This is a genomic window from Actinokineospora sp. NPDC051303 (assembly GCF_055586285.1).
On the sequence record NZ_JBVJIN010000001.1, the window covers coordinates 3,316 to 60,986 of the forward strand.

45 protein-coding genes and 1 pseudogene (1 of these 46 running past the window's edge) are annotated in these 57,671 nt (G+C 72.2%); 22 read left to right on the forward strand and 24 right to left on the reverse strand.

Annotation, left to right across the window (positions count from 1 at the left end; translation table 11 throughout):
• Window positions 1–298 precede the first annotated feature (298 nt).
• From ACZ6SD_RS00020 to ACZ6SD_RS00055, 8 genes are all read left to right on the forward strand, one after another.
• Window positions 299–955 (forward strand): amidase family protein, encoded by a 657-nt coding sequence (locus tag ACZ6SD_RS00020; protein WP_465314631.1) that lies wholly within the window; start codon window positions 299–301, stop codon window positions 953–955.
• Window positions 956–1,012: 57 nt separating this feature from the next.
• Window positions 1,013–2,200, forward strand: coding sequence for a sensor histidine kinase (locus tag ACZ6SD_RS00025; RefSeq protein WP_465314632.1), 1,188 nt, complete (start codon window positions 1,013–1,015; stop codon window positions 2,198–2,200).
• Window positions 2,200–2,850 carry a response regulator gene (locus tag ACZ6SD_RS00030; RefSeq protein WP_465314633.1) on the forward strand — a complete coding sequence of 217 codons (651 nt, stop codon included), beginning with the start codon at window positions 2,200–2,202 and terminating at the stop codon, window positions 2,848–2,850. The genes ACZ6SD_RS00025 and ACZ6SD_RS00030 overlap by 1 nt, the downstream gene beginning before the upstream one ends.
• 44 nt (window positions 2,851–2,894) lie before the next feature.
• On the forward strand, window positions 2,895–4,403 hold the full coding sequence (locus tag ACZ6SD_RS00035; RefSeq protein ID WP_465314634.1) for a hypothetical protein: 1,509 nt from the start codon (window positions 2,895–2,897) through the stop codon (window positions 4,401–4,403).
• Window positions 4,400–4,807, forward strand: a complete 408-nt coding sequence (locus ACZ6SD_RS00040) for a FixH family protein (protein WP_465314635.1) — start codon at window positions 4,400–4,402, stop codon at window positions 4,805–4,807. Before ACZ6SD_RS00035 ends, ACZ6SD_RS00040 begins: the two co-directional genes overlap by 4 nt.
• A gap of 21 nt (window positions 4,808–4,828) precedes the next feature.
• Entirely contained in the window at window positions 4,829–5,959 is a 1,131-nt protein-coding gene (locus ACZ6SD_RS00045; RefSeq protein ID WP_465314636.1) for a hypothetical protein, read from the forward strand.
• 2 nt (window positions 5,960–5,961) lie between these two features.
• On the forward strand, window positions 5,962–6,501 hold the full coding sequence (locus ACZ6SD_RS00050) for a hypothetical protein (RefSeq protein ID WP_465314637.1): 540 nt from the start codon (window positions 5,962–5,964) through the stop codon (window positions 6,499–6,501).
• A gap of 100 nt (window positions 6,502–6,601) precedes the next feature.
• Entirely contained in the window at window positions 6,602–7,573 is a 972-nt protein-coding gene (locus tag ACZ6SD_RS00055) for a small ribosomal subunit Rsm22 family protein (RefSeq protein ID WP_465314639.1), read from the forward strand.
• Here the strand turns inward: ACZ6SD_RS00055 and ACZ6SD_RS00060 are convergent.
• The gene (locus ACZ6SD_RS00060; RefSeq protein ID WP_465314641.1) at window positions 7,528–8,817 is read right to left on the reverse strand and encodes a PucR family transcriptional regulator; all 1,290 of its coding nucleotides are present in this window, start codon (window positions 8,815–8,817) and stop codon (window positions 7,528–7,530) included. The genes ACZ6SD_RS00055 and ACZ6SD_RS00060 overlap by 46 nt on opposite strands.
• 288 nt (window positions 8,818–9,105) lie before the next feature.
• On the opposite strand from ACZ6SD_RS00060, the gene ACZ6SD_RS00065 reads away from it, so the two are divergent.
• On the forward strand, window positions 9,106–9,534 hold the full coding sequence (locus ACZ6SD_RS00065; protein WP_465314957.1) for a MerR family transcriptional regulator: 429 nt from the start codon (window positions 9,106–9,108) through the stop codon (window positions 9,532–9,534).
• Here the strand turns inward: ACZ6SD_RS00065 and ACZ6SD_RS00070 are convergent.
• From ACZ6SD_RS00070 to ACZ6SD_RS00080, 3 genes are all read right to left on the reverse strand, one after another.
• Window positions 9,489–10,136: a class I SAM-dependent methyltransferase gene (locus ACZ6SD_RS00070; RefSeq protein ID WP_465314643.1), complete on the reverse strand. Its 648-nt coding sequence runs from the start codon at window positions 10,134–10,136 to the stop codon at window positions 9,489–9,491. The genes ACZ6SD_RS00065 and ACZ6SD_RS00070 overlap by 46 nt on opposite strands.
• A gap of 82 nt (window positions 10,137–10,218) precedes the next feature.
• Complete coding sequence (locus tag ACZ6SD_RS00075; protein WP_465314644.1) at window positions 10,219–10,767, reverse strand: hypothetical protein; 549 nt, start codon at window positions 10,765–10,767, stop codon at window positions 10,219–10,221.
• A gap of 162 nt (window positions 10,768–10,929) precedes the next feature.
• Window positions 10,930–12,111 carry an LLM class flavin-dependent oxidoreductase gene (locus tag ACZ6SD_RS00080; RefSeq protein WP_465314645.1) on the reverse strand — a complete coding sequence of 394 codons (1,182 nt, stop codon included), beginning with the start codon at window positions 12,109–12,111 and terminating at the stop codon, window positions 10,930–10,932.
• Between the two features lie 215 nt (window positions 12,112–12,326).
• Between ACZ6SD_RS00080 and ACZ6SD_RS00085 the strand changes: the two genes are divergently transcribed.
• On the forward strand, window positions 12,327–13,046 hold the full coding sequence (locus ACZ6SD_RS00085) for a DUF2306 domain-containing protein (protein WP_465314646.1): 720 nt from the start codon (window positions 12,327–12,329) through the stop codon (window positions 13,044–13,046).
• Between the two features lie 103 nt (window positions 13,047–13,149).
• Here ACZ6SD_RS00085 and ACZ6SD_RS00090 read toward each other — a convergent pair whose 3' ends face one another.
• Together ACZ6SD_RS00090 and ACZ6SD_RS00095 are read right to left on the reverse strand one after the other, a co-directional pair.
• Entirely contained in the window at window positions 13,150–13,491 is a 342-nt protein-coding gene (locus ACZ6SD_RS00090; RefSeq protein ID WP_465314647.1) for a winged helix-turn-helix transcriptional regulator, read from the reverse strand.
• A 70-nt stretch (window positions 13,492–13,561) separates the two neighbouring features.
• Entirely contained in the window at window positions 13,562–14,446 is an 885-nt protein-coding gene (locus ACZ6SD_RS00095) for an NAD(P)-dependent oxidoreductase (protein ID WP_465314648.1), read from the reverse strand.
• A 551-nt stretch (window positions 14,447–14,997) separates the two neighbouring features.
• Here ACZ6SD_RS00095 and ACZ6SD_RS00100 point away from each other — a divergent pair.
• The 10 genes and pseudogenes from ACZ6SD_RS00100 (at window position 14,998) to ACZ6SD_RS00145 (ending at window position 43,223) form a co-directional block, all read left to right on the forward strand.
• A complete protein-coding gene (locus ACZ6SD_RS00100) occupies window positions 14,998–23,103 on the forward strand; it encodes a type I polyketide synthase (RefSeq protein ID WP_465314649.1) in 8,106 nt (2,701 codons plus the stop codon).
• A gap of 135 nt (window positions 23,104–23,238) precedes the next feature.
• Window positions 23,239–27,843, forward strand: a pseudogene (locus tag ACZ6SD_RS00105) (type I polyketide synthase); the annotation flags it as partial.
• Between the two features lie 31 nt (window positions 27,844–27,874).
• On the forward strand, window positions 27,875–33,826 hold the full coding sequence (locus ACZ6SD_RS00110) for a type I polyketide synthase (RefSeq protein ID WP_465314650.1): 5,952 nt from the start codon (window positions 27,875–27,877) through the stop codon (window positions 33,824–33,826).
• Window positions 33,823–35,313: an FAD-dependent monooxygenase gene (locus tag ACZ6SD_RS00115; RefSeq protein ID WP_465314651.1), complete on the forward strand. Its 1,491-nt coding sequence runs from the start codon at window positions 33,823–33,825 to the stop codon at window positions 35,311–35,313. Before ACZ6SD_RS00110 ends, ACZ6SD_RS00115 begins: the two co-directional genes overlap by 4 nt.
• A gap of 16 nt (window positions 35,314–35,329) precedes the next feature.
• On the forward strand, window positions 35,330–36,880 hold the full coding sequence (locus tag ACZ6SD_RS00120; RefSeq protein ID WP_465314652.1) for an acyl-CoA carboxylase subunit beta: 1,551 nt from the start codon (window positions 35,330–35,332) through the stop codon (window positions 36,878–36,880).
• Window positions 36,877–37,071, forward strand: coding sequence for an acyl-CoA carboxylase epsilon subunit (locus ACZ6SD_RS00125; RefSeq protein WP_465314653.1), 195 nt, complete (start codon window positions 36,877–36,879; stop codon window positions 37,069–37,071). Before ACZ6SD_RS00120 ends, ACZ6SD_RS00125 begins: the two co-directional genes overlap by 4 nt.
• 3 nt (window positions 37,072–37,074) lie before the next feature.
• Window positions 37,075–38,325 carry a cytochrome P450 gene (locus ACZ6SD_RS00130; protein ID WP_465314654.1) on the forward strand — a complete coding sequence of 417 codons (1,251 nt, stop codon included), beginning with the start codon at window positions 37,075–37,077 and terminating at the stop codon, window positions 38,323–38,325.
• Complete coding sequence (locus ACZ6SD_RS00135) at window positions 38,322–39,995, forward strand: acyl-CoA dehydrogenase family protein (RefSeq protein WP_465314655.1); 1,674 nt, start codon at window positions 38,322–38,324, stop codon at window positions 39,993–39,995. Before ACZ6SD_RS00130 ends, ACZ6SD_RS00135 begins: the two co-directional genes overlap by 4 nt.
• Complete coding sequence (locus ACZ6SD_RS00140; protein WP_465314656.1) at window positions 39,992–41,227, forward strand: cytochrome P450; 1,236 nt, start codon at window positions 39,992–39,994, stop codon at window positions 41,225–41,227. Before ACZ6SD_RS00135 ends, ACZ6SD_RS00140 begins: the two co-directional genes overlap by 4 nt.
• Before the next feature lie 403 nt (window positions 41,228–41,630).
• Window positions 41,631–43,223, forward strand: coding sequence for a recombinase family protein (locus tag ACZ6SD_RS00145; RefSeq protein WP_465314657.1), 1,593 nt, complete (start codon window positions 41,631–41,633; stop codon window positions 43,221–43,223).
• Window positions 43,224–43,288: 65 nt separating this feature from the next.
• On the opposite strand, the gene ACZ6SD_RS00150 is transcribed toward ACZ6SD_RS00145, so the two are convergent.
• Genes ACZ6SD_RS00150 through ACZ6SD_RS00180 form a run of 7 tightly spaced genes read right to left on the reverse strand, consistent with a single transcriptional unit; the run spans window position 43,289 to window position 51,257 of the window.
• A complete protein-coding gene (locus ACZ6SD_RS00150; RefSeq protein ID WP_465314658.1) occupies window positions 43,289–43,477 on the reverse strand; it encodes a hypothetical protein in 189 nt (62 codons plus the stop codon).
• Window positions 43,474–43,896 carry a hypothetical protein gene (locus ACZ6SD_RS00155; RefSeq protein ID WP_465314659.1) on the reverse strand — a complete coding sequence of 141 codons (423 nt, stop codon included), beginning with the start codon at window positions 43,894–43,896 and terminating at the stop codon, window positions 43,474–43,476. The genes ACZ6SD_RS00150 and ACZ6SD_RS00155 overlap by 4 nt, the downstream gene beginning before the upstream one ends.
• A complete protein-coding gene (locus tag ACZ6SD_RS00160; RefSeq protein WP_465314660.1) occupies window positions 43,893–44,873 on the reverse strand; it encodes a GH25 family lysozyme in 981 nt (326 codons plus the stop codon). The genes ACZ6SD_RS00155 and ACZ6SD_RS00160 overlap by 4 nt, the downstream gene beginning before the upstream one ends.
• A complete protein-coding gene (locus ACZ6SD_RS00165) occupies window positions 44,870–45,199 on the reverse strand; it encodes a hypothetical protein (RefSeq protein ID WP_465314661.1) in 330 nt (109 codons plus the stop codon). The genes ACZ6SD_RS00160 and ACZ6SD_RS00165 overlap by 4 nt, the downstream gene beginning before the upstream one ends.
• Before the next feature lie 23 nt (window positions 45,200–45,222).
• A complete protein-coding gene (locus tag ACZ6SD_RS00170; protein ID WP_465314662.1) occupies window positions 45,223–47,472 on the reverse strand; it encodes a hypothetical protein in 2,250 nt (749 codons plus the stop codon).
• Between the two features lies 1 nt (window position 47,473).
• Window positions 47,474–48,307: a hypothetical protein gene (locus ACZ6SD_RS00175; RefSeq protein ID WP_465314663.1), complete on the reverse strand. Its 834-nt coding sequence runs from the start codon at window positions 48,305–48,307 to the stop codon at window positions 47,474–47,476.
• A 28-nt stretch (window positions 48,308–48,335) separates the two neighbouring features.
• Window positions 48,336–51,257, reverse strand: a complete 2,922-nt coding sequence (locus ACZ6SD_RS00180; RefSeq protein WP_465314664.1) for a phage tail protein — start codon at window positions 51,255–51,257, stop codon at window positions 48,336–48,338.
• A 289-nt stretch (window positions 51,258–51,546) separates the two neighbouring features.
• Here ACZ6SD_RS00180 and ACZ6SD_RS00185 point away from each other — a divergent pair, with 289 nt between their 5' ends.
• Window positions 51,547–51,984, forward strand: a complete 438-nt coding sequence (locus ACZ6SD_RS00185; RefSeq protein WP_465314665.1) for a peptidase inhibitor family I36 protein — start codon at window positions 51,547–51,549, stop codon at window positions 51,982–51,984.
• A 112-nt stretch (window positions 51,985–52,096) separates the two neighbouring features.
• Here ACZ6SD_RS00185 and ACZ6SD_RS00190 read toward each other — a convergent pair whose 3' ends face one another.
• The 11 genes from ACZ6SD_RS00190 to ACZ6SD_RS00240 all read right to left on the reverse strand — a co-directional run bounded on the left by ACZ6SD_RS00190 (window position 52,097) and on the right by ACZ6SD_RS00240 (window position 57,408).
• Complete coding sequence (locus ACZ6SD_RS00190; protein WP_465314666.1) at window positions 52,097–52,288, reverse strand: hypothetical protein; 192 nt, start codon at window positions 52,286–52,288, stop codon at window positions 52,097–52,099.
• Window positions 52,289–52,479: 191 nt separating this feature from the next.
• Window positions 52,480–52,758 (reverse strand): hypothetical protein, encoded by a 279-nt coding sequence (locus ACZ6SD_RS00195; RefSeq protein WP_465314667.1) that lies wholly within the window; start codon window positions 52,756–52,758, stop codon window positions 52,480–52,482.
• Window positions 52,755–53,396, reverse strand: a complete 642-nt coding sequence (locus tag ACZ6SD_RS00200) for a phage tail tube protein (protein ID WP_465314668.1) — start codon at window positions 53,394–53,396, stop codon at window positions 52,755–52,757. Before ACZ6SD_RS00200 ends, ACZ6SD_RS00195 begins: the two co-directional genes overlap by 4 nt.
• 17 nt (window positions 53,397–53,413) lie before the next feature.
• Window positions 53,414–53,842 (reverse strand): hypothetical protein, encoded by a 429-nt coding sequence (locus tag ACZ6SD_RS00205; RefSeq protein ID WP_465314669.1) that lies wholly within the window; start codon window positions 53,840–53,842, stop codon window positions 53,414–53,416.
• Window positions 53,839–54,144 (reverse strand): hypothetical protein, encoded by a 306-nt coding sequence (locus ACZ6SD_RS00210; RefSeq protein ID WP_465314670.1) that lies wholly within the window; start codon window positions 54,142–54,144, stop codon window positions 53,839–53,841. The genes ACZ6SD_RS00205 and ACZ6SD_RS00210 overlap by 4 nt, the downstream gene beginning before the upstream one ends.
• Complete coding sequence (locus tag ACZ6SD_RS00215) at window positions 54,144–54,473, reverse strand: phage head completion protein (RefSeq protein ID WP_465314671.1); 330 nt, start codon at window positions 54,471–54,473, stop codon at window positions 54,144–54,146. The genes ACZ6SD_RS00210 and ACZ6SD_RS00215 overlap by 1 nt, the downstream gene beginning before the upstream one ends.
• A 308-nt stretch (window positions 54,474–54,781) precedes the next feature.
• Window positions 54,782–55,144, reverse strand: a complete 363-nt coding sequence (locus ACZ6SD_RS00220) for a hypothetical protein (protein ID WP_465314672.1) — start codon at window positions 55,142–55,144, stop codon at window positions 54,782–54,784.
• A gap of 26 nt (window positions 55,145–55,170) precedes the next feature.
• A complete protein-coding gene (locus ACZ6SD_RS00225; RefSeq protein WP_465314673.1) occupies window positions 55,171–55,482 on the reverse strand; it encodes a hypothetical protein in 312 nt (103 codons plus the stop codon).
• A gap of 56 nt (window positions 55,483–55,538) precedes the next feature.
• On the reverse strand, window positions 55,539–55,718 hold the full coding sequence (locus ACZ6SD_RS00230) for a hypothetical protein (RefSeq protein ID WP_465314674.1): 180 nt from the start codon (window positions 55,716–55,718) through the stop codon (window positions 55,539–55,541).
• A gap of 12 nt (window positions 55,719–55,730) precedes the next feature.
• Window positions 55,731–56,726, reverse strand: a complete 996-nt coding sequence (locus tag ACZ6SD_RS00235; RefSeq protein ID WP_465314675.1) for an SU10 major capsid protein — start codon at window positions 56,724–56,726, stop codon at window positions 55,731–55,733.
• A gap of 43 nt (window positions 56,727–56,769) precedes the next feature.
• Complete coding sequence (locus ACZ6SD_RS00240) at window positions 56,770–57,408, reverse strand: hypothetical protein (RefSeq protein ID WP_465314676.1); 639 nt, start codon at window positions 57,406–57,408, stop codon at window positions 56,770–56,772.
• 46 nt (window positions 57,409–57,454) lie between these two features.
• Between ACZ6SD_RS00240 and ACZ6SD_RS00245 the strand changes: the two genes are divergently transcribed.
• Window positions 57,455–57,671 carry the 5' portion of a hypothetical protein gene (locus tag ACZ6SD_RS00245; protein WP_465314677.1) on the forward strand. 50 nt of this gene lie beyond the right edge of the window, so 217 of the gene's 267 nt are visible here — the first part of the coding sequence; it begins with the start codon at window positions 57,455–57,457; the stop codon falls past the right edge of the window.

The window sequence follows — 57,671 nt, forward strand, 5'->3', positions numbered from 1 at the left end:
TTCGCTGGTCTCCACGGTCGATTCGGGTGATCCGGATTGGTCGTCCGCGGTTCGCGCTGTGGAGTTGGGCGGTTTGTCCCGGCCCACTTCGCTGGTCTCCACGGTCGATTCGGGTGATCCGGATTGGTCGTCCGCGGTTCGCGCTGTGGAGTTGGGCGGTTTGTCCCGGCCCACTTCGCTGGTCTCCACGGTCGATCCGGGTGGCCCAGACTTGTCGCCCGTGGACCGCCCTGCGGATCTAAGTGATGTGGCCCGGTCTGCTTCGCCGGTTTCCACGGGTGGATCGGACTGGTGGCCCGTGGTCCGCGCCGCGGGTTGGTCCCGGCCCACCTCCCCGGCCCACCTCTCCGGGCTCGGTGGCGCGCCCCGGCGCGCGCTGTCCGCTGTTTCCACTCTGGGGCTGGGCGATTCGTCGCGGCTCAGCTCGACGGTCGGCACGGTCGGGTCGGGTGGTGCGCCGAGGGTTGTCGCGGTGTGGTCGGTCGACCTTGGTCTCTGCGCGGTCGACGCGGAAATCGGCGCCGTCGCTCGGGCCGAGGCGGATCGGCTGGCTGTGGGCGCGGGGATCGTCTGGGTCGACGTCGATGTTCGGTTGCGCGATCCCGGCGCGGCCTGGCGGGCGCTGCGCGACTCGGCCGCCGACCACACCGAGGCCGAAGTCGTCCGAGCCCACAACGACGCTGTGCTCTCGGCGGTGTTCGGGGAAGTCGACCTGGTGGTCACGCCGACCACGCCTCGACCGCCGCATGGTCATGATGGGCCAGGGGAGCACCTGTCGGTCGCGTTGACCTGGGCCGTGAACCTCAGTGGGCATCCCGCGATCAGTGTCCCGGCCGGGTTGTGGGACGGCGTCCCGGTCGGCCTGCAACTCATCGCCGCGCCTGGGCGGGAGGATCTGCTGCTGAGCGTCGCCGCCGGGAGCGGAATGGGAGGACGCCCAACACCTGCTCGTTGAGCGAGTTTGCGGGGCGGTGGGGCTTCGACTGAATGCTGTCCGTGTCAAGCTGGCGGGGTGTTGGACACGGCGACGGTGGTGCGTCGGCAGTCGGTGGCGGTGGCTGGGTTCTGCGCCGTCGCCGACGTCGGCGTGCTGGTCGTGTTGTGCCCGGGGCTGTGGTCGACGCCGATCGGGTGGGTGGCGGTGGTGCTCACGGTGGTGGTCGACCTGGCGTTGGCCGCGCCAGCGCGGCTTTCCGCGGTGGTGGCCGTGGGACACGCCGTGGTGCAGATGGTCGGGCCCGCGCTGCTCAGCGGAGCCGGGCCGTACCGGGGGAGCAACGAGGCCGGGCAGTTGATCGCCGGGTATCGGGTGGGGGCGTGGTCGGGGCGGTGGGAATCCGCCGTGGCGATGGGGGCGCTGGCCGCCGGGATGGTGGGCGGGCGGTTTCTGCAACCGGGGCGCTACCTGCTCACCGACTGGCGGATGATCGCCTTGGATGTGCTCGCGTCCGCGTTGCTGCCCTGGTTGGTGGGGCGCAACACCACGACCAGGCGGGGGCATCTCGCCGATCTTGAGCAGCGGGAGAGTCGTCGGCGCGCGGAGGAACGCGCCGCCATCAGTCGGGCGGTCGCCGAGGAGAGGACGGCGATCGCGCGGGATTTGCACGATGTCATCTCGCACCATGTCAGCGCCATCGGGGTGCACGCGGGCGCGGCGCGGCTCGCGCTGAGCGACCCGCCGGTGAACGGGGGTCCGGAGAGCACGGTGCGGCGGTCGCTGTCGGCGGTCGAGACCGCCAGTCGGTCGGCGATGGTCGATCTGCGCAGGCTGCTCGACCTGCTCCAGCGCGGTGACGACGGCGCCGTCCGGCAGCCGGGGCTCGACGATGTGGACGACCTGGTGGCGGGCATCCGCGCGGCGGGGCTGTCGACGCGGGTCGTCACCGCGGGGCCGATCGGGGACGTGCCGCCGTCGGTGGACGTGGCGCTCTACCGGATCGCGCAGGAGGCGTTGACCAACGCGCTTCGGCACGGCGGTGGGAGCGCCGAGGTCGTCGTGCGCAGAGGCCCGGCGGACATCGTCCTCACCGTCGCCAACGACCTGGCGGACCCGGCCCCGATCGGGGACGGGCGCCATGGCCTGGCGGGCATCCGGCAGCGGGCCGCGCTGTTCGGCGGCGAGGTCGACTGCGGACCGACGCCGGACGGTCTCCGCTGGACCGTGCGGGTCACCGTGCCGCTGGAGAACCGGGAGAGCTGATGGCCCTGCGCGTCCTGCTCGCCGACGACCACGCCATGTTCCGCTCGGGGATGCGCGCGATCCTCGACACCCAGGCCGACCTCGACTGCGTCGCCGAGGTGGGCGACGGGGCCGCCGCCGTCCGCGAGATCGCCCGGCTGCGGCCGGACGTGGCCGTGGTGGACGTCCGGATGCCGAGGCTGGACGGGCTCGCCGCCACCGAGGCGATCTTGGCCGCGGCGGGCAACCGGACCAGGGTGCTCGTGCTGACCACCTTCGACCTGGACGAATACGTCTATCGCGCGCTGCGGGCAGGCGCGAGCGGGTTCCTGCTCAAGAGCCTGCCGCCGGAGGAGATGATCTCCGCGATCCGGATCGCGGCCCGCGGCGACGCGCTGATCGACCCCTCGGTGACCCGGCGGCTCGTCTCCCGGTTCACCGCGACCCTGTGGCCCGCCGCGGTCGAGCACGACAAGCTGACCTCGCGGGAACGGGAGGTGCTGCTGCTCCTGGCCGACGCGTTGAGCAACGCCGAGATCGCCGCCGAGTTGAACATCGGCGAGGAGACGGTGAAGACGCACGTCTCCCGCGTCCTGGCCAAGCTCGGCCTGCGCGACCGCGTGCACGCGGTCGTCTACGCGCACCGACACGGCCTGGTCCGGGGGCCCTGAGAGGGAGTGTCCCCCGGACGGGGGACCTGGAGTCCCCTCTGGTCATGACGATCTCAGGCCCGTCCATCGGTAGCGTCCCGATCGTGCGGATCGCGGCTCGACTGATCGCGGTGCTGGTGCTGGCGTTGACGCTGGCCCTGCCGTCGATGGCGCACGCGGACGGCGGCCCGGTCGGCGCGGACCTGCACATCGCCCAGACCCTCGGCGACCGCGAACTCACCGTCGTGGTCCGCCGTGCGGACGGCGCGCCCGCGCCGCTGCGCGTCGACGTGATCACCCACGCGGGCAGCCCGGCCGGGACGCTGCGGCTGCGGCTGGTCCCGGCGGGCGCGCCGCCGGTCAGCGAGACCACGATCGCCCTGGCCGCCGACCCCGGCCCGCACAGCGCGACCCTGCGCGTCGACCGCTTCGGCGCCTGGGACCTCGAACTCGACGACGGCGCGCACGTCGCCCGGGTTCCGTTCACCGTGCCGCGGCGGGTCACGCTCGCCTGGGAGAGCGCGGCCTACGGCGGGTTCGTCGCGGCGGGCGGGTTCCTGCTGGTGGCGCTGCTGCTCGCGGCGCGGCGCAGCAGGCTGGCCCTGGTGCCGGTGACGGGTGTGGTGGTGGCGTTGTCGGTGGCTCTCACCGCGGCGCTGCTCTCGCCGACGATCGGAGTGCCCGCCGTGGCGGCTTCGCGGCCCGCGGTGAACCTCGCGGCGCTGCCGATCGGCTTGGCCGCCGCCGGGCACCCGGTCGAGGTGGCCCTGCGCTTCACCGACAGCGCCACGGGCCGGGTCGCGGACGACTTGCTGGTGCACCACAACGCCCTGGTGCACCTCGCGGTGGTGAGCCCCGGCGGCCACCTCGCGCACCTGCACCCGGTGCGCGCCGCGGCGGGCGACTACCGGGTCCGGTTCGTCCCGGAGGAGGGCGGCAGGCACGCCATGGCCGCGGAGGTGGCGCGGCTCGGCGGCGGGGTGCAACTGGTCCGTGCCGCGATCGAGGTCACCGGCCCAGCCTCGGCGGAACCGCCCGCGATGCTGGTGCGCGGCCTCAGCACACCGGCGGCGTCGGAGTCGCCGCCTGCCGCATCAGGCGGTCCTGGCTCGGCGGTGCCCGTGGTGAGCGGTCCCACCGCACCGCGGGCCGTCTCGGGCGATCCCGCGCCGGTGGCCAGCGGTCCTGGCTCCGAGGTTCCCGTGGTGGGCGGGCAGACGGCTCGGGTGACGGTGGGGGCCGTGCGCGCCGGGCGGCCCGCCACGCTGGCCGTCGATTTCGGCGGGCCCGCCGACCTGCAACCGTGGCTCGGGATGCGCGGGCACCTGATCGTGCTCGGCCCGTCGCCCGCTGAGACCGTGTGGGCGCACGCGCACGCCCTGACCCCGACGACGCCCGGGGCCACCGGAGGGCAGCCCGACGAGACCGTCGCCGCCTACGACCCGCGCGTCGAGTTCACCTTCACCTTCCCCGAACCGGGGCGCTACCGGCTGTGGTTCCAGGCCGAACGCGACTACCGGGTGCTGACCGTGCCCGTCCTGCTCGACGTTCCGCCCGCCGAGGAGCAGCGGTGACGCCGCGCGGGAAGGCGGTGCTCGCGGTCACCGTCGCCGTGGTGGTCGCCGCGCTGGTCTGGGTGTGGCGGCTCGGCGGCGACGACGGGACGGTCGACCTGCGCGCCGGGACGCCGAGCTACGCGGTGCGGCTGACCATGGCCGACCCGGGGGTCGGCGCCAACTCCGTTCTGGTCGAACTCACCGACCCCGATGGGCGGCCGGTCGCCGCCGACGAGGTCACCGTCGAGCCGGTGATGGTCGACATGGGCCACGCGCTGACCCCGGTCACCGCCGTCGCCGAGGGCGTCGGGCGGTACCGGGCCGACCGGACCGACCTGCCGATGGCCGGGTCGTGGGAGATCACCGTCACCGTCCGACGCGCCTCGACCACCGAGCACGCGGTCTTCAGCCTGATCGTCTAGTCCGACTCCCCAGGAGGCACGATGGATCTCACCGCACCGGGCGCGCACGGCGTCCGGTCCGCCGCGACGCCGAGGACGGTCGCGCGGGGCCTGCCCACCGCCATGACGCTGTTGGCGGGCAGCGTGCTCGGCCTGATCGGGCTGTCCTGGGACGTGCAGTGGCACACCGACGTCGGCCCGGACACGTTCTTCACCCTGCCGCACCTGTTCATCTACGCGGGCAGCGCGCTCGCTGGCCTGGCCGCCCTGGTGGGGGTGCTCGGCGCGACCGCGGCGGCCCGCGCGGGCCGCCCACTCGATCCCACGGTCGGCGGCGCGGCGGTCGGGGTGTTCGGCCGGACCTTCGCCGCGCCGCTGGGTTACCTGATCTCGGGCGTCGGCGCGGCCGTCTTCCTGCTCTACGGACTGTGGGACCTGTGGTGGCACGGCGTCTACGGCTTCGACGCGGTGATCGACTCACCTCCGCACATCGGGCTGCTGCTGTCCGGAATTGTCACCATGGTCGGCACGATCATGGTCTTCGCCGCCGCGGCTGACCAGCGCTGGGGCCGGGTCGGCGTGGACGTCTCCATCGCTCTGACCGCCGCGAACGTCACCATCACCGTCCTGGGCCTGAGCGACGTCGGCGGCCCCGTGGACGCGGTGAACACCGCGATGGCCTGGCTGGTGGTGATCCTCCTGCTGACCGCGGCGGGCTTCCGCCGCACCCGGGGCGGGGCGGTGATCATGGCTGTCTGGCTGGCGGTCATCCAGGCCGTGACCTGGTGGTTCTCCCCCTGGGCCGCCTACGCCTACGCCGACGCGGTGGGCCTGCCGGTGCGCGACTACATCAACGGCGTCCCCGTCATGCCCGCGCTGATGCCGATGGCCCTGGTCGCGGTGGCCCTGCTCACCGAACCCATCCTCAACGCGGCCCGCGCCCGCGCCAACCGCTGGCTTCCCGTGGCCGCGGGCGCGCTGGCGGGCGCGCTGATCGCGGGTTTGCAGGGCGTCCAGGACTCGATCGTCTACAGCTTCCCCACCCCCGGCCCCGGCACCCTGCTTCCCACCGCCGCGGCCGGGGCCGTGCTGGGCGCGTTGGCGGGCCACCTCGGCTGGCGCTTCGGCCACATGCTGCGCCTGGTCAACCGCACCCGACCGGAAGGACACTGACGATGCGCCACCGACTGCGCGGGCAGGCCACCTTGCTGGCCACCGTCACCGCGCTCCTGCTTGTCGCCACCCCGGTCGCGCAGGCCTATGAGCCGGTCAACATCGTGCACACCGAGAAAGTCCAGGCGGGCCCGTATCCGATCACGGTCGGTTTCAGCACCTGGCCGCTGCGGGCCATGCAGTCCCTCGACTTCACCTTCGCCCCGGACGGCGGCATCGAGGGCAAGTCCGGCACCCTCTCCATGACCCCAGCCAGCCGGTCCACCGAGTCGCGTAAACGCCCCCTGGTCCGCCACCCCCGCAAACTGGAGGTGTGGGGTCTGGACATCCGCGCTCTGGAAGAACAGGGCGACTGGACGTTCCGGTTCCGCGTCGACGGTCCACAAGGCCCGGGTGAAGGCGCGCTGACCCTGACCGCCTTGGAGCCCCCTGGCCCGCCGATGGCCCTGAACTGGTCGCTCAGCACTCTCCCGCTGATCGGTCTGGTCGCTTTCCTGGCCATCGCGTGGCGTCGGACGCGCGCGGAGGCGCTGTCGGGGTGAGGTCGGCGGGTTCTCCGGCGGGGCAGGCTCGGGTGGAACCACACCCGGCCCCGCGACCAGCGGGAACCCGCCGCACCGGGGACTGGCATCATTGCCCATCGTGTCCGCCCTGCCCGCCGATCTCGCCACCGCCCTCGACACCGAGTTGGCGCGTTTCCCGGCTCACCGGATGGCGGACGCGGTCCAGGGACTGATCCACCGCTACCGCACCGGCGTCGACCCGGCCACCCAGGTCCTCGACGCGGATCTCACCGTCGCCGCCTACGCCGCTTACCGCATGCCCGCCACCTTCGCCGCCCTGTCGGCGGCGCTGCGGCAGGTCAGCCTGCTCGCCCCCGGTTTCGCGCCCCGATCCCTGATCGACCTGGGCGGCGGAACCGGGACCGCCGTGTGGGCGGCGGCGCGCACTTGGCCGTCCCTGACCGAAGTGACCGTGCTGGAGCAGTCGATTCCGGCGATCGCCCTGGGAAAGCGGCTCGCCGCGCGATCGGACGTCGCCGCGATCCGGGCCGCGACCTGGCAGCGAGCGTTCGTCAGCGGCGCCGTCGACGGCGAGGCGGACGTGATCACACTGTCCTATGTGCTCAATGAGCTCGCGGCCGACGTCCGCTCCGACCTGGTGGCCGCACTCGCCGAGCGGGCGGGCGTCGTGGTCATCGTGGAGCCTGGCACGCCAGCGGGTTACGAGCGCGTCCTCGCCGCGAGAGACGACCTGATCCGGGCCGGGGCGCGGATCGTCGCGCCCTGCCCGCACAACGGAACCTGCCCCATTCCCCGTGGCGAGGACTGGTGCCACTTCGCCGAGCGGCTCAACCGCAGCGCCCTGCACCGCAAGCTGAAAACCGGCGCGCTCGGCCACGAGGACGAGAAGTTCGCCTACGTCGCCGCGACCCGCGCCGACTGGGTCGCCGCGGACAACCGGGTCATCCGGCATCCCCGCAGCCGCAAGGGACTGGTGTCCCTGCGACTGTGCACAAGCGACGACGGGCTCACCGAGGCCATTGTCACCAAACGCAGCCCAGCGGCCTATCGCGCCGCTCGGGACGTCGGGTGGGGCGACCCCTGGCCCTGAGTCCTTTTCGGACTGCGCAGCGCGCGGGCCCGCAACGCGATCTCGATGGCGAAGCGTTTCTCGTGGTCGGTGAGGCTGTCGCCGAACAGGTCTTCGAGTTGGTGCAGGCGGTAGCGGACCGTCTGCGGGTGCACGGAGAGTCGGGTGGCGACCTCGGCGACGCCGCCGCGGGTCGCCAGCCAGGCCAGCAGGGTGCTTTCCAGGCGTTCGCGCTGCTTGTCGGTCAGGTCGGCGAGTGGGGCCAGCACGTTCTCCGCGATGCGGTCGACCAGGAACTCGTCGGACAGCAGGGTCAGGGCGGTGAGGTGGTCGTCGCAGCGGATGAGGGGCCTGCCGGTGAGCACCCCGCGGTTGGCCAGTTCGATCGCGCGGCGGGCCAGGGCCAGCGAGCGGGGCGCGTCGGCGACCTCGACCGCGGGGCCGACCGCGCCGCGCCGGGCGCCGAGTCGGGCCGCCACCGCGGCGAGGGTCGCCTCGTCCGGGTCGGGCAGGACCAGGCAGGGCGCAGGGCTTTCCAGGTCGACCAGCACGGTGTCGGGGAATATCGCGCGCGGCGTCGGGACGTGGTTTTCCAGGTGCGCCAAGGCGATCACGGCCAGCCGCTCGGGCATCGCCCACTCGGCGCTCGCGGCCATCGCGGCCATCGTCGCGGCCGGGGTCGGGGTCTCGGCCACCAGTAGCCGCAGCAACTCCTGCCGCCGTCGCTCGCGGGTGCCGCTGGCCCGCGCCTGCGCGTCGGTGTAGCCCTCGATCGCGACCGCGCACAGCTCGTCGACGTAGACGAAGATCGCGTCGGCGATGGCGAACAGCACCTCGGCCGACACGCCCGCCGCCTGCCCCTCGGCGCTCAGGTGCCGCCAGGCGACCCGGGCGCCGACGCGCACCGCGGTCTGCAGCGCGTCGGTGGTGCGGCCTTCGAGGAACTCGACCTGGCCCGCGCGGCGGAACGCCGCCGTCCACTCGTCCTGGCGGGCGTCGGGGTCGCCCAGGTAGTCATATGCCTGCCGGACGGCCATGTCGACGCTGCCGACCAGCAGCTCACGGAACTTGCCCGCCAGCGGGCGCTGGTAGGCCGCCACGGCGCGCTGGATCTCGGTGACCGCGTCGGCGGCGATCCGGCCAGCGAGGGGCCGCAGGCGTTCGGCGAACTCGGGCGGGACCGTCGCCCAGATTCGGCGCGCGGCGCCGCGCGGTTCGGTGCGGGGGCAGGCAGCAGCGGTGCCGCTGGACTTGTGCATCAGCATGCAGGGCTACTCCGATGTGACAAATGGACGAATAAGGGCTACCCCGACCGCCGTAGGCTGTGGCCGGACGATAAGAGCGGCTGATCGTCATTGTCAATAATTCGCACATTGCGGTCGCGCGACCTTAGTTGATTGAGGCGGCAACCTTTCCGGTAATGCGGAATCCGCCCTGCCTGGCCACGGTGGACTGTCCACTCCGGACGTCCACACCGGCTGGCGGACGTGACCGGCGTCTCGCTCGCCCCGTCCGCCTTGACGGCGGCCTGAGGTGTGCAAGTTAATGTGAGCATGAACTCCGGCGAGATGAGCATCGGCGACCTGGCCCAGCGCTTCGGGCTCGCCCCGCACGTGTTGCGGCACTGGGAGTCGATGGGCCTGCTGACGCCCAGCCGCCGGGTGAACGGGCGGCGGCGCTACGACGACGGGCACCTGACCGACATCGCGATCATCCAGCTCGGCAAGGACAGCGGCCTGTCGCTTGAGCAGCTGCGCTATCTGCTCGCCGAGGGAGCCGGACGCGCCGACCGGGCCGCGCTGCTGCGCGCGCACCGGGCGGCGCTGGCCCACCGCATCGCCGCGGCGCAGGCGTCGCTGGCGGTCGTCGACCACGCGCTCGACTGCGCCGCGCCGGATTTCCGCCGCTGTCCGGACTTCCTCGCCAAGGTCGAGGGCTATCTGGCCGAGGTGTCGGCCGACCGGGCGGCTCCCGAGGGGTGAAGGCGGGCGTCGAGCCGCGCGCACAGCGCGGCGACCCGGGGACCCCGCCGGGCCGGGCGGCGGCGCACCGAATCGGCCGCCACCGCCGGGTTCGCGCGCAGCGCGGCCATCGCGGGCTCCATCGCGGTGAAGCGGAAGTCATAGAGCGCGAGCACCCCGTCCGGCCGCGTGACCCGCACCAGCTCGGCCATGGCCGCGGCCGGGTCCGGCCAGTGGTGCAGCGCCAGGCTGGAGACGACCAGGTCCACCGAGTCGTCGGCGAACGGCAGGCGGGCCACGTCGGCGACGTGCAGCCCGACGCCCGAGCCCGCCAGGTCGCGCTCGGCGACGGCGATCATGTCGGGCGACCGGTCCACCCCGTGCAGGACCAGGTCGGGCCGGGCGGCCGACAGCAGCCGCGGCAGCCCGCCCGGCCCGGTGCCCACGTCCACCACCGTCGCGCGCTCACCGGCCAGAACGTCCACATCGGACGCTATGGCCCGGTAGAGCCCGGCCAGCGCCCAGTCCGCCCGGCGGGCGTAAGCTTCGCTCGCCCGCCGGTCGAAGCCGCTGTCGTCGTGGCCGCGGTGCACGGCCCCGTGCAGACGTTCGCGCAGTCCCATGGTGTTCCCCTCATGTCGGTGTGAACGGACGCCGCGACTGTGCCAATTCAGGTCGACATGAAGTCAAGGGCGGCGAGACCGCTCAGGCTGCCGCGCACGGCGACGGGGCCACCGCGCCCAGCGCGGTCGGCGTGGGGGCGGTGGTCGTGGTGGTCGGCGGGAGCGGGGTGGTGGTCGTGGGCGGGTCCACGGTGATCGGCGGCCCATGCACGGCCAGGCGGGTGCCCGAGCAGAGGCCGGTCTCGATCACGTAGTCGCTCGGGTCGCCGGTGGCGAACACCACGTACTTCTCCCACACGGTGAGTTTCAGGCCGCAGGTGGCGGACTGCACATAGGTTTCGACATTCACCAGGATCGGCGCGCTGCCCTTGTAGTTCTCCAGGCGCAGCACCAGATAGCGGTGCTTGTCGTCAAAGTTCTCCGGGGAGTCGCCGGGCACCAGGGTCTCGCTGATGACCAGTCCCGCGAACACGTGCTGGGCTCGCTGGTACTTGCTCCCCTCCCCGCCCGGGAAGCACGAGCACGCGTTCGCCGAGGTCACGAACAGGCCGACGAGCATGGTCGCGGCCAGCGCGATCACCGCGAGAACGCGCCCGAGCCGCCGGTCGCGCCGAGCGTGAAATGGGGACATGCCGTTCCTCCAGACCCTCCAGCGGGATTTTCTTGAGCCAGCCTAGAGTCGGGTTCCAAAAGGACAACCGCCGTTCGCAGCAGTAGTCGCCGGGGCGCGAACATCCCTGGTCACGCTGATGAGTGAATATGATCCCGTTTTTGGCATGCCCGGACAATCATTTCAGGATTTGTCGAACTCGGCGATCAGCTCGCCGGTCAGCCGGATGCTGGTCATCACCTGCTCCGCGCCAAGGCCGCCGATCTGGTGCAGGCACAGCAGCCGGTCGATGCCGAGGTCGGCGTAGGCGCGCAGCTTCTCCCGGCAGGTGTCGGGGCTGCCCACGATCAGCGACTGCTGCGCGCTGAGCACCTCGAACAGCTCGTCGTCGGGGATGTCCTCGCCCGCCAGGATGCGGCCGATGAGCACCTGCGCTGGCGTCGGGCCGGTGGCCGCCGCGCCTTCCGCGCGCAAGAAGTCCCCGGTCAGGCCGCCGCCCGCCGGGTCGGCCAGGATCGCCTGCTGGCGCTCGACCATGCGCTGGAAGTCCGTGCCCGCCTCGAAGAAGTTCAGCGCGGTCACCGTGTACCAGGCCGCGGCAGCGGCGGCGCCGTTGCGCATGGCCTGCTCGTCGGTCTCGGCGCAGTGCACGAAGGTGAAGAACCCGACCTGGTTGTTGACGAACGACCCGACCGGCTCGGCGCAGGACTCGGCCGCGGCCCGGTACAGCGCGATCATCCGCTCGACCCGGTCCAGCGACTCCCAGAAGGTGGTCCCGAGCACCCCGACCCCGCGCCTGCCCGCCTCCTCGAACGACGCCGGGCTCGTCGCGGCCTGCCACAGCGGCGGATGCGGGCGCTGCACCGGCTTCGGGGAGATCGACACGTCCCGGATGTCGAACCCGTCCTCGGTGTGCGAGAACCGCTCGGAAGTCCACATCTTCGGCACCATCTCGAACGCCTGCCGCGTCTGCTCGCGCACGTCGTCGGGATCGATGCCGAACAGCCGCCACTCCGGCACCGTGGACCGGGTCATCCCCAGCTCGACCCGCCCGCCGCTGAGGTGGTCCAGCGTCGCCGCCCGCTCCGCGATCCGGATCGGGTGGTTGAACCGCATCGGCGCGAGCACTGCGGCGTGGCCGAGCCGGATGAGGCTGGTCTGCTGGGAGATGGCCGCGAGCACCAGCTCCGGCGCGGACGACAGGCTGAACTCCCCGGCCCCGTGGTGCTCCACCTGCCACCAGCACCCGTACCCCAACTCGTCCGCGACTTTCGCCTGCTCGATGGCTTGCTGGAACCGGCGCTGCTCGGTGTCGGCGGACCAGGGGCGGGGGTTCTGGATCTCGTTGAAGATGTCGATCTTCATCGGGGTCTCCTTGTGGCTGCGGCGGCGGTGACGCGGTCGATCAGGGAGAGAGTCACCGCCGGGCGCGGTTTCGTTACCGGCGGCGCGCCTGACCGTCCACTGTGGAGCGCGGCGGTAGGGCTGTCCCTACCTTCCGTCCGGGTGTTCGCCGGCTGGAGAGCCGGGTGGGCGCTCCCTAGCGTCTGGGGCGACATCGACGCGAGGGGGACAGTGGGATGGCCATCGTCAGTGCTGAGGTCGACCGGGAGACCGGGCGCGGGAACGAACGGCGTCGTCCGCCGTGGTGGCGGCGGCCGTGGGTGGCGCCGCTGGGGGCGGTGATCCTGGTTTTCCTGGCCTACTCACTGCCGCCGTACCTGGGGCTCGACGCGGCGCGTTCCCGGGTGCCCGCGCCTGCCGGGTTCGCCGCGCACTACCCGATCCTGCTGGTGCACATCGGGTTCGGCACGGTGGCCATGGTGAGCGGCTTCCTCCAGGTGTGGCCGTGGTTTCGGGGCCGCTACCCGAGGGCGCACCGCAGGCTGGGGCAGGTCTACGTGTTCGCCGGGGTGCTGCCCGCCGCGGTGGCGGCCTTCGTGGTGGGGCTGGTGTCGCCGTTCGGGCCGATGGCGACGGCCAGCTCCATGGTGCTGGCACCGGTGTGGTTCGCGACCACCGTCATCGGGTACCGGCGGGCCCGGCAGCGGCGGTTCGGGGAGCACCGGGAGTGGATGATCCGCAGCTTCGTCCTCACCACGTCCACGATCACCAACCGCTTCTGGGCCCCGGTGGTGGCGGTGATCCTCACGCCGTCGCTGGACACGACCTTCGGGGGCAGCGAACTCGCGCTGGGCCAGTCGATCGCGGGGATCACCGCGTGGCTGGGCTGGACGCTGCCGCTGCTGGCCGTCGAGTGGTGGCTGCACCGGCGGCCCAGCCGCCGGACTGCCGGGTGAGGGCGGATAGCCGTGCGGCCCCTGGTCGCACGGCTATCCGGGTCACCAGATCGCCTGCTGTCAACGCCCGGATTTCGCGGCTGACCAACCCGTTCGGCCGTGGTCAGGCCACGCCAGTGGTCGTGTGCTGGATGCCCACCACGTTCTCTTCCGCCCACCGGCTCAGCGGCGTCAGCGCCTCGGTCAGCGAAACCCCCAGGGAGGTCAGCGAGTACACGACTCGGGGCGGGACCTCGTCGTGGGTTTCGCGGTGCACCAGGCCGTCTTCCTCCATCTCGCGCAGGTGCTGGCTGAGCACCTTCTCGCTCACGCCGACCACCTGGCGCTTCAGCTCCCCGAACCGCCGGGGTTGGCGGCTCAACTCCCAGAGAATGAGCACTTTCCACTTGCCGTTGATGATGTCGACGGCCGCGTCGAGACCGCACACGTAGTGCCGTCGTTTCATATCCCCCGCCCCCGTTTACCACGAAGTAAGTACCCGTCACCTTGTCGCTGAAGGATACGTCTTCGCTGCCTCAGCCTTCGAGCTTGAGGGCCTCGTAGACGCCGGAGAAGTCGTCGGAGCCGAAGCCAGCCGCGACCCGCTTGTCCATGAGGTCCTGCATCGGGTCGAGCAGGGCGGAGCTGACGCCCTGGTCGACGCTGGCCTGGCGGATGTTGCGGAAGCCGACCTGCTGCATGGCCAAGGTCGCGGCCACGTCCACGGTGTACTCGCCGGTGTCGATCTGCCTGGCGAAGTGCGGGACGACGCCCATGATCCCGGTGAGGTAGGGGAGCAGCAGGGACGAGGTGAACTCCCGCGCGCCGATGCCCGCGCCGCCGACGACGGCCATGGCGTGCACCGCGCCGCCGAGCATCCCGTACATCGCGCCGTTGAGGGCGAGGTCGAGCAGCGCGGCGTGGCCGGGGTCGGTCCCGGCGAACCGGGCGTCGCCGAGCACTTCCAGCAGCGGCTTGTTGTCCTCGAAGACCCGCGACTCGCCGCTGTAGAGCACGAACGCGCCTGGCTTCCCGATCATCGGCGGGACGGCCATGATGCCGCCGTCGAGGTAGGCGCAGCCCTTTTCCTTGGCCAGCGCGGCGATTTCCGTCGCCTCGGCCGGGAGGCCGTTGGTGACGTTGACCACGACACTGCCGTCGAGGGCGTCGCCCGCCTGCTCGAAGACGTCCTTGACCGCCCGGTAGTCGAGCACGCAGAGGACGACGGCCGCGCCCGCTCGCATCGCGTCGGCGACGCTGTCGGCCCGGTGGGCGCCCTTGGCGACCAGGTCGTCGGCCTTGCTCGCGGTGCGGTTCCACACCGTCGTGGAGTGGCCAGCCGCCAGGAACGCCTCGGCCAGGGCCGTCCCCATGTCTCCCAGGCCGATGACCGTGACGTCGGTTTTCCCGGTGCCCGCCATTGAACGTCCTTTCCTTGGATGTTGTCTGCGCCGACCAGTTTTCCGGCTCCGGCGAAATCGTCAAGTACTTACAACTTTGTTAGTGCCCAGCGGACTGTCGCGGTCCGATCGGCCGGTAATCTGTCAGCACGCACTCCAGTGATCAGGCTCCGGAAGTGTGACCAGGGGATTTCGGCGCTGTCACCATTGTTGGTCGCAGTTTCCTGATACCGGTTTTCCCAGGTGCGGCCGATCGGACCAGGTGTGCTCGGCCAACCGGGGCGGACGGTGGCGCGGTGCGCGGGCTTTCCTGGGAATCACCCCTAAGTGTCCCCTAGGAGTGCCTGGTGGAACCGTTGTGCGAGCGACAGCGCCTTAGGGGGGCCGGGGTGGATTTCCCTGACGTAGTGTCGAGATTCCCGGCGGACCTCGCCGGTGTCCCATTCGGCGTCGAATGGGCGCGCATTGTCGGTGCGGGCGGCGGGCCGGGCGGATGCCATTGCGGGCGCCCCGGCTCGCCTGCCGGAAATCCTTGTCCGGGCCGTCGGCCCATGGGTGGTGGAGAGGGAGACATGACCAGTCCATTCGGGCCGTCGGCCGAGTCGCCGCCGGAGCGCGCGATCGCCGTGGTCGGCATGGCGTGCCGATTCCCCGGCGCGGCCGACCCGGACGAGTTCTGGCGTGTGCTGCGCGACGGGGTGGACGCGGTCACCGCGGCCCCCGGCGACCGGCGCGGGCTGGACCCTGGCCTGCGGGCCGGGTTCCTGTCCGATGTCGACGCGTTCGACGCCGCCTTCTTCGGCGTCTCGCCGCGCGAGGCCGCCGCGATGGACCCGCAGCAGCGGCTGATGCTCGAACTGTGCTGGTCCGCGCTGGAGAACGCCCGCATCCGCCCCGGCGACCTCGCCGGGGCTGACGTGGGGGTGTTCGTGGGCGCCATGGCCGACGACTACGCGCGGCTGGTGCAGGCGGCGGGCGAGCGCGGCGTCACCCGGCACTCGATCACCGGCCTGAACCGGGGCGTGATCGCGAACCGGGTCTCCTACGCGCTGGGCCTGCGCGGCCCGAGTTTCGTCATCGACTGCGGGCAGTCCTCGTCCCTGGTCGCGGTGCACACCGCCTGCCGCAGCCTGCTCACCGGCGAGTCCGCCGTCGCGCTCGCGGGCGGGGTGAACCTCATCCTCACCCCGGAGAGCTTCCTCGTCGCCGAGCGCTTCGGCGGGCTGTCCCCGGACGGCCGCGCGTACACCTTCGACGCGCGCGCCAACGGTTTCGTGCGCGGCGAGGGCGGCGGCGTCGTGGTCCTCAAGCGGCTCGCCGACGCCATCGGCGACGGCGACCCGGTGCTGGCCGTCATCCGGGGCAGCGCGGTGAACAACGACGGCGGCGGGGGCAACCTGACCAAGCCCTCGGTCGAGGCGCAGGAACGGATGCTGCGCGCCGCCTACGGGCGGGCGGGCGTCGACCCGGCCGAAGTGTCCTTTGTGGAGCTGCACGGCACCGGGACCCCGGTGGGCGACCCGATCGAGGCCGCTGCCCTCGGCGCCGTGCTCGGCGCCGCCCGGCCAGCGGACCGGCCGCTGCCGGTCGGCTCGGCCAAGACCAACATCGGCCACCTCGAAGGCGCCGCCGGGATCGCCGGGCTGATCAAAGCCGTGCTGTGCCTGCGAGAGCGGGCGCTCGCGCCCAGCCTGAACCACGCGCGGCCCAACCCGGCCATCCCGCTCGACCGGCTCAACCTGGCGGTCCCGGTCGCTCCGCGCGAGCTGACCGGCCCGCTGGTGGCGGGCGTGAGCTCGTTCGGCATGGGCGGCACCAACTGCCACGTGGTCCTGGGCGAATGGTCCGCGACCCCCGCCGCGCCCACCGACAGCGGCGGCGGCATTGTCCCGGTTCCGTTGTCCGCGCGCGGTTCCGACGCGTTGCGCGGCCAGGCCAGCGCGCTGGCGGCCTGGCTGGCGGACCGGCAGGGGACCGCGGTCGGCGACGTCGCGCGGTCACTGGTGGCGACCCGCACCGAGTTCGAGTACCGCGCCGTGGTGCTCGCCGGGGACACCGAGGAACTGCGGGCGGGCCTGGCCGAGATCGCCGCCGGGCGCCGCTCGCCCGCTGTCGTCAGCGGCGTCGCCACGGCGGGCGGGCTCGCGGTCGTGTTCACCGGGCAGGGCAGCCAGCACCCGGGCATGGGCCGCGACCTCGCCGCCGCGTTCCCGGTGTTCGCCCGCGCGCTGGACGAGACCTGCGCGCTGCTGGACGCGCGGCTGGGCGGCTCGACCAAGGCGGTGATGTTCGGCGAGACCGGCGACCTGGACCAGACCATGCGCACCCAGGCCGCGCTGTTCGCCTACGAGGTCGCGCTGTGGCGGCTGCTGGAGTCCTGGGGCGTGCGGCCCGACCACGTGCTGGGCCACTCGGTCGGCGAGATCGTCGCCGCGCACGTCGCGGGCGTGCTGGACCTGCCCGACGCCTGCGCGCTGGTCGCCGCGCGCGGCAGGCTCATGCAGGCGCTGCCCCCGGGCGGGGCGATGGTGTCCTTGCAGGTGGCCGAGGACGAGTTGGGCGACCTGCCCGCCGGGGCCGCGCTCGCCGCGGTCAACGGCCCGCGCTCGACCGTCGTCGCGGGCGACGTGGACGCCGTCCTGGCCGTCGAGCGGCGGTGGCGGGACCGGGGTCGCAAGACGAAGCGGCTGCGGGTGAGCCACGCGTTCCATTCCCCGCATATGGATCCGATGCTCGCCGAGTTCCGCGCGGTCGCCGAGAGCCTGACCTACCGCCGGCCGACCCTGCCCGTCGTCTCGAACCTCGCTGACCCGGACGTGGCCACCCCCGACCACTGGGTGCGGCATGTCCGCGACACCGTGCGGTTCGCCGAGGGGATCGCCGCCCTGCACGCGGCGGGGGACCGGGCGTTCCTTGAGGTCGGCCCGGACGCGGTGCTGGTGTCGATGGCCCGCGACTGCGTGTCCGGCGACGACCTGGCGTTCCTGCCCACCGGACGCGCCTCCCGGTCTCAGGTCCACACCCTGCTGAGCGCCGTGGCGGGCCTGCACGCGCGCGGCCTGCCGGTGGGCTGGGACCGGCTGCTCCCGCCCGGCCGCCTGATCGACCTGCCCACCTACGCGTTCCAGCGCGAGCGGTTCTGGGTCGACAGCGCGGGCGCCGCGCCTCAGCCGCCGAGCCCGCCGGAGGTCCACACCGCGACGGCCGTGAGCGCGGGGCCGTCGGTCGCCGAGATAGTGCGCGCCGAGGTCGCCGCGGCGCTCGGCCGGTCGGCGATCAGCGCGGTGGAGGCGCGCAAATCGTTCCGGGACCTCGGATTCGACTCGCTCATGGGCGTCGAGTTCCGCGACGCGCTCAGCGCGGCGCTGGGCCGCCCGCTGCCCGCGAGCCTGGTCTTCGACCACCCCTCGCCCACGGCCGTGGCCGATTTCCTCGCGGGCGACACCGGCGCCGCGCCGGTCGCCGACCGGGTGGCAGCCGACGAGCCGATCGCGATCGTCGGGATGAGCTGCAGGCTGCCCGGAGGCGTCGACTCGCCCGAGGGGCTGTGGGAGCTGGTGGCAAGCGGAACCGACGCGATCTCGGCGTTCCCGACCGACCGCGGCTGGGACATCGCCCGACTCCACGACCCGGACGACCCGGGCGCGTCCCACACCCGCGAAGGCGGCTTCCTGCGCGACGTCGCCGGGTTCGACGCGGAGTTCTTCGGAATCTCCCCGCGCGAGGCTGCGGCGATGGACCCACAGCAGCGGCTGCTGCTGGAGGCGTCGTGGGAGGTCTTCGAGCGGGCCGGGATCGATCCGGTGTCGTTGCGCGGCAGCGACACCGGCGTGTTCGCCGGGGTGATGTACCACGACTACGCGGCCGAGTACGACAGCCTGCCGGAAAGCCTGCGCGGGCACCGGATGACCGGTGGCGCGGGCAGTGTCGCCTCCGGCCGGGTCGCCTACACGCTGGGGCTGGAAGGGCCCGCTGTCACGGTCGACACCGCGTGCTCGTCGTCGTTGGTCGCCCTGCACCTGGCGGTGCGGTCGCTGCGGTCGGGGGAGTGCTCGATGGCGCTCGCGGGCGGGGTGACGGTGCTGGCCTCGCCGTTCACCTTTGTCGAGTTCAGCAGGCAGGGCGGCCTCTCCGCGGACGGCCGGTGCCGCTCGTTCGCCGAGTCCGCGAGCGGCACCGGCTGGGCCGAAGGCGTCGGCGTCCTGTTGGTGGAACGCCTTTCCGACGCCGTGGCCAACGGACACCCTGTCCTGGCGGTCATCCGCGGCACGGCGGTGAACCAGGACGGCGCGTCCAACGGGCTCACCGCGCCCAACGGCCCCGCGCAGCAGCGGGTCATCGCCCGCGCGCTGGCTGACGCTGGCTTGCGTCCGTCCGATGTGGATGCGGTGGAGGCGCACGGGACCGGCACCCGGCTCGGCGACCCGATCGAGGCGCAGGCGCTGCTGGCCACCTACGGCCAGGACCGGCCAGCCGACCAGCCGGTGCTGCTGGGCTCGCTCAAGTCGAACATCGGCCACACCCAGGCCGCGGCCGGGGTCGCTGGCGTGATCAAGATGGTGCAGGCCATGCGGCACGGCGTGCTCCCGCCGACCCTGCACGTCGACCGGCCATCGTCCCAAGTGGACTGGACGGCGGGCGCGGTGGAACTGCTGACCGAGCGGCGGGACTGGCCGGACTACGGCCACCCGCGCCGCGCCGCGGTGTCCTCGTTCGGCATCAGCGGCACCAACGCGCACGCCGTCCTCGAACAGGCGCCGCCCGCACCCCACCGGCCCGACACGCCGGAGCGGCCGGTGACCGTGCCGCTGGTGCTGTCCGCCAAGTCCGACCGCGCGCTGCGGGCGCAGGCCGACCGGCTCGGCGGCGTTCTCGCCGAGCGCGACGCGGTGGACGTGGGCTGGTCGCTGGCGAGCACGCGGGCGGTGTTCGAGCACCGAGCCGTCGCCCTGAACCCGGATGCCCTGCGCGCCTTGGCTTCCGGGGGCGAGCAACCCGGACTCGTCACCGGCGAGGGCGCGGCGAGCCCGCTGGCCATCCTGTTCACCGGCCAGGGCTCGCAGCGGGTCGGCATGGGCCGGGAACTCCGCGCCGCCTACCCCGTTTTCGCCCGCGCCTTTGACGAGGTGTGCGCGCACCTCGACCCGCATCTTGACCGGCCGCTGGCCGAGGTGATCGACGCCGGAAGCGGCTTGCTGGACCAGACCCGCTACACCCAGGCGGCCGTGTTCGCCGTGGAGGTCGCGCTGTTCCGGCTCGTGTGGGAGTGGGGTGTGCGGCCCGATGTGGTGCTCGGGCACTCCATCGGCGAGATCGCCGCCGCGCACGCCGCGGGCGTGCTGTCGCTGCCGGACGCGTGCGCCCTGGTCGCCGCCCGCGGACGGCTCATGCAGGAACTGCCCCCGGGTGGGGCGATGGTCGCGGTGCGGGCGGCGGAAGACGAGGTGACGCCGCTGCTCGCGGACCGGCTCGACACGGTGGCCATCGCCGCGGTCAACGGCCCGCGATCGGTTGTCCTGTCCGGGCGGGAAGACGCGGTGCTGGCCGTCGCGGCGCGCTTCGCCGACCGCAAGACCAAGCGGCTCACGGTGAGCCACGCGTTCCACTCGCCGCTGATGCGGCCGATGCTCGCCGAGTTCGCCGACGTGGTCGCCGGGCTGACTTTCGGGGCGCCGACCATCGCCGCCGTGTCGACCGTGACCGGCGCCCCGGTCACCGACGAATGGTCCACTGCGGACTACTGGGTGCGGCACATCCACCAGACCGTCCGGTTCCACGACGGCGTGCGCGCCGCGACCGCCGCCGCGTTCCTCGAACTCGGCCCGGACGCGGTGCTCACCGCCATGGCCCAGGACTGCCTCGACGGCGAGCCGCTGCTCGTCCCCGCCCTGCGCGCGGGCAGGCCCGAGCCCGCCACGCTGCTCACCGCGCTCGCCCGGCTGTGGACGGCGGGCGCCGACGTGAACTGGCGCGCCGCGTTCGAGGGGACGACCTCCCCGCGCGTGGTGGAGCTGCCGACTTATCCGTTCCAGCGCGACCGTTACTGGGTCACGCCGTCGCCGCGGGCCGCCGGGTCGGCCGCCGCGCTGGGCCTCGGCGCGGTCGCGCACCCGGTGCTGGGCGCCGCGGTCGCGCAGGCGGACGCCGACCGCGTGCTGCTGACCGGGACGCTCGGCGCCCGCGCTCACCCGTGGCTCGCCGACCACGTCGCGGCCGGGTCAACGCTCGTGCCCGGCACGGCTTTCGTGGAACTCGCCGCGCGCGCCGGGGCCGAGGTCGGCTGCGACCTGCTGGAGGAGCTTGTCATCGAGGCGCCGCTGCCGCTGCCCGACGACACCGAGGTGGCCGTCCAGGTCGCGGTCGCCGAGCCGGACGCGGCGGGCAGGCGCACGGTGACTGTCCACACGCGACCGGACGGCGGGGAGTGGACCCGGCACGCGGAAGGGGTGCTCGCCCCGGCGTCTGCTGAAGCGCCGTCATTGGGCGCGTGGCCGCCCGCGTCGGCGGTGGCGGAGTCGGTGATCGCGCTCTACGAGGGGCTGGCCGCGGCTGGCCTGGACTACGGCCCGGCGTTCCGGGGCGTGCGCGCGCTGTGGCGCGACGGCGAGGACGTCTACGCCGAGGTCTCGTTGCCCGATGGCTTGGCGGACAAGGGGTTCGCCGTCCACCCCGCGCTGCTCGACGCCACGCTGCACGGCGCGGGCCTGTCGGGCTTCTTCGCCCAGACCGACCCGGACGGCCGCACCCGCACCCGGCTTCCGTTCTCCTGGAACGGGATTCGCCTCCACCGCACCGGCGCGACCGAAGTCCGGGTCCGCGTCTCGCCGGTCGGCGGCGACGCCGTGTCGATCACCGTCGCCGATACCGACGGCAGGCCGGTCGCCACGATCGAGTCGCTGACCGTGCGGCCGGTCACGGCGGGCCCGGTGAGCGGCGCGGGATTGTTCGAGGTGACCTGGACCAAGGTCGACCCGGACGGCGCCGCGGGCAAGGTCGCGTTCGTCGGCGCGGACCCGCTGGGCATCGGCGCGGCGGTCGGCGCGGTCGCGGTCCGTTCGCTCGACGGAGCCGCCGCCGCGGCGCCCGATCTGGTGCTGATGGCACTGCCCGCGGACCCAGACCCGGACGTGGTCGCGGCGACCCACCGGCAGACCCACGAAGCCCTAGCGCTGGTTCAGGAGTGGCTGGCCGACGAGCGGTTCGACTCGACCCGGCTGGTCCTGGTCACCGCGGGCGCGGTCGCCGGGCCGGGCGATCCGGACGTGGCGTCGCCGCCGCTGGCCGCCGTGTGGGGACTGGTCCGGTCCGCGCAGCGGGAGAACCCCGGCAGGCTCGGGCTGCTCGACGTGGACGTGCCCATCGGCGCCCGGGCCGACTGGGCGACCCTGCGCGCGGCGCTCGCGCTGGACGAGCCGCAGATCGCCGTCCGCGCTGGCGTCGCCTACGCGGCCCGGTTGCGCAAGGTCGAGGCGACGGCCCTGCCGCCCACCTTCGACGGCGCGGTCCTGGTCACCGGGGCGACCGGCGCCTTGGGCGCGCTCATCGCCACGCATCTGGTGCGCCAGCACGGAGTCCGCGACCTGGTCCTGGTCAGCCGCAGTGGCGACCGCGCGCCGGGCGTGCGCGAACTCGTGGCCGAGTTGACGGGGTTGGGCGCGACCGCGACCGTGGCCGCGTGCGACGTGGCCGACCGCGCCGCGCTCGCCGACCTGCTCGCCGGGCTCGGCAAGCCGCTGCGCGCGGTCGTGCACACCGCGGGCGTCCTCGATGACGGCATGGTCCCGGCGCTGACCCCGGCGCGGCTGGACACGGTCCTGCGGCCCAAAGTCGACGCGGCCTGGCACCTGCACGAGTTGACCGAGGGGCACGATCTGGCCGCGTTCGTGGTGTTCTCGTCCGCGTCCGGGGTGTTCGGGGCCGCGGGGCAGGCCAACTACGCCGCGGCGAACGGCTTCCTCGACGCGCTCGCCGCGCGCCGCAGGGCCCGCGGCCTGCCCGCGGTCTCGATGGCCTGGGCCCCGTGGGCGCAGGCGGGCATGGCGGACGCGCTCGCCGAGGCCGACCTCGCCCGGCTGGCGCGAATCGGCATGGCCGCACTGTCCACAGCGGACGGACTGGCGCTGTTCGACGCCGGACTGGCCGCCGACGCGGCGACGGTCGTGCCGCTGACGCTGGACCCCGCGGTGTTCGCCGCGGGCGTCGAGGTCCCGCCGCTGCTGCGAAACCTGGTGCGCCACCGGCCCAAGCGGCAGCGGGCCGCGGTCGCGGTGTCCGCCCGGGACGAGCTGGCGGCCGTCGCCGAGGCCGACCGCGCCGCCGCTGTCCTGTCATTCGTACGGGCCGAGGTGGCCGCCGCGCTCGACCACGGCTCGGCCGCCGCGGTCGACGTGGCCAAGGGATTCAAGGAACTCGGGGTCGACTCGCTGATCGCGGTCGAGGTGCGCAACCGGCTGAACAAGGCGCTGAGCCTGCGGCTGCCCTCGACCGTCGTCTTCGACTACCCGACCCCGGCCGACCTCGCCCGCAAGGTGGCGGGCGAGCTGTTCGCCGACTCGGCCCCGGCCGAGCCGCCGCTGACGGTGGTGGCCCCGGCGCCAGAGACCGTCGAAGAAGAGCTGATCGACGCCATGGACGTCGAGGACCTCGTGCGCCTGGTCCGCGCGAGCCTCGACTCCTGAGTCCTGGGAGGGAACAGCATGACCAACACCGAAGCCAGGGACCACAGCGATCGGATCGTCGCCGCGCTGCGGGACTCGCTCAAGGAGGTCAACCGGCTGCGCGGGCAGAACCAGCGGCTGATCGACGCGGCCCGCGAGCCGATCGCCATCGTGGGCATGAGCTGCCGCCTGCCCGGCGGAGTGGTGTCGCCGGAAGGCTTGTGGGACTTGGTGTCGAGCCGGACCGACGCCATCTCCGCCTTCCCCACCGACCGCGGCTGGGACCTGGACCGGCTCTACGACCCGGACCCCGACCACGTCGGCACCTCGATCACCCGCGAGGGCGGCTTCCTGCACGACGCGGGCGGGTTCGACGCGGAGTTCTTCGGCATCTCGCCGCGAGAGGCGCTGGCGATGGACCCGCAGCAGCGCCTGCTGCTCGAAGCGTCCTGGGAGGTGTTCGAGCGGGCGGGCATCGACCCCACGGCCCTGCGCGGCAGCGACACCGGCGTGTTCGCCGGGCTGATGTACCACGACTACGACCCGCACCTGCACCGCCCGGTCGAGGGCGTCGACGGCTACCGGCTCACCGGCGGCCTCGGCAGCGTCTTCTCCGGCCGGGTCGCCTACACCTTCGGCTTCGAGGGCCCTGCGGTCACGGTCGACACCGCCTGCTCGTCGTCCCTGGTCGCCCTGCACCTGGCCGTGCGGGCGCTGCGCGCCGGCGAGTGCTCGCTCGCCCTGGCGGGCGGGGTGACGGTGATGTCCACCCCGGGCACCTTTGTCGAGTTCAGCAGGCAGCGCGGCCTGTCGACGGACGGCCGGTGCCGCTCGTTCGCCGAGTCCGCGAGCGGCACCGGCTGGGCCGAAGGCGTGGGCGTTTTGTTGGTGGAACGCTTATCCGACGCCGTGGCCAACGGCCACCCGATTCTTGCCCTGGTCAAGGGAACCGCGGTGAACTCCGACGGCGCGTCCAACGGGCTCACCGCCCCGAACGGCCCCGCGCAGCAGCGGGTGATCGCCGCCGCGCTCGCCGCGGCCGGACTGTCCACACGCGACATCGACGTCATCGAGGCACACGGCACCGGCACCACCCTGGGCGACCCGATCGAGGCGCAGGCGCTGATCGACACCTACGGCCAGGGCAGGCCAGCCGACCAGCCGGTGCTGCTGGGCTCGCTCAAGTCCAACATCGGCCACACCCAGGCCGCCGCCGGGGTCGCTGGCGTGATCAAGATGGTGCAGGCCATGCGGCACGGCGTGCTGCCCGCCACCCTGCACGCCGAGACGCCATCGCCGTTCATCGACTGGGACGCGGGCGCGATCGCGCTGCTGACCGAGGCGCGGCCGTGGGAGGTCGGCGACCGCCCGCGCCGGGCCGCGGTGTCATCGTTCGGCATCAGCGGCACCAACACCCATGTCGTGCTCGAACAGGCCCCGGTCACCGAGACCGAAACGGGGGAACGGCCGGAACTTCCGGTCGTGCCGCTGGTGCTGTCGGCCAAGAGCGTCGGCGCGCTGCGCGAGCAGGCCCGGCGGCTCGCGCAGACCGTGCAGGCCGCGGACGTCACCGACGTCGGCCACTCGCTGGCCACCACCCGGGCGCTGCTGGAGCGGCGGGCCGTCGTCCTCGGCGCCGACCGGGCCGAGATCGCCGCGAACCTCGCCGCGCTCGCCGAAGACCGGCCGTCGCCGGGAGTCGTGGTCGGCTCGGCGGGCGGCGGCGGGCTCGCGGTCATGTTCACCGGGCAGGGCAGCCAGCGCGCGGGCATGGGCCGCGACCTCGCGGCGGCGTATCCGGTGTTCGCCGAGGCGATCGAGGCCGTGTTCGCCCGCTTCGACGGCCTGCTGGACGAGCCGCTGCGCGAGATCGTGTTCGGCGGGTCCGCGCTGATCGACCAGACCGCCTACACCCAGGCTGGGCTGTTCGCGGTCGAGGTCGCGCTGTACCGGCTGGTCGAGTCGTGGGGCGTGCGGCCGGATTACCTGCTGGGGCATTCCATCGGCGAGGTCGCCGCAGCGCACGTCGCCGGGGTGCTCTCGCTGCCGGACGCGTGCGCGCTGGTCGCCGCGCGCGGCAGGCTGATGCAGGCGCTGCCTGCAGGCGGCGCGATGGTCTCGGTGCTCGCGCCCGAGGACGAGGTGGCCGCCGCGATCGCGGGCCGCGCCGGGGAAGTGGCCATCGCCGCGGTCAACGGCCCCCGGTCGGTCGTGCTGTCCGGCGACGAGGACGCGGTGCTCGCCGTCGCGGCGAAGCTGGCCGCCGCGGGCCGGAAAACCAGGCGGCTCACGGTAAGCCACGCGTTCCACTCGCCGCGCATGGCCCCGATGCTCGCCGAGTTCCGCGCGGTGGCGGAGAAACTGGCCTTCGCCCCGCCGCGCGTCCCGATCGTGTCGAACGTGACCGGCGAGGTCGTCACACCGGACGAGGTGTGCGACCCGGGCTACTGGGTGCGGCATGTCCGCGAAGCGGTGCGCTTCCGCGACGGGGTGCGGACACTGGCCGCGCGCGGGGTCTCCACTTATCTGGAACTCGGCCCGGACGCGGTGCTGACCGCCATGGCGCAGGACTGCCTGGACGAGCCAGCCGACGCGGCGATGGTCGCCGCGCTGCGCAAGAACCGCCCGGAGGCCCGTACGGTCGCCGCGGCGCTCGCCGAACTGCACGTGCGCGGCGCCGCGTCGGTCGCGTGGGCGCCGATGTTCGCGGGCGCTCGGCGGGTGGACCTGCCCACGTATCCCTTCCAGCGCAAGCACTATTGGCTTACCCCGCCGCCGCCCGCCGACCCGGCCGACGACCGGTTCTGGCGGGCCGTCGACGCGCAGGACCCGCTGCTGCTGGCCCAGGAGATCGGCTCGGACGCGCTGTCGGCCGCCCTACCCGACCTCGCCGCCTGGCGGCGGGCGCGCAAGTCCGCCGCCCAGGTCGACGGGCTGCGCTACCAGGTCGAGTGGCGTCCGGCCGCCGAGCCGCCCGCCCCGAGCGACGCGGACGAGACCGGCACCTGGCTGGTCGTCGTGCCCGCCACGCTGGCCGTCGCCCCGCTCGTCACCGCCTGCGTCGCCGCGCTGGCCGCCCGCGGCGCGAACCCGCTGCTGGTCCCGGTTCGCGCGGCCGACCGCGTTCCGGTCTTCGGCGACATCGAGCCCACCGACGCGGTCGGCGTCCTGTCGCTGCTGGGGTTCGGTCCGGACGGTGTCGCCGACACGCTCGCGCTCACCCAGGCGCTGGCCGCAGTCGATCCCGCGTGGACGCCCCGGGTGTGGCTGGCGACCCAGGGCGCCGTGGAGCAGGCCCCGATTGGGGCGCTGGCGCGGGAACTGGCCGCGGACCGGCTGTGGACCGGCGTTGTCGAGCTTCCGGAGTCCCTGGACGACCGGGCCGCCGCGGCGCTGGCCGCCGTGCTCGTCGCGGGGGAGGAGAACCAGGTCGCGGTGCGCCCGACCGGGGTGTTCGTTCCCCGGCTCGTCCGGTCCACAGTGGACAACCAGGCGGCCCCGTGGGCGCCCCGATCGACGGTGCTGGTCACCGAGGGCGTCGGGGGCGTCGGCGCGCACGTGGCCCGGTGGCTCGCCGCGGCGGGCGCGGAGCGGCTGATCCTCACCACCCGCGGCGCGCGGCCGGACACCGCCGATCTCGTCGCCGAGCTGAGCGCCGCCGGGACCAAGGTCGTCGTGGCCGACTGCGACCCCGCCGACCGCGCCGCGCTCGCCGAGGTGCTCGCGGACGAGCCGATCACCGCGGTCGTGCACATCCCCGCCACGCCGCCGACGGCCGCTCTCAGCGACCTTGACGCGGCTGACCTCGCCGCTGCCGTCGCCGGGGCGGCGAACCTCGACGCGCTGCTCGGCGACTACCCGCTGGACGCGTTCGTGCTGTTCTCGTCGGTCGCCGGAATCTGGGGCAGCCCCGGTCAGGCCGCCTACGCCGCGGCGGGCGCGTACCTCGACGCGTTGGCCCACCGCCGCCGCGCGGCGGGCCGGGTGGCGACCTCGATCGCCTGGGGCCTGTGGGCGGGCGGCGACCGGGCCGCCCAGTTGCGCGCGTTGGGCCTCGGCGAACTCGCGCCGGATCGGGCGCTGGCGGCCATGGCGGACGCGGTCGGGCGGGGCGAGCCAGCGGTGGTCATCGCCGACGTCGACTGGGCCCGGTTCGTCCCGGCCGTGACAGCCGCGCGGCCGAACCCGCTGCTCGGCGAGCTGACCGAAACCGTCGAAACACCGGTCGAGGACGCGGAAAGCGACTTCGTCCGCGAGGTCGGGGCGCTTCCGGCCGCCGACCGCGACCGCAGGCTGCTCGACCTGGTGCGCGGCGAAGTCGCGGTCGTCCTGGGCTACGACAGCCCCGCCGACGTCCCGCCCCGGCGCGCGCTCACCGACCTCGGCGTCGACTCCCTCGCCGCGGTGACCCTGCGCAACCGCCTCGGCGCGGCGACCGGGCTGCCGCTGCCCGCGACGCTGGCGTTCGACCACCCCAACCCGGCCGCGGTCGCCGCCTATCTCGCCGAAGCCGTCACCGCCGCCGCTGCCGAAGCAGCGCCGCTTGACGGCGTGTCGATCGACGCCGTGCTCGACCGGCTGGCCGCCGACCTGGCCACGACCACCGACGAGGAAGTGCGCGGCCGGGTGTCCGCCCGCCTGCGCGCCCTGCTCGCCACCGTGGGCGCCCCCGCCGACGCCGACGTCCTCGCGGCCCGGCTCGACGTCGCCACCGACGACGACATCTTCGCCTTCATCGACGGCGAGACCGGCCACCGCTGACCCCCGCTCCCACCCCGTTTGCGAGGACAGAATGAGCGCACCGACCGACGAGAAGAAACTCCGCGACTACCTCAAACGCGCCGCCGTCGAACTGCACGAGTCGCGACGCAGGCTGCAAGAGGTCGAGGACGCGACCCGGGAGCCGATCGCGATCGTGGGCATGGCCTGCCGCTTCCCCGGCGGCGTCCGCTCGCCGGAAGACCTGTGGCGGCTGGTCGACCGCGGCGGCGACGCCATCGCGGGCTTCCCCGCCGACCGCGGCTGGGACGTCGACGGGATCTACGACCCGGAACCGGACACGCCGCACAAGACCTACACCCGCCAGGGCGGTTTCCTCTACGACGCGGCCGAGTTCGACGCCGACTTCTTCGGCATCTCCCCGCGCGAGGCGCTGGCGATGGACCCGCAGCAGCGGCTGTTCCTGGAGGCGTCCTGGGAGGCCATGGAACGCGCGGGCATCGACCCGGCGAGCATGAACGGCTCCCGGACCGGGGTGTACGCGGGCTGTGTCACCGACGACTACCAGGTGACGCTGCTGTCCGCGGCCGAGGACGTGCACGCCTACCGGATGACCGGGGCCGCGCGCAGCGTCCTGTCTGGCCGGGTCTCCTACACCTTCGGGTTCGAGGGGCCCGCGGTCACCGTCGACTCGGCGTGCTCGTCGTCGCTGGTCGCGCTGCACCTGGCCGCGCAGGGCCTGCGGCAGGGCGAGTGCTCGATGGCGCTGGTCGGCGGCGTGACGATCATGGCGACGCCCACGGAGTTCGTGAACTTCAGCAGGCAGCGCGGATTCTCCGCCGACGGGCGCTGCAAGGCGTTCGCCGCGCAAGCGGACGGGACGGGGTGGTCCGAGGGCGTCGGGGTGCTGCTGGTCGAGCGGCTGTCCGACGCGCGCCGCAACGGGCACCAGGTCCTCGCGGTCGTCGTGGGCAGCGCGGTCAACCAGGACGGCGCGTCCAACGGCCTGACCGCGCCCAACGGCCCGTCGCAGCAGCGGGTCATCCAGCAGGCGCTCGCATCCGCGCGACTGCGTCCGTCCGATGTGGACGTCGTGGAGGCGCACGGCACCGGCACCCGGCTCGGCGACCCGATCGAGGCGCAGGCCCTGCTCGCGACCTACGGCAAGGACCGGGAGCAGCCACTGCTGCTGGGGTCGGTCAAGTCCAACATCGGCCACACTCTCGCTGCGGCGGGGGTGGCGGGTGTGATCAAGATGGTGCAGGCCATGCGGCACGGGATCGCGCCGCGCAGCCTGCACATCGACCGGCCGCACCCTTTCGTCGACTGGTCCTCCGGCGCGGTGGACCTGCTCACCGAGGCCCGGTCGTGGCCGGAGACCGGGCGCCCGCGCCGCGCGGGCGTGTCGGCGTTCGGGATGAGCGGCACCAACGCGCACGTGATCTTGGAGCAGGCGCCCGCCGCCGAACCATCCCCGGCCGCTCCTGTTGACGCTTTCGTTGTGCCGCTTCAGGTTTCCGCGCGGAGCGAGACCGCGCTGCGCGCCCAGGCCGAGCGGCTGCGCGCCCACCTGGCGAGCGGCCCGGCACTGTCGCTTGTGGACGTCGGGTACTCGCTGGCCACCGGTCGGGCTTCGCTCGACCACCGGGCGGTCGTGCTCGCCGGGGACCACGAGACCGCCGACGCCGGTCTCGCCGCCCTCGCCGAGGGCGTGGCCGCGCCCGCCGTCGTGCGCGGCATCGCCAAGGACCGGGAGAAGACCGTCTTCGTCTTCCCCGGGCAGGGCGCGCAGTGGCTCGGCATGGCCGTGGACCTGCTCGACACCGCACCCGTCTTCGCCCGGCGGCTCCGGGAATGCGACGCCGCCATAAGGTCCTCTGTGGACTGGTCGGTGGAAGCCGTGCTGCGCCAGCGGGACCCGGCGGCGCTCGACCGGATCGAGGTGCTCCAGCCGCTGCTGTTCGCGGTGATGGTGTCGCTGGCCGAGCTGTGGCGCACGCACGGGGTGGAGCCGGACGCGGTCGTCGGTCACTCCCAGGGCGAGATCGCCGCCGCGTGCGTGTCCGGCGCGCTGACCTTGCACGACGCGGCCCGGATCGTGGTGCTGCGCTCGCAGTTGTTCGCCGACGAGCTGGTCGGCAAAGGCGCGGTCGCCTCTGTAGCCCTGTCCCGCGCGGAGATCGAGCCGCTGCTGCTGCCCTACGGCGACCGCCTGGCCGTCGCGGGCGTCAATAGTCCGCGGCTGGTCACCGTCGCGGGCGAGCCCGGCGACCTCGCGGAGTTGGTCGCCTCGGTCAAGGAGCGCGGCGTGCGGGCCCGGGTGATCCCGGCGACCGTCGCCTCGCACTGCGCCCAGGTGGAGCCGCTGCGTGAGCGCGTCGCCGAGCTGCTGGCGTTCGTCCGGCCCGCCGTGGGCAAGGTCCCGCTGTATTCCACCGTCGACGGCCGCGTCCTCGACGGTTCGGAGCTGACCGCGGACTACTGGTACGAGAACTGCCGACGGCCGGTCCTGTTCGAGCCCACCGTGCGCGCGCTGCTCGCGGACGGATTCGGGGTGTTCGTGGAGTCCAGCGCCCATCCCGTGCTGACCCTGGCCATCGATGAGACGACGGAGGCGGCGGCAGCGGACGCCGTCGTCGTCGGCACCCTGCGCCGCGACGAGGGCGACCTCACCCGCTTCCACACCTCCCTCGCCGAAGCCCACACCCAAGGTGTCCCAGTCGACTGGTCGCCCACCTTTACCGGCGCCCGACGCGTCGACCTGCCCACCTACGCCTTCCAGCGCAGGCGTTTCTGGGTCGACCCCACACTCCCCGCTAAGTCCGATGTGGACAGCGAGTTCTGGGCGGCCGTGGAGAACGGCGACCTCGCCACCCTCACCGACACCCTCCCCGCAGCCGAGCCGGACGCGCTGCGCGCCGTCCTGCCCGCGCTGACCGCATGGCGCCGCGCCGCCAAGCAGCGCGCGGACATCGATTCCTTGCGCTACCGCCAGCTCTGGCGCCCCATCAGCGACCCGGCCCCGGTCTGGCCGACCGGCCGCTGGCTCATCGCCATCCCCCCGGGCGGCGACGCCGGTCCGGTGGCGGCTTTGGGCGACCACGGCGCGGACGTGGTGACCGTCGTGGTGGACCCGGCGGCTGACCGCGCGGAGGTGACCGCCGCTGTACGGGCCGCAGCGGGCGGGCAGGTCGCCGGAGTCGTGTCCCTGCTTCCGTTGGCGGTGACCGATTCCGCCCGGCCGCACAGCTCCGCCGCGCTCGCGGGCACGCTGCTGCTGTTGCAGGCGGCGGCCGACGCCGAGTTGGGCGGCAAGGTCTGGTCCGTCACCTCGGGCGCGGCGGCGGTCGAGGACGGTGAGCCGCTGACCGCCCCGCACCAGGCTGTGCTGGCCGGACTCGGGCGGGTCGCCGAGATCGAGGTGCCGCACCTGTGGGGCGGGCTCATCGATGTCGGCGACCTCGGGGACCGGACCGTCGCCCGCCTCGCGGGCGTGCTGGCAGGCGGGGGCACCGAAGCCCACGTCGCCGTCCGGGAGTCCGGCACGTTCGGCCGCAGGCTGGTCCGGGCGAGTGGGCGCGGTCGGGCGGACTTGCCGGTGCTCACCGGTACGGTGCTCGTCACCGGCGCCACCTCCACCGAGGGCTTCCAAGCGGCCCGGCACCTTGCCGCGGCCGGACCCGACCACCTGCTGCTCACCGTGGACCACGACGCGGCCCCGGCCGCCATCACCCAGATCGAGGCGGACCTGGCAACCACCGGTGCCCAGACCACGATCACCCCGTGCGACCTGGCCGACCCTGACCAGGTCGCGGCCCTCCTGGCGGGCGTCCCCGCCGACGCGCCGCTTTCCGCCGTGATCCACGCGGCAGGCGTGACGGACGAGGAAGCTCTAGGCTCCCTCACCCCGGACCACCTAGCCCGGATCACCCGCACACGCATGGCGGGCGCGTGGAACCTGCACACGCTGACAGCAGACTTGGATCTGACAGCGTTCGTGCTGTTCTCCTCGGTCACCGCCACCCTCGGCGGCGGAGTCGGCTTAGGCGGCCTCGCCGCCTCCACCGCCTACCTCGACGCACTCGCCGACCACCGCCGCGCCCTCGGCCTCCCCGCCACCTCCCTGGGCTGGGGCGTGTGGTCACCCTCACCACCAGCCACGGCCGATTCCGACCGCCGCGCCCTGGGTCTGTCTGCCGCCGTCTCGGGGCAAGGTGCGGATTCTGCCCCGCCTCCGGCCGTGGTCGAGTCCGATAACAGTGTCCTTGGCCTTTCCGCTACATCCTCGGCGTCGGATTCGGTCCCGGCGCACGTTGCGGCCGAGTCCGACCGCCGTGCCCTGGGTTTGTCTGCGGCCGCCTCGGGGCAGGGTGCGGATTCTGTTCCGCCGCTGGCCGTGGTGGAGTCCGGTAACAGTGTCCTTGGTCTTTCCGTTTCGTCCTCGGCCCCGGCGCGCGTTGCGGCCGATTCCGACCGCCGCGCCCTGGGTCTGTTTGCCGCCGCCCCGGGGCAGGGTGCGGATTCTGCGCCTCCGGCTGTGGTGGAGTCCGGTAACGGCGTACTTGGTCTTTCCGCTACGTCCTCGGTGTCGGAGTCGGCCCTGGCGCGGGTTGCGGCCGACTCCGACCGCCACGCCTTCGGTCTGTCTGCCGCCGTCTCGGGGCAAGGCGCGGATTCTGCCGCGCCTCCGGCCGTGGTCGAGTCCGGTAGTAGTGTCCTTGGGCTGCCTGCCACCTCCTCGGCGTCGGATTCGACCCCGATACCCGCTGCGGCCGAGTCCGACCGCCGGGAGCGTCTCGCCCGTCGCGGTCTGCCGATGCTCGACCCCCGGCTGGCGGCCGCCGCGTTCCAGCAGGCCCTTGCCGCTCCCGGCGAGACGGTCGTGCTCGCGGACATCGACTGGGCCACCTACCTGCGGGTTTTCGCCGCGGACGGCCAGCGGAGCCTGCTGGCCGAACTGCCCGATGCCCTGTCCGCCCGCGCCACGTCTTCGACCTCGGACAGCGCGAGCATCTTGGCCGAACTGTCTACACTGGACCCGACCGCCCGGCGGTCCGCCCTGCTCGCGGTGGTGCGTGCCGAAATGGCCGCCGTGCTCGGCCACGCCGACGCCGAGGCCGTCGCCCCGGAGCGCGACTTCCTCGAACTGGGCATGGACTCGGTCACCGGAGTGGCCCTGCGCAACCGCGTCGAAGCCGCGACCGGCGTTCGCGTCCCGGCGCGCGTCATCCTCGAACGACGCACCGCCCTCGCCCTCGCCCGCTACCTCGACGCCGAACTGACCGACACAGCCGTCGATTCCGCGGCCCAAGACAACGCGACCGCCAGCCCCCTTCCCACACTGGTCACCTTGACCCCCGGGCCCGGCCTGCTGTGCTTCCCGACGGTGCTCGCCACCTCCGGGCCGCACCAGTTCGCCCGGCTCGCCGCGTCGTTCACCGGCGGTGTCACCGCCGTCACCCTGCCCGGTTTCGTCGCGGGTGAGCGGCTGCCCGCCACCCTGGACGCCTTCGTGGCGGCAGCGGCCAACGCGGTCAAAGCCGCCGACCGGCCCCGGGTGCTCGTGGGCTACTCGTCCGGCGGTGTGCTGGCCCACGCCGTGGCTGTCCACTTGGAACAATCCGGCACCCCGGTCGACGCGGTGGTGCTGCTCGACACCTACCCGCCGGGCAGCCCGACGCTGGCCGCCGTGGGGCCAGCGCTGATGGCGGGCATGGGCGAGCGCTTGCGCGATCTCGGCGCCGACGACACCCGGTCGGCCGCCATGAGCCACTACCTCACGCTCATCGCCGACTGGACCCCAACCGACCTGACCGCCCCGGTCCTGCTCGTCCGGCCGACCGATCCGGTTCCCGGCCTGGAGTCCACCGCGGACTGGCGCTCGACCTGGCCGCGCCGGCACCACGTGCTCGACGTGCCCGGCGACCACTTCTCCCTGATCGAACAGCACGCCGAGTCCACCGCGGCGGTGATCGGGCAGTGGCTTGCCCGCACCGCTCCCGCGTCCACCGAGGGGAACTCATGACCGAGTCCGGACAGGACCGCGTGCCGGTCCTCATTGTCGGCGCAGGCCCGGTCGGCCTGGCCACCGCCTGCGCGCTGTGGCGGCGCGGGGTTCCCGCGCGGATCGTGGAAGCGGCCAACGGCCCCAACCTCGGTTCCCGGGCCGTCCAACTGCATCCGCCGACCCTGCGCGTGTTCGCCGAACTGGGGATGCTGGCCGACGCGGAGGCGCTGGGCCTGAAGATCCGCACCACCAGCTACCACCTGGCTGGCGGTCGGACGCTGAAAGTGACGCTGGGCGCGGAGAACGAGCCGCTGATGCTGCCGCAGGAGCAGACCAGCAGGCTCCTGGAACGGGCGCTCGAACAACTCGGCGGCAAGGTCGAGCGGTCCACCACCGTGACCGCTGTCTTGCAGACCGAAGACAGCGTCACCGTCTCCGCGACCAGCGCGGGCCGCACCGAACGCATCTCGGCGGACTACCTCATCGCCGCCGATGGTGTGCGCAGCAGTGTGCGCGACCTGCTCGGCGTCGAGTTTCCCGGCAGCCCGGTCCGCACGAACTTCCTGCTGGCAGAGGGAAAAATCAGCGCGAACCTGGAAACCGACGCCGTGCACTACTTCCTCGGCCGCACCGGGTCGGTGGTGTTCGCCTCGATGCCCGGCGGCCGGACCCGGGTGTCCGGCGCGGTCGCCGACGACTATCCGATGACCGCGGAAGGCGTGCAACGCCTGCTCGACGAGCGCGGCCCCGGCGACGTCGCCGTGCGCGGCCTCGACATGGTCAACAGCTTCACCAGCCAGGAACGGATCGCGGCGCGGCTGCGGGTCGGCCGCTGCTTCCTGGTCGGCGACGCCGCGCACACGCACTCGCCGCTGGGCGGCCAAGGTCTCAACCTCGGTCTGCAGGACACCCACAACCTGGCCTGGAAACTCGCCGGGGTCATCCACGGCAAGCTCAGCCCGGCGATCCTGGACACCTACGAGCCAGAGCGCCGCCAGGCCGCCGAGCACATCGTGCGCACCACCCGCCGGTTCCTTCAGGTGTTCATGCTCGGCCCGATCGGCTCCCGGGTGCGGAACCTGTCGTGGAGCACGCTCAGCGCCACCGGGGTCCTGCGCCGCTGGTTCGTCCCGCTGCTGGCGGGCTGGCGGATCGCCTACCCCGACGTCCTGTCCGGCCAGGATGCCGCGCCGCGCCGGGGCATCCTGCCCAGGCCGGGAACCCGGCCCGCGCACTGGATCGCCGACGCGGTGGCCGCGGCGCCCCCGGACGACCGGTTCCGGCTGCTCACCCTGGGCTCGCCCGGCAGGGGGTTCACCTCGTGGGCGGCCGAGATCGCGGGCAGGCACCCGGAAATCGCGGTGCACCAGCACATCCAGCCCGCCCGCGCCACCGGGTTCGTCCTGCTGCGCCCGGACGGCTACGTCGCCGCGGCGGGGACCCGGCTGACCGACATCGAGCGCGCCGACCGGGTGCTCGCCCACGTGGCCGCCGAGCCCAGGTGAGAGGGGAAGTGCCGCCATGCCGACCAGGGGAAGTCTGGACGAACTACGCGAACTCAAGGAAGCCGTCCGCGTCGGAACCGACCAGGAGGCGACCGCCCGGCAACACGCCAAAGGCAAGCTGACCGCCCGCGAACGGATCGACCTGCTGCTCGACCCCGGCACGTTTCAGGAGATTGACGGACTGCGCAGGCACCGAGCGACCGGATTCGGCCTGGAAACCCGCCGCCCGCACACCGACGGCGTCGTCACCGGCTGGGGGCTGGTGCACGGGCGGACGGTTTTCGTGTACGCGCACGACTTCCGCATCTTCGGCGGCGCGCTCGGCGAGGCCCACGCCGCCAAGATCCACAAGCTGATGGACCTCGCGGAAGCCGCGGGCGCCCCGCTGGTCAGCCTCAACGACGGCGCGGGCGCCCGCATCCAGGAAGGGGTCACCGCGCTCGCGGGCTACGGCGGGATCTTCCGCCGCAACACCCGCAATTCCGGGGTGATTCCGCAGATCAGCGTGATGCTCGGCCCGTGCGCGGGCGGCGCGGCCTACGCGCCCGCGCTCACCGATTTCGTGTTCATGGTGCGCGGCATCTCGCAGATGTTCATCACCGGCCCGGACGTCGTGGAGACGGTGACCGGCGAGCGCGTCACCAGCGACGGGCTCGGCGGCGCGGACGTGCACGCCGAGGTCTCCGGCGTGGCCGCGTTCAGTTACGACGACGAGGAAAGCTGCCTGGAGGACGTCCGGTACCTGCTTTCCCTGCTGCCGCAGAACAATCGGGAGACCCCGCTCGCGGTCGCCTCGGCCGACCCGCCGGACCGGCGCACCGACGCGCTGGCCGAGATGGTGCCCGCCGACCCGCAGCGCGCCTACGACATGCGGGATGTGATCGAGGAGATCGTGGACCACGGCGACTTCTTCGAGGTGCACACACGGTGGGCGACCAACGTCCTGTGTGGACTCGCGCGGCTGGACGGGCATGTGGTCGGCATCGTGGCCAACCAGCCCGCTTCGGTGGCCGGGGTGCTGGACATCGACGCCTCGGAGAAGGCCGCGCGGTTCGTCTCCACCTGCGACGTGTTCAACATCCCGCTGCTGACCCTGGTCGACGTGCCCGGCTTCCTGCCCGGGGTCGGGCAGGAGCACGGCGGCATCATCCGGCATGGCGCGAAACTGCTCTACGCCTACTGCGACGCGACCGTGCCGCGCGTGCAGCTGATCGTGCGCAAGGCTTACGGCGGCGCGTACATCGTCATGGACTCGCGCTCCATCGGCGCGGACCTGTCGCTGGCGTGGCCGGGCAACGAGATCGCGGTCATGGGGGCCGAGGCCGCCGCCAACGTCATCTTCCGCCGGGAGATCGCCGCCGCCGACGACCCCGACACGGTCCGCAAGCAGAAAATCAAGGACTACCAGGAGGAACTGATGCATTCCTTCTACGCGGCCGAACGCGGTCTGGTCGATGACGTGATCGATCCCGGCGACACCCGGCGGGTGCTCGTGGCCGCGTTCGCCATGCTGCGCGCCAAGCACGCGGACCTGCCGTCGCGCAAGCACGGAAACCCGCCGCGATGAGCGCGGTCCGGGTGATCCGCGGCAACCCCTCCGCGGAAGACCTCGCCGCGCTCGTCGCCGTGCTCGCCGCCTTGGCGTCCGATCCCGTCGAGCGGGCAGGCTCCACGGCCCGGGCGGCGTGGGACCGCGGCTCGTTCCAGCAGGCCGGGTCGTGGCGCTCGGCTTCCCCAGTCCCAGCGCGAGTGAGGTGACGCATGACCGGCCTTCCCCCGATCCTGGGCGGCTTCGACCTGACCGACCAGTCCCGGTTCGCCGACGGCATTCCCTACGCGGTTTTCGCCCGGCTGCGCGAGTCGGCGCCGCTGCTCTACCACCCGCCCGGCACACTGCCGGACGGTGAGGGCTTCTGGGTGCTCAGCAGGCACGCCGACATCGCGGCGGCGTCGGTCAGCCCGCTGTTCTCCTCGCAGGGCGGCGGCGGACGCGCGAGCGGCGGCTCGCACCTGGAAGACCTGCCGGTCAGCAGCGGGCTCACCGGCACGGTCCTGGCGATGATGGACAATCCGCGCCACGACGTGTTCAAGAACCTGTTGTCCCCCGCGGTCACCGGAGCCGCGGTGGCGGCCAGAACCGATCGCCTGCGGGCGAGCGCGGAGCGGCTGGCCGACGAGTTCGTGGCGCGGGGCAAGGGAAACCTGGTCGACGACTACACCGAGCCGTTCTCCCTTCAGTCGGTCGCGTCGCTGCTCGGCGTGCCCGCCGAGGACTGGCCGATGCTCACCGAGCTGGTGCACGCGGTGCTCGGGTTCACCGACCGCCGCACCGGCCAGGCCACCGAGCACTCCCGGGCGACCTACGCGCGGCTGCGCGGCTACTTCTCCAGTCTGATAGCTGCCAAGCGTGCCGCTCCCGCCGACGACCTGGGTAGCGTCCTCGCGGTCGGCGAAGTGCCCGACGGGCAGCGACCACTGTCCGATGTGGAGCGCGAAGCCAACGCCAGCGTGTTGCTGGTCAGCGGCTTCGAGCAGCCGCGCAACACGATCGCGGGCGGCCTGCTCGCCTTCGCCCAGCACCCCGAGCAGTGGGCCGCGCTGCGCGCCGACCGCTCGCTGCTGCCGACCGCCGTGGAAGAGGTGCTGCGCTGGCTGCCCGCCAACCCGTACAACCGGCGCACCCTCACCGAAGACGTCCAGTTGCACGGCCAGACCATGAAAGCGGGGGAGAAGGTCACGCTGTGGTGGCCCTCCGCCAACCGCGACGAGGCGGTCTTCCCGCACGCCGACACCTTCGACATCACCCGTGATCCCAACCCGCACCTGTCGTTCGGCCACGGCACGCACTACTGCCTCGGCGACGAGTTCGGCAGGCTGGAAATCTCCCTGGCGCTGACCGCCTTGCTCGACCGGGTCGCGGAAATCCGGTTGGTGGGCCGGGAAGTCTGGGCGCCCAACCACAAGCACACCGTCCTGCTGGACGTGCCGGTCGAACTGGTGTCCGCGTCATGACCACTTTCCTTGACAGCCTCGAAGCGGGCGCCCTCGACTGGGCGCGGCTGCGGGACTGCCCGCGCCAGGACGCCGACGAGCAGGTGGCTTGCGACGCGGCCGAGGCGGGCGTCGCAGAGTTCATGCGTGCCCGCATCGATCCGGACGAGGTGGATCGCACCGCCGCGCTGCCGGAGGGTTTCGTGGACGACCTGCGGGCAAGCGGCCTGCTGAAACTGGGCATCGACGCGGGCATGGGCGGGCTGGGCTTGCCGCCGTACGGCGTGTTTCGGGCGATTGAGGCCGCGGTGAGCTGGTCCACCGCGGCCGGGCAGATGCTCGCCATCCAGGCGGGCGTCAGCGCGGCGGCGCTGATCCCCGCGTTACCCGACGGCCCGCTGCGCGAGTTCGTGCGGGAGCGGATCGGCGGGGGAGCGGTGTCCGGGTTCGGGCTCACCGAACCCACGGGGCAGAACAACCTGTGGCCGGGCATGACCGCGACGCCCACCGAAGACGGGTCCGCCTACATCCTCAACGGGGACAAGATATTCACCGGTCATGGGCCGATCGCCGACCTCCTGCCGGTCGCGGCCACCGAGCGGGGGTCGGACGGCAGGCGGCTCACTGTGTGCTTTGTGGACACCGCGACGCCAGGGTTCTCCGTGCGCTCGGCCATCGAGTTCACCGGCAGCAAGGGCCTGCCCAACGGCGCGCTGCGCTTCACCGACGTCGTGGTCCCCGCTGAGCGGGTCGTGCGCGGCGAACCGGAGACCCCAGGGTTCCCTGTCGCCATGCAGACCGCGTTCACCTTGGGGCAGCTGTACTTCACCGCGGCGCCCGCCGCCGCCATCGCCCGGCTCTGCCTCGACTGGTCCGGCGAGTTCGTTGCCCGCCGCGCCATCGATGGGCGGGGACTGGGGGAGTACGACGAGATTCAGCGCATCGTCGCCGCCACCCTGGCCGACGTGCACGCCGTCGACTGCGCCGTGCGGTGGAGCTTGCTCGGCCCCGCTGAGCGGTGGCTGGAACGGGTGCTGACCAAGAACCTCGCGGTGCGGACCTGTTGGCGCGTGGTCGATCGAACCGTGTCGCTGCACGGCGGCGAGGGCATCGAGACTGCCGCGAGCAAGCGGCGGCGCGGCGCCGTCCCGGTGCCGCTGGAGCGCCGGATGCGCGACGCGCGCGGGCTGCGCATCGCGGGCAACGTCGACTTCCAGATCGACAACTTGGCCGGGCGCCGCATCCTCACCCGGTTCTTCGGGGCGACCGGCGAAATGGCGGACCTCGTTCTGCCGACCGAGAACGACCTGTCCCCGGCGAACCAGGCGCACCTGGCGGTGGTCGCCACGCAGGTCCACCGGTTCCACACGACCTGCCGGGAGTTGGTCGCCCGCCACCCGCAACCGGAAGACCTCTTCGCCCGGCAGCGTACCGTGATCCTGCTCGGGCGAATCGCGGCGGAGCTGTTCTCCGCCACCGCTGTCCTCGCCCACGCGGCGAGCGGCGCCCCCGTCGACTCCATTATGGACAGTCAGGCTGTCGCGGACGCCCACTGTGTCGAGACTGGTCACCGGCTGGCCGATCTGTGGCGGCGGCTCACTCCCGGCACCGAACCCGACTACGCCGAGTTAAGCGCGGCGTGGGTGAAGCACATGAAGGTCCGACAGGCACAACAAGGGAGCCAACCATGACCGAGGCCTTATCCGTCGACCGAGAGTTAGCGGCCCAGATCCTGCCCTTCGACGCGTTCGACCCGCGGTTCCACCGCGACCCCTACGCGGTGTACCGCCGCATCCGGGAAGAGAACGGCCAAGTTTTCCGCACTCCGGCCGGGATGCTGATCGCGGTGAGCCACCAGGACGCCTCGGCGGTGATGACCAACCCCAAACTCGGCTACGGCGACGAGCCGGTCGTCGCCGACCAGTTCTCGCCTAACCCCGACGGCCCACCCGGCCGCCCGCTGATCTTCATGGACCCGCCGGACCACACCCGCATCCGCGCCATGGTGTCCAAGGCGTTCACCCCGAGGATGGTCGCCGGTCTGCGCGACAGCACCGAGAAGTTCGCCGCCGAACTCATGGCCACCGCCCGCGACAAGGCCGTCGACGGTCGCGTCGACCTGATGTCCACTGTGGCCAGGCCGTTGCCCGGCCTCGTCCTCGACGCGCTCATCGACGTCCCCAAGCGCTACCACGAGGAGTTCCTCGGCCTGGCCAACATCAGCGGCCGCGGCCTCGACCCCGGCTTCATCCTCTCCCCAGAGGAAAAACTCGACCGCGACCGCGCCCGCGAGGGTTTCGTCCGCGCGGGCCTGGAGATGGCCGCCGAACGCCGCGCCAACCCCGGCGACGACCTGATCAGCCAACTGGCCCTCGTCCAAGCGGCCGACGGCGACCAGCTCACCGAGATGGAACTGGGCATGACCCTGATGAACCTGCTGGCCGCGGGCTTCAACGCCACCGCCGCGTTCATCGGCAACGCCTTCCTGGCCCTGCTGCGCAACCCTGACCAGATCACCTGGCTGCGCGCCAACCCGGACCAGATCGTCACCGCGACCGAAGAACTCCTGCGCTACGACTCGCCACTGCAGATGGTGCCGCGCACCGCCCTCGCGCCGACTGAGGTCGCTGGTTTCCCGATGCGGCCTGGGGAGCATGTGGCGGCGATTCTCGGGGCGGCCAATCGGGATCCTCAGTTCTACGATCGTCCGGAGACGCTGGATCTGTCTCGTCCTGCCAGTCGGAACCTTGGGTTTGGGCATGGCATCCACTTCTGTGTGGCTGCGCCTATCGCTCGGATGACCGCGCAGTTCGCGATCGCTGAGATGGTGAAGCATGATATGACGCTGGCTGTGGATGAGCCTGATCGGTTTCCTGGGATCGTGTTGCGCACATTGGCTTCTTTGCCGGTTGATCTTGGGTAGAGGTGAGGTGGGCGGTCCCCGGTGCTTGGTCGCCGGGGGCCGCTTGGGGGCTGTTGGTCTGCTTTGGTCTGCTCGATGGGGTGGAGTGGTTTCTTTGGGGCCCCTACGAAGGAAGATCCCGTCGTGGGAAAGACGGGTGGGGAGCCTTCGGCCCCACGACCACGGCCAGTTTAGGGATCTTCCTTCTCCCCCAAAGAAACCACTCCAGCTAGTCCGGGTTTTATGGTGTTTTCATGACCGGATATTTGATGTTGGACGCGCCTCACATATGGGGGCTGACGTGGGGTTTTACGGGTAAGCTGCGCGTGTTCGGGCGCGTTGGGCGCCTCATTGTGGCCAGGTCTGGGGGCCTGCGGTGACCAGTGGTTTGTTGACTCGTGGCGCTCGTGAGCGGGCTGCGGGAATGCCCGTGTTGCGTGGGGTGATTTATGCGCGGGCGTCTGCGGACAGGAAGGGTCGGCAGATTTCGGTCGAGTCTCAGGTTGTCGAGGGTCGGAGGTTCTGTGAGGCCAACGGGATCACGGTGGTCGCGGTGTTGCGGGACAACGACATGTCCGCGAGCCGGTACGCGCAGTACGCGCGGCCGGAGTACGCCGAGGCGTTGCGGTTGATCTCGGAGGGGGAGGCGAACCTGCTGTGGACGTGGGAGAGTTCGCGGGCGCAGCGTGAGTTGGATGTGTTCGTGGAGCTGCGGAAGCTGTTGATCCGGGTGGGCGGGTACTGGGCCTATGACGACCGGATCTACGACATGAACGTCCCGGACGATCGGATCGACACCGCGGAGGACGCGGTGGATTCCGAGCGCGAGTCGGAGAAGATTCGTAAGCGGGTGCGTCGGGGGGTGGCCTCGCGGGCGCATGACCGGTGGTGGCATGGGCAGAAGTCGTTCGGGTACCGGAAGGTGTTCGATCAGGACACGGGTGAGGCCGTGGACATGGTGCCCGATGAGGTGACCGGTCCGGTCGTGGTGTGGATGGTGGAGCAGGTGATCGCGGCCCGGTCGTTGGGGTCGATCGCCCGTGATCTGGATGGTCGGGGGGTGCCGACGCCGAGGGGCGGGCGGTGGAGCGCCCGGCATGTGCGCAAGGTGTGGGACGCCTCGCGTGATCCGGCGAGCTGGGCGAGGTTGATGGCGGGGTGCACCGGTGAGCAGCGGGCGGCGGCGGACGAGGTGCTGGAACGGGTCGGGTCCCGCAGGGAGCACCCGTCGTGGGTGGCGCGCTCGCTCAACGCCGAGAAGGTCGTCACTGTGATCCCGGCTCCGTGGACTGGTGAGGCGGTGCGGTCGGTCGTGTTGAACCCGGTGATCGCCGGGTTGCGGGTATTGCACGGGCAGGTCGTCTGCGAGGGCCGGTGGCAGCCGTTGATCAGCCCTGGGCAGCGTGCGTTGGTGGTCGCTCGGCTGGGTGATCCGCTGCACGCCACGCGGCGGGACGGGGTCCGGGTCAAGCACGTGCTGTCGGGGATCGTGGTCTGCGGCAAGTGCGAGAGGCCCACGTATTTCAAGTCCAGCGACGGCGGGGTCTATGCGTGCGCCAAGGGGTGCCGGTCGCGGAAGGCGGCTCTGTTGGAGGCGTTCGTGGTGGAGGCGCTGTTGACCCGGTTGGAGAACTCGGCGGAGCTGTTCCGGGTGGCGGCCTCGACGGATGAGTTGACCAAGGCCGCCGACGAGGCCCGGGACTTGCGTGCCCGGTTGGACGGGTTCACCGACGCCGCCGCCGACGGGGAGATCGGCCCGGAGCGGCTGGCGCGGATCGAGGCGAAGTTGCTGCCCAGGATCGAGGCGGCCGAGCGGCGCGCGCAGTCGCTCGGGGCGGTGCCGCTGCTGGCCCCGGTGGTGGGGTCACGGGCACGGCAGGTGTGGAGCACGATGGACGTGGAAGCCCGCCGGGCGGTGCTGCGGGCGGTGCTGCGGCCCCGGTTGCTGCCGACCAAGCGGGGACGGGCCGGTTTCGACCCGTCGTCGGTGGCACTGAGTTGGCTTCCGGTGGCGTGAACGGGTGGTGGTCGCCGCCCCGGCACCCCTGCGGGGCCGGGGGGGCGACCGTTATCGACGTGGTGTCACGGGAGCCCGACAGGCCCGCCGGAGGCGTTCTCGCGGGTGGTCAGGGCGGTCACGGCCGGGCGGAAGATGGCTGTGAGCAGGTCACGCTGGGCCGGGGTGAACGGCGGAGCGGCTGCGGCTGAGGCTCGCGCGGCGGCCAGCGCCTCCGGGCTGAGCACCGCCGCCGGATCAAGGTGGCCGCTCACTCCCGAATCCCCCGCTCAGTGGTGAACCCGTAGCGCTCGGGCGCGGCCGGGACCAGAGGGTGGCCGTGGTGGTCGCGGGGGTCTGCGGTGGGGGTGATCTTGGGTTCGGTGGTGATGACCAGGCCGAAGGTGGCGAGCAGGGTGATCACGGCGGCGATGAGTCCGGTGGTGGCGTTGCCCTGGTCCGGGGTGAACAGGCCCGCGCCGACCAGGCCCTGGGCCAGGGCGGTGAGGCCGCCGACGATGGAGGCGATGACGCGGAGGGGATGACGGGTCACGTAGTGGGTCCTTTCGGGTGGGTGGGGTGGGAGGTGGTCGAGTCGGTCGTAGAGGCGCACGAACGCGACGGCGGCTTTGATCAGGAGCCAGCCGCAGACGATGAGCAGCAGCACCCAGGCCCCGGCGGGGTCGGGTGTCACGGCAGAACCAGCCAGTTCCCGGCGTAGATCCGGTTCGGGTCGGTGATGTTGTTGAGGCGGGCGAGGGCGGCCACGGTGGTGCCGTGTCGGGCGGCGATGCCGGAGAGGGTGTCACCGGGGCGGATCTGGTAGCGGCGGGTCTGCGGCGGCGCGGTGGGTCCGGGCAGGCGCAGGGTCGCCCCGGCGAGGATGCGGTTGGGGTCGGGGATGTGGTTGAGCGCGGCCAGGGCGGTCACGCTCGTGCCGAACCTGAGCGCGATGGCGGTGAGGGTGTCGCCGGGTCGGATGGTGTAGGTGCCGCCGGGTCCGGGCGGCGGGGCGGGGACCGGCGGGGACGGCTGCGGACCGGGTGCCGGGATGGTTCCGTCGAGGGTGAGGGCGGTCAGGGACCAGCCGTTCATGGTGGCGTTGCGGTCGACCTTGTCCGGGATGCCGGGGACGGTGCCGGTGCTGGTGTGTTGGTGCAGGGCGAGGCGGGGGTGGGCCCAGCCGGGGTTGCCGGGGTCGCCGTTGTAGCGGGCGATCCAGAGCATCACGTCGTGGTCGGCCCACTGGTCGGGGCGTAGAACGTTGCGGTACCAGTCGAGGTTGGCGTAGACGAGGACGCGGCGGATGCCCGCCTTGGCGCGCAGCCGGTTGATGAAGTCGCGGACGAAGGTGTTCGCGTCGGCGCGGAGTTCGGGGGCTTCCATGTCCAGCATCGGCGCGAGGACCCGGCCGCCGGCGAGCCTGTGGCGGTGCAGGTGGGTGGCGAAGTGGTCGACCTGGGCGGGGATGTTGCCGGGGCGGGCGAAGTGGTAGCCGCCGGGGATGACGCCCGCCGAGCGGGCGCCGTTGATGTGGGTGGCGGCGTCGGGGTCGGTGAAGGTGGTGTTCTCGGTGAGTTTGATGCTGGCGTAGGTGATGTTGTTGCCGCGAACGGCGTGCCAGTCGGTGACGGTGTTCCAGTGGGACAGGTCGATGCCGTAGTCGGTCACGTGGGGTCCTTCGGGTTGTCCGGCGTGGCCGGGGTGGGGGTGAGGTGGGCGCGCAGGCCCGCGAGTTCGCGCAGCACGGTGAGGTGCTCGGCGCGTAGGGCGGACAGTTCGGCTTTGACCGCGGCGAGTTCGGCGAGGACGTCGCGGGTGTAGGTGGCGCGTTCGGCCAGCAGCGCCTGGTATCCGGCGTGCAGGGCGGTCAGGGATTGCTGGTCGGCGGCGGCGCGGGCGGCGCGCACGCCGCGTCGGGCGGTCCACGCGCCGGTCGCGGCTCCGGTGAGGGGGCCGAGTAGCGCGGCGGCGGCGGTGAGCCAGGAGGGATCCACAGTGGAGTGACCTCCTGGTGGGCTCAGGTGGGCAGGACGCGCAGGGTCAGGGAGTCGGTCAGGCCGTCGCCGGCGCTGTGGGTGCGGCGGGAGCCGATGACGGCGGCGATGATCGGCCCGCCCAACCCGTCCGGGTCGGAGACGGTGACCACGTCGCCGAGTTGCACGCGGGGGTCGCCGAGGACGGGGATCTCGGCGAGGACGGCCACCGGGTCGGCCAAGTCGTCCAGCAGGGATCGGGCGACGGTGGCGGCGGGGTCGGGGTGCTGGCGGAACGGGGTATCGGGCAGTTGCAGGACGCGGCGGCCGTAGCGGGCCGCGGATGCCTGGTCGCGGGTGATGGTGGTGTGGGCGGGGTCGTCGGTGACGGGGTTGCCGGAGATGCGGAAGGCAGGCTGGTCGTTGTCGGTGGCGAAGCGGACGACGAAGCTGTTCGGGTTGGACACGGTCAGCCGCACGGTGGCCTGATCGTCGTTCGCGGTGAGGGTGACGGCGACGTTGCCGACCTCGGCCCCGGTGGCGGCGTTGACGCAGACGTAGCCGCCGAGCACGTCGCCGTCCCAGGTGGCGCGGGTGTGCCGTAGCAGGGTGGGGTTGATGCGGCAGCGGTGGTCGAGCACCAGGGTGCGGGTGGTGGTGCCGAACGGGGTGTCGAGTTCGTCGGCGGTGTGGGCGGTGTAGACGGTGGCGGTGTCGCGTTCCAGGCGAACAGAGTGGGTGTGGGTGATCTCGTTGCGCACCGAGTCCAAGGCGATCGACGGCGCCAGGTCGCCCAGGTCGACGGCGGCGGTGATGGATTTGACCGGCGCGGGCCGCGGGCGGGCACGGGTGCGGAAGGTGAACAGTCCGTGCTCATCGAAGGAGGCAAGCCCGTACTCGGCGGCCACGGCGTCTTTGATGACCGACCAGGACTCGCCGCCGACGATCTCGGGCAGCCCGGTGACCCAGTTGTGCCCGACGTCCAAGTCGGCCTGCGGGACGTGCGGGGCACCCCAGTCCATTGGGGGCGCGGTGGTGGTTTCGGCGATCTGGAGGCATTGCACCGGCAGCGGTGTGCGGAACTGCACGGCCCCACGCGCGGCGGTGACCTGGTGGGGCAGCTCCAGCACCAGCGTGGACGGTCCGGTTTGGGCGCCGTCGAGGTGCCAGCGGGTGGTGACGGTCCGGTTGGTGTGGTCGTAGGCGATCCAGAGCCCCACCGAGTGCCACGCGGCCTGTCCGGTGATCCTCGGGCCGGTGATGGTGGCGCGCAGGACGGGGGTGGTGGTCGGGTTGTCCCAGATTCGGGCCACGAGCTGCCCGTCGGTGGTGATGGCGGCGTCGATGGTGGTGCCGTCGAGTTTGACCAGGCTGGTCGACACCGAGATCACGGTGCCGTCCGCGTTCGGGTCTGAGTGGAAGGTGTTGGCGGCCCCGGCGTGGATGTGGAACTCGATCAGGTGCCCGCGTCCGCTGCCCAGGGCGAACGGTTTACCCATAGTGCGTCCGCTGCCCCAGGCGAAGCAGTCCCGCCCGCCGTTGGCTGCCAGCCCGTAGCGGCCGGGGACGAACTCGGGCACCGAGGGGCCGGTTTTGCGGCCGATGATCAGGGAGGCGTCGAACCCGATGTCGGGGGCCAGGCCGCCGTGGCAGGTCATCGCCCACAACACCCCAGGGTGTGGTGGTGGGGACAGGTGGATTCCGTTGCGCCGCAGAACATGATCGACAATCCATTGGGTGTTGGTGCGGTCGCGGTAGGGCCAGATCGCGGGGTTGCGGTAGGTGCGCTCGGACGCGGCCCACACCGGCAACGTGACCGCGGCCCGCAGCCGTTCGGCCGGGTCGAGCGCGTCGAGGGTGACGGTGCGGTCGGCGGCCGAGAGGCGCAGGGCGCGGGTGGTGCCGGTGAACTGCCGCACCAGCCGCCGCCCCCCGGTGGTCACCAGCCCCAGGTCCAACTGAAGCGCAACGTCCACAACGGACACGCCGTGCAGGGGGCTGTCGGGGCGGTAGGGGGACAGCATCCGGGACATATCGACCGGGTCGCCGGGACGTGCCCCGGCGAGGGTGGCGGTCAGCGTCGCGGCGGTGTGGCCCTCGATCAGCGTGCACTCGGCCGGGAGGTCCCCGGTGATCGACCGTTCCACCGTGACCGAGTCCAGCACCGACGACAGGTCCGAAAGCGGGTGCGTGTACTGGCCGTCGCGTCCCCAGTCCACGACCAGTCGGCCGATGGGGGTGCGGTCGGGGAAGGTGACGGCGGCGGCCAGAGCGCGGTCGTCGGGCAGTTGCATGTCAGACCTCCAGAAGAGTGAGCGTGGTCGCCCAGGCACCGGGCACCGGGTACGCGGCGGTGAGGGCGTCGAGAACCACTTCGGCCGCGCCGCCGCCCGGCGCCCACCCAGACGGGGTGGTGCCGGGTTCGAGCTGCCACCCGGTGGTGGCCACCCGCCCACCACCGGCCGATGAGCCGGCGGTCAGGGCCAGGCGGGCGAACGCGGCCGGGGCGGCGGGGGTGTGCGTCAGCCACAGCCGCGCCCCGGCCCCCGGGGTGATGGCCGCGTCGGAGGTGGCGAACGAGACGAACGCCCCGGCCGGGTTGTAGAAGGCGATGAGCAGTCCCACCGGCAGCACGGTCGAGGTCACCCACACCGACGCGCACACCGGTTCACCCGGGAGCACCGGACACGGGTCGGCGATGAGCTGCCCGCCCCCGGCCGGAACCGCCCACTCCAGCCCGCCCGCCAACGGCACATCCGGCACCGGGACCTCGGTGGTCCAGGCGAGGGTGCCCGCGCTCACGGTGAACCCGACGGTGGTGTGATCGAACGACCCCGCCGCCGCGATCCCCGGGGGCAGGCGGTTGCGGCGCTCGGGGTCGATCAACCACAACGGACCCGCCACCAACCCGTGGTGCACCGCGTCCAGGAAGGAGTGGGTGTCCGGGTCGAGGTAGGGCCAGGACAGCGACCACATGCGTTTCACCGCGACCCGGTCCACGGTGACCCGCCCACCGAGTGAGCGGTGAATCGCGCCGTAACGGGTCGCGGTCGCGTCCGGGCCGCTCCCGAGCGAGGGGGACGGCAGCGCCCGCAGCGCCCCGACCGGTCCCAGGTGGAACTGACGCACCCCGCATCACCCCGCCCCGCCCTGGTGGTCAGCGTCGGGCGTTGGCCGCGTTGGTGGCGTTGACCAACCTGGCCACCCCGGTGCCGTCCACCCGCAGGCGCGCGCCGTCGAGGGCGGCCAGGACCCCGGCGGTCACGGCGGCCGAGATTTCCCACGCCCCCAACCCGCCGACGCCCGACATGGCCGGGGTGGTCGGGCCGAGCGCGGGCACCCGCCGGTTGACCACACCGGCCGTGACCGTGGCATCCATGGCCAGGGGCAGGGTGTCGGTGAGGTCGGACAGGTAGTCCCGCACGTCCGGGGTCCCGTCCTCCAGCCCGCGCAGGAACCCGCCCATGATCATGCGCCCGGTGGGGGCGAGCAGCACCCGGTCACGGGAGGGCGGCCCCTTCCAGTCCGGCAGCAGATCGGTCAGCGACTTCAGCTTGTCCTTGATCCACTGCCACGCCAGCTCCACACCGCGGATCAGGCCGCGGATGATGTTCTTCCCCGCCTCGACCAGCAACTCGCCCAGGTCCCCGAGCGCGCCGAGGATGCGGCCGGGGAGGTCGATGAACAGGCGCAGCAGTGCGCCGAGGCCGTTGGACACCGCCCCGGAGATGGCGTCCCAGATCCCGCCGAGCATGTTCCGCAACCCCGACCAGACACGGCCCCAGTTCCCGGTGATCAACCCCAGGACGACGTCGATGACGCCCTGGATGTAGCGCATGGCCCCGGCGATGATCGACCCGATCGCGGCGAACACCCGTTCCACCACGCCCAACAACGCCTGGATGACCGGCATCAGGGCGCGGGCGAGCGTGTCGATCAGCGGGGCGACCGCCGAGACGACGGTGGCGAACGTCCGGGCGACCTGCACCAGGACCGGCACCAACGCCAACACCAGCGAGGTCAGCGGCGGCAGCAGCTCGCCCACCAGCGACAGCAGCGGCGGCACGATCGGCAGCAGCGCGGTCACCACCGTGAGGAACGCCTCCGCCAACGGCGGCAGCACCGGCGCCAGCGCGCCCACGGCCACCACGAGGACTTCGCCGAGCAACTGTCCTATTTGGACCAGGGTCGGGGTCGCCTGGGTGAGAGCATCGGAGATGATCCCGGCCAACTGCTCGATGAGCAGCACGATCACCGGCAGCACCGGCTGCACGGCGCGCAGCGCGACCAGCAGCACCTGGGCGAACACCCCGGCCAGTTGCCCCAGGACCGGCAACACCACGCCGAGTGCCTGGAGGAACGCGCCCCCGACCGCAGCGACGATCGGGGTCAACTCGGTGAGGAACCGCGCGAGCAGCGGCGCGTTGGCCGCCAGCGCCCCCGCCAGCATCGTCCCGAGCTGGACCACCAGCGGCGCGAGCGCCTGGGCCAGGCCGAGCACGGCCGGGGCCAGCGCGGTGATCGCGCCGCCGACTGCCCCACCCAGCAGACCGGCCACAATGGACAAAGCCGGGGCCAGGGCCTCCACGATCGGGGCCAGCGCCTGGGCGGCGGGGACGAGCATCTGCGCGAACGCCAGCGCCACCGTGCCCGCCAGCGGCGCCAACGCCGCCAGCACCTGAGCCAGCGGGCCGATCGCCGGGGCCGACGCCGCCAGCGCCTGCCCGAGCTGCGGGCCGAGGACCGCCACAGCCGGGGCCAGGAACGTGACCACCGCCTGCCCCAGCGCGGCCAGGACAGGGGTGAGCCCGGCGGCGATCGCGGCGAGACCGCCGAAAATCTGCGTGAGCGCCTGCTGGCCCTCCGCCGAGCGCAGAAACCCCAGAACAGCCGCGGTGACCGCGTTGAGCGTCGCCAGCAGCGACGCACCGGAGGTGTTCGCCGCCCGCAGGACCGCGCCGACGATCCCGACCAGATTCCCCAGCAGGGTGGCCAGCTCGCCCAGGGTGGACAACCCGGCGCTGAGCCACTGCTGAAGCTGCCCGGTCTGCCGCGCCTCGGCGATGAACGCCGAGAACTGCCGGGTGCTATCGGCGATTGCTTCGGCGAATCCCGGCAGGAACCCGGACCCGACCACCGCGATGTCGCGCAGGACGCGCAGCAGCGGCTGCACCGCGTTCGACAACTCACCAGCGGCAACCGCGGAGTTGTCGAAGACCGTGGCCACGTCACGGGCGGTGCGGGCCTCCCGCAGAAAGAAGCCGACCCCACGCGCCGAAGCGTTGAGCGAGTCCGCGATCTCGGTCGTCCCGGCCCGCAGGACCGGCATATACCGGGCACCCAGGTCGGTGACCTCGCGCCCCAGGTTGGCGAACAGCCGCTCCTGGACGTCGAGCTGGAGCGCGGTGAACTCCGGGCGCAACGCCCGCACCGCCTCCGCCGTCCCCCGCATCGCCGGGGCGAACTCGGCGACCGCCTCGGCGAACTTCGCCGGGTCCGACTCCGACAGGGCGTCGGTGAAACCCTCCGTGCCCAGCTTCAGGGTCTGCAACACCGCGACGGCCGCGAGCCCGGCAGCCGGAATCAGCAGCAGCGACCCCGACGCGGTGGCCGCCGCGCCACCCAGCCCACCGAGCACGCCCACGGCGTTGCCCACAGCCGCGGTGAGCGCGGCGTACCGCAACGTCGCCGCCCCGGTGACCGCCGTCGCCCGCACCGTCGAGGCGGTGACCTGATCCAACCCCCGCGACAACGACACCGCGCCGCGCACCGCCGCACCCAGGGTGCGGTCCACCGCCACCCGGACCGTGACCCGCTCACCCGACAACCGCCGCGCCAGCCCCTGGAAGGCGCTCTCGGCCTGCGCGGCGTCCAGCTCCGCCAACAGCCGGACAGCGGTCTGATCACCCTCCCGAGCCGCGACACGAAGCTGCTCGCGCAGCAGAGCGGTCTGCACCTGCGCCGTGAGACTGATCGCCGGAGCACCCGACTCCGCCGTGCGGACCTGATCCCGCACATGACGCCCCAACCCCTGGAGGCTGGGCATGATCTTGAGATAGGCGTGACCGACCGTCGCCACGAGGCACCACGCCCCTCAAGGCAGATGCTCGTTGTCGAACAAGCACACCGGACCACCCGGACAAATCGGCGCGTGCGAGACAACCTGCCCGATGAACGCGGCAGGGGCGACGGAGATCTATTTCCGGCTGGCCCGTTCGGAGATACCGTTACCCCTTCAGGGTGACATCAGCGAGGATCTCGTCACATGGCAATCGATCGCTGATAGCGTCATCTCGTGTTGAAGCAGACCCTGGGGGGTTTACGCGTTCGACAACATCCTCCCAGGTCGCTGGACTAGGGGAGGTTTCATGTTCAAATCTACTCTTCGGAGATTTTCGGCCACGGGGATGGTGGTGGTGGCTGGTCTCGCATTGACCGTTGCCCCGGCTTCGGCGGCGCCGTCATGTCCGTTCGACCATTCGTGTTTCTGGTCCAACGCGAACTACACGGGCTACAAGTACGACGACGGCGGTCTCAGCACCGCGAACTGGGGCAACGTTTTCTATGCTGGCACCAACATACGGTTGTGGGGGGGTGACGGTCTGGAGACCAACGTCAGCTCGATGGTCAACCGAGATCCCGATTCGTATGTCTCGATCTACTACAACTCGTCGTACCGTGGTTCGTGTGCCTTCGTGGTGCCGAACGGCAACGTGCCGAACTTCGGGAACGTGACGCTCCCCAACGGCACCCCGATGAATGACCGGATGAACTCGCACAGATACAACGACCGCTGCGGCGGCTGATGGCCTCGTTCACTGAAATACGCGAAGACTTCGAGGTGTCGAAAGAAGAAGTTGTTCGTAGCTTGCGGGAGTTCATGTCAGCGGAATACGCTTCGACAATTCATCCGTGACCCTACGATCGGGTTCGCATCATCATAGCGATCTCTCGCAACGATCGGGTTTGCACCTCGGACTCCGGTTCAGCCGGGTCGCTATCCAGCGGCCCGGCCAGGTGCTCGTCGGTGATCTGCTGGCCGAGGGCGGCGGCGACGGTGGCCCAGAGGATCGTGACTCGTCGTTCCAGCGCGGCCAGCAGGACTTCCACGCGGGTGTGTCCGCCGTCGGGGTGGTGTGCGCGCCAGACGGCGGCGTCGGCGGGCAGGTGGGTGACGAGTGCGCAGAGTCGTCGGTAGGTGAGGTGGCCGCGGTAGAGGTCGAGCAGGTCGACGCCGATGCCGAGCAGGTCGGTTTCGAGGGCGTCGGCGGTGGTGGTGTCGCTCAGGAGTTGGGCGACGGTCAGCGGTTTCCCCGGCCCAACTCCTTCATGACCTTGGTGGAGAAGTCCTCGGCGTCGGCGGCTGTGGTGGCCAGTGAGCGCCAGGTGCGGTATTGGTCCTCGCCGAGGATGATCCGCAGGGCGGTGAGGTGTTTGCCGTCCTCTTCGGCTTCGAGGGCCTCCAGTGGGAACTCTTCCGCGCTGGGCAGGGTGAATCGCTTGCCGCGCCACATGACTGCGAGATCGCTGGTTTTGGTGTCGGGTTTGCCGGTGGCTTCGGCGCGTTGGCGGCTGCTCATGGGCGTGCTCCTGTCGTGCCGGTGTTACCGGCGGTGGTGGTCTGGGTGGGCGTGGTGTGGATGACGGCGGGGTCGTCGGTGAGCCAGACGGCGAGGACGGTGGAGCCGCCGATGGGTGCGAGGGCGGCGAAGGTCATGCCCCAGCGTGCTTCCTGTTGGCGGGACCATTGGGCGTCGTCGGTTTCGGAGACTTCGGCGCGGGGGATGTAGAGGCGGTGGTGGTAGGTCTCGGTGTCGCTGATCTGGTCGATCCAGTCCACGCACAGCGCCCGCACATCCCCACGCGGGATGCTGCTGATCTCGGCGCGGTACTTCTTGGCCCCGGCCCCGGTCTCGGTGAAGACGAGGCCGCCGAAGTACGCGCCCAGGACGGTGGCTTTGGTCTCCTGGAACGCCGACTTCACCGTGAGTTCCTGGCTCTTGTAGATGTATCGGGCGGGGGTGAGTTGCTGCCAGTGCTCGGTGCCTTCCTTCTCGACCTTCCGCGCCAGAGTCACACCGTCCGGCGTGGACAGTCCGAGTCCTTTCCATGCGGCGGGCAGGGGGGTGGTGGCGTCGGGTGGTTCGGGGGTGCCGGGTGGGGCGAGGGAGAGTTCCCCGGTGCCGGGGACGCGCACCAGCGCCGAGTTCAGTGCCATAAAGGGTGACCTCCGGGTCAGGTTCGGGTGGTAGGGGTGCGGGCGTGGACCGCGACGGCGGCGGTGGCCAGCGGCGCACGGGTGTAGGGGTCGTCGGCGGTGATCGGGGCGGTGACGGGTTCGGTGTGCAGCAGCGGGACGGGTGCGGGGCGGGCGCACAGCAGGCCCGTCACCAGGTTGAGGGTGGTTTTGGCGGCGTGGTCGGTGCGGTGCCAGCAGGTCAGGCGGACCACGCTGCGTTGGACGGCGGGCCAGGCCCAGGTGTGGGTGTCCTCGGCGACCAGCAGCCACGGCAGCGACGGCGGCCCGCCGTCACGGCCCCGGCCGGTTTCGGTCGAGACCTTGATCGTCGCGGTGTCCGGGTGGGCGGCGAGCAGGCGGCGCAGGACGCGCACCACGAGTTCGACCACGTCCACCGGCACCGGCAGCGGGCCGGGGGCGCTCACTCGCGTAGACCTTCCACGTCCAGGCCGACCGTTCCGGCGGCGCGGGTGAGGACGCCGTGGTGGGCTTGCATGCCGATCCCGGCCGGGTGCCGGACCGCGACGGTGGCCCCGGCGCGGTCGTGGTTGGGGTCGTCGAACACCTCGACGGGAAGCGGTTGCCCGCTGTTCACGGTGTGGCCTTGGGCGCGGGCCGCGGCGCCCACCTGCTCGGCCAGCGCCCGCAGGGCGGCGGCCACCTCCGATGACCGCAGGATCTCGCCGACCCCGGCCCGGTCGATCTCGAACCCCTCCACCATGACCATCAGCCCTCCACGTGCCGCAGGGTCAGTTCGTGGTGGACCAGCCCGAACCGCGGTGCCCACTGCTCGGGTTCGCCGTCGACCTCGAAGGTCCGGCCCCGCCACTCGACCCGCTCCCGGGCGCTGATTGGGTCGAAGGTAAACACCCGCCACCGGGTGATGATCGGGGTCCGGGTGGGTTCGGCGGGCTCGCTGGACCCGCCCGGTTGGACGTTGGCCCACACCACACGGCGGGGCGCGGCCGGGCCGTAGTCCAGGACCGGGGTCGGATTGTCATAGGCGTCGGGAACCTCGACGGGACTCACTACGATCAGCCGGTGGGGAAGACGCACAGCACCCTCCCCACCGGCAGTCACCACTGCCGGTCGCTACTTGAAGTGAATGAAAAACACCGCCACGACCACCAAAGCTCCTGGTCAAGAAGTGTGTCTTCCCCGCGCACGCGGGGGTGTTCCCCGCCGCCCCCGTGTGTACAGCGTGGCCTGTGCGTCTTCCCCGCGCACGCGGGGATGTTCCAACCACAGACGCACCCGTCCGCCCACGCCAAAGTCTTCCCCGCGCACGCGGGGGTGTTCCGCTATGCACGTGCGGCCCTCCAAAAAGACGGGGGCGGTTTTCCCCGCGCAGGCGGGGGTGTGGTTTATGTGGTCCAGATGGTGAATGCGCCGAGTCCGCCGGGGGAGGTGGGGCGGAGCAGGTCGAGTTCGGTGTCGGTGAGGTAGAGGCCGCCGCCGTCGTGGGCGGCGACGCGGGTGTGTCCGCCGATGGTTTCGGACTTGTTGCCGTCCGGGGGTGCGGCCAGCGCGCGGAGGACGGCGGTGCAGATGACGCCGACGGTGGTGTCCGGTGGTGGGTCGGGGAAGGGGATCACGCGGGCGCGGGCCAGGGCGGAGGCGTCGGCGATGAGCACGGTGACACGCTCCTGCAGAGCTTCGGTCACCTGCACGTCGGTGCGGGCTTGGACGTCGGCGACGGTGGCCAACGGAGGGAGGGGGACGTTCACGGACCACCCCGGTTCCCGCGCGTGGGTCAGCCCGCGGTGCCCCACGGGCGCGGCTCGACCATCACGCGCTCCACGCCCAGGTAGGGGTGGTCGTCCAGTTCAGCGCGGACCGGGGTGATCCCGTTGGTGTCCAGCGCCCAGAAGTGGTCCACGTCAGGGACTTCCACGCAGGCGTTGCAGGACACCCGCACGACACCGCCTTCTTCCACCGCCCGGTACCCGACCACCGAGAGGCTGTGGACCCCGACTTTGCAGGTGGCCGGGAGCAGCGCCACCCGCCCGCCGAGGGCGTCGGTGCGGTAGCGGACGATGGTGTCGGGAGGACGGTTGTCGAACATGCCCGCACCCTAACCCGGGCCTCGAACACCCGTTCGAGTCGGGGGTGGGCGGGTGGTCAGGGCGCGGGCTGGTCCTTCGGCGGTCGTCCCCCGCTCGCGCGGACGCCGGTCGCGGGGGGCAGGGCGCGCAGGGCCTCGATGGTGGTCTTGTCAGTCACTTCGGTCTCGCCGTGGTGGAAGACCACGCCCAGGTCGTCGACGACCAGTTCGGGGTAGCGGCTGCTGGTGAACTTCACGTCCGGGCCTCCCTATGCCGCTGCTGCCGTGGGGGTGGTGGTGAGGCCGGTGATCTTGCCGTGGGCGATCTCGGGGCCGTATTCCAGGCCGATCTCGCCGTAGATCTGGGCGCGGTCGCTGGCCCCGGAGCGCGCTAGGGGTTCGGAGAACAGGAAGCCCTTGCCGGGGACTTCGAGGATGACCGGGGCGCACTGGTCCAGGGAGACGACTTGCACGGTGTCGGTGGGCATGTGCCGGTTGAGCATGATGTTGAGCCGCCCGAAGTCGGTTTCGATCGTGGACACCGCGACGCCGCCGACGGTGCGGGACTGCTCCTGGTAGTTCTTCTTCGTGACGAACTCGGTGGTGAGCTGGCGTTTCTGCCAGGCCCCGCACATCAGGGTGGCGGTCTCGCTGATCTGGATGCCGCCGTTCTCCCAGACCTTCTGCAACAGGTCGAGAACCATCGTCTCGGTCAGCGGGGCGGGGGCGGCGTTGGTGACGACGTTGGTGACCGTGGCCGCGAGGATGCCCCGGGTCTTGCGTGCGGTGCTGTTGCTGCTCGGTTCCTGGAACACCCCGTTGACGAACGAGGCTTCGACGTCGCGGCCGATCTGGACCAGAGCCAGGCGGGTCTGCCAGTCCATCTCGTTGGCCACCGCGTTCGCGCCGCCGAGCGCGGCGGCGTTGGGGTGCGCCGACCCGGTGCCCGCGAACATGTTCTGCGCCGCCTGGCGGGTATAGGTGATACCGACTGCTTCCTGGTGGATCTCCAGGACGTTGCGCTCCTGCCCCCGCACCCGCGACTCCGGGGTGGGGGCGTCCGCGCCCTCGGTGCGTTGCCGGTCCTTGTCGGCCGGACGCAGGTCGTAGACAGACCAGGTGTGCACGATCCCGTTGGCGCGCTTGCCCCCGGTCAACCCGCCGATGGCGGACAGGAACGGGGTGTCGGTCGGGGTCAGGGCGAACAACTCGCCCACGAAGTTCGGGGCGTTGTAGGTGTTGGCGATAGCGGCCACACCAGGCATACAAGTCTCCTTTCAGTGATGGGGTTCCGGCGTGGCCGCCGGGTCAGGGGCGAGGCATGGCCGTGAGCCGTTGGTTTTTCAGCGAGATGGCCGCGGCCCAGTCGCCGCGCTTCTCCGCCTCGGCGATCTGCCCGTCCAAACCCGCCGGACCGGACTGCCGCGCCCCTTGCGAGGGGTCGGGGGCGGGGCGGCGGGGGCCGTCCTGGCGGGCCAGGTGCGGGCGGCGGGCCAACTCGGCGGCCAGATCAGCGGCGATGGCAGCGGAGTCGATCTCCCCGGCCTCGCCGACGTAACGGTCACGGTCCTCCAGATAGCGCGGGGCGTCGGTCGGATCGGCCCACCCGGTCGCGGCGGCGCGGATCTCCGCGTCCACCGCACGGCGCCGCAACGCGGCCACCTGGTTCTCGGCCGCGGTCGCCCGCGCAGCGGCCTTCTCCGCTTCGGACTGCTGCGCGGCCTCGATCTCATCGAGCCGCTTCGCCTTCGCCCTGGCCTCCCGGGCGGCCTTCTCAGCAGTGGTGATCTTGGTTTTGGCGGCCTCGTAGAGCGCCTTGTAGTCCGGGTCCGCGTCGCCCTCGCCGGTCCCGGTGCCACCAGGTGGCCGGTCGGGGGTCGGATGTGGCCGTGAGGGCTGGTCGTCTTTCTCCGGTGGGGTCGTCGGGTCGACCCTCAATTCGGTCACGGGTGACCTTCTCCAATCATCAAGGTGGTTGTGGGAAACTATCCGGGTGCGTTTTCCTCTGACCCGGACTCAAGTAGCCGCCGTGCTGCTTGCCGTGTCAGCGGCAGCGCAAGTCGCCGCCGGAACCAACGGATCGGTGACACCGTGGGCGCTGTGGTGGCTCATCGGAACCTTCGTGACTGCGCTTGGCGGCGCGGCATTGGGCAGCGGCGCCTCAGTCAGCATCAAAAAAAATGGTGCGGTACGACCAAATGGAGTACGGA

Coding starts and splice junctions, on each gene's coding strand:
- ACZ6SD_RS00030 (WP_465314633.1), top strand. CDS start 2,200: ATGGCCCTGCGCGTCCTGCTCGCCGACGACCACGCCATGTTCCGCTCG.
- ACZ6SD_RS00035 (WP_465314634.1), top strand. CDS start 2,895: ATGACGATCTCAGGCCCGTCCATCGGTAGCGTCCCGATCGTGCGGATC.
- ACZ6SD_RS00045 (WP_465314636.1), top strand. CDS start 4,829: ATGGATCTCACCGCACCGGGCGCGCACGGCGTCCGGTCCGCCGCGACG.
- ACZ6SD_RS00050 (WP_465314637.1), top strand. CDS start 5,962: ATGCGCCACCGACTGCGCGGGCAGGCCACCTTGCTGGCCACCGTCACC.
- ACZ6SD_RS00060 (WP_465314641.1), bottom strand. CDS start 8,817: ATGCTGATGCACAAGTCCAGCGGCACCGCTGCTGCCTGCCCCCGCACC.
- ACZ6SD_RS00065 (WP_465314957.1), top strand. CDS start 9,106: ATGAACTCCGGCGAGATGAGCATCGGCGACCTGGCCCAGCGCTTCGGG.
- ACZ6SD_RS00070 (WP_465314643.1), bottom strand. CDS start 10,136: ATGGGACTGCGCGAACGTCTGCACGGGGCCGTGCACCGCGGCCACGAC.
- ACZ6SD_RS00075 (WP_465314644.1), bottom strand. CDS start 10,767: ATGTCCCCATTTCACGCTCGGCGCGACCGGCGGCTCGGGCGCGTTCTC.
- ACZ6SD_RS00080 (WP_465314645.1), bottom strand. CDS start 12,111: ATGAAGATCGACATCTTCAACGAGATCCAGAACCCCCGCCCCTGGTCC.
- ACZ6SD_RS00085 (WP_465314646.1), top strand. CDS start 12,327: ATGGCCATCGTCAGTGCTGAGGTCGACCGGGAGACCGGGCGCGGGAAC.
- ACZ6SD_RS00090 (WP_465314647.1), bottom strand. CDS start 13,491: ATGAAACGACGGCACTACGTGTGCGGTCTCGACGCGGCCGTCGACATC.
- ACZ6SD_RS00095 (WP_465314648.1), bottom strand. CDS start 14,446: ATGGCGGGCACCGGGAAAACCGACGTCACGGTCATCGGCCTGGGAGAC.
- ACZ6SD_RS00100 (WP_465314649.1), top strand. CDS start 14,998: ATGACCAGTCCATTCGGGCCGTCGGCCGAGTCGCCGCCGGAGCGCGCG.
- ACZ6SD_RS00110 (WP_465314650.1), top strand. CDS start 27,875: ATGAGCGCACCGACCGACGAGAAGAAACTCCGCGACTACCTCAAACGC.
- ACZ6SD_RS00115 (WP_465314651.1), top strand. CDS start 33,823: ATGACCGAGTCCGGACAGGACCGCGTGCCGGTCCTCATTGTCGGCGCA.
- ACZ6SD_RS00120 (WP_465314652.1), top strand. CDS start 35,330: ATGCCGACCAGGGGAAGTCTGGACGAACTACGCGAACTCAAGGAAGCC.
- ACZ6SD_RS00125 (WP_465314653.1), top strand. CDS start 36,877: ATGAGCGCGGTCCGGGTGATCCGCGGCAACCCCTCCGCGGAAGACCTC.
- ACZ6SD_RS00130 (WP_465314654.1), top strand. CDS start 37,075: ATGACCGGCCTTCCCCCGATCCTGGGCGGCTTCGACCTGACCGACCAG.
- ACZ6SD_RS00135 (WP_465314655.1), top strand. CDS start 38,322: ATGACCACTTTCCTTGACAGCCTCGAAGCGGGCGCCCTCGACTGGGCG.
- ACZ6SD_RS00140 (WP_465314656.1), top strand. CDS start 39,992: ATGACCGAGGCCTTATCCGTCGACCGAGAGTTAGCGGCCCAGATCCTG.
- ACZ6SD_RS00145 (WP_465314657.1), top strand. CDS start 41,631: ATGCCCGTGTTGCGTGGGGTGATTTATGCGCGGGCGTCTGCGGACAGG.
- ACZ6SD_RS00170 (WP_465314662.1), bottom strand. CDS start 47,472: ATGCAACTGCCCGACGACCGCGCTCTGGCCGCCGCCGTCACCTTCCCC.
- ACZ6SD_RS00185 (WP_465314665.1), top strand. CDS start 51,547: ATGTTCAAATCTACTCTTCGGAGATTTTCGGCCACGGGGATGGTGGTG.
- ACZ6SD_RS00195 (WP_465314667.1), bottom strand. CDS start 52,758: ATGAGCAGCCGCCAACGCGCCGAAGCCACCGGCAAACCCGACACCAAA.
- ACZ6SD_RS00200 (WP_465314668.1), bottom strand. CDS start 53,396: ATGGCACTGAACTCGGCGCTGGTGCGCGTCCCCGGCACCGGGGAACTC.
- ACZ6SD_RS00210 (WP_465314670.1), bottom strand. CDS start 54,144: ATGGTCATGGTGGAGGGGTTCGAGATCGACCGGGCCGGGGTCGGCGAG.
- ACZ6SD_RS00225 (WP_465314673.1), bottom strand. CDS start 55,482: ATGTTCGACAACCGTCCTCCCGACACCATCGTCCGCTACCGCACCGAC.
- ACZ6SD_RS00235 (WP_465314675.1), bottom strand. CDS start 56,726: ATGCCTGGTGTGGCCGCTATCGCCAACACCTACAACGCCCCGAACTTC.